Annotated in this window: 47 protein-coding genes, 1 tRNA gene and 2 pseudogenes; 28 read left to right on the forward strand and 22 right to left on the reverse strand. The window is 40.4% G+C overall.

Going from position 1 to position 49070, the window contains the following annotated elements:
* Positions 1–225: 225 nt before the first annotated feature.
* The 3 genes from ACE1CC_RS15765 to hisF all read right to left on the reverse strand — a co-directional run bounded on the left by ACE1CC_RS15765 (position 226) and on the right by hisF (position 1449).
* Positions 226–298: transfer RNA gene (locus tag ACE1CC_RS15765), tRNA-Ala, on the reverse strand.
* Positions 299–362: 64 nt separating this feature from the next.
* Entirely contained in the window at positions 363–575 is a 213-nt protein-coding gene (locus tag ACE1CC_RS15770; RefSeq protein ID WP_413271384.1) for a hypothetical protein, read from the reverse strand.
* Between the two features lie 106 nt (positions 576–681).
* Entirely contained in the window at positions 682–1449 is a 768-nt protein-coding gene (hisF, locus tag ACE1CC_RS15775; RefSeq protein ID WP_413271385.1) for an imidazole glycerol phosphate synthase subunit HisF, read from the reverse strand.
* A 70-nt stretch (positions 1450–1519) separates the two neighbouring features.
* Between hisF and ruvB the strand changes: the two genes are divergently transcribed.
* Positions 1520–2608 carry a Holliday junction branch migration DNA helicase RuvB gene (gene ruvB / locus ACE1CC_RS15780; RefSeq protein ID WP_413271386.1) on the forward strand — a complete coding sequence of 363 codons (1089 nt, stop codon included), beginning with the start codon at positions 1520–1522 and terminating at the stop codon, positions 2606–2608.
* Positions 2609–2865: 257 nt separating this feature from the next.
* The gene (locus ACE1CC_RS15785) at positions 2866–3744 is read left to right on the forward strand and encodes a tetratricopeptide repeat protein (protein ID WP_413271387.1); all 879 of its coding nucleotides are present in this window, start codon (positions 2866–2868) and stop codon (positions 3742–3744) included.
* Between the two features lie 126 nt (positions 3745–3870).
* Here the strand turns inward: ACE1CC_RS15785 and ACE1CC_RS15790 are convergent, their stop codons facing one another.
* Both ACE1CC_RS15790 and ACE1CC_RS15795 read right to left on the reverse strand, forming a co-directional pair.
* Positions 3871–4791, reverse strand: a complete 921-nt coding sequence (locus ACE1CC_RS15790; RefSeq protein WP_413271388.1) for a calcium-binding protein — start codon at positions 4789–4791, stop codon at positions 3871–3873.
* 442 nt (positions 4792–5233) lie between these two features.
* Positions 5234–6070 (reverse strand): TIGR01548 family HAD-type hydrolase, encoded by an 837-nt coding sequence (locus ACE1CC_RS15795; protein ID WP_413271389.1) that lies wholly within the window; start codon positions 6068–6070, stop codon positions 5234–5236.
* A gap of 87 nt (positions 6071–6157) precedes the next feature.
* Between ACE1CC_RS15795 and ACE1CC_RS15800 the strand changes: the two genes are divergently transcribed.
* Positions 6158–6472 carry a 30S ribosomal protein PSRP-3 gene (locus tag ACE1CC_RS15800; RefSeq protein WP_413271430.1) on the forward strand — a complete coding sequence of 105 codons (315 nt, stop codon included), beginning with the start codon at positions 6158–6160 and terminating at the stop codon, positions 6470–6472.
* A 121-nt stretch (positions 6473–6593) separates the two neighbouring features.
* Here ACE1CC_RS15800 and ACE1CC_RS15805 read toward each other — a convergent pair whose 3' ends face one another.
* Both ACE1CC_RS15805 and ACE1CC_RS15810 read right to left on the reverse strand, forming a co-directional pair.
* On the reverse strand, positions 6594–7955 hold the full coding sequence (locus ACE1CC_RS15805; RefSeq protein WP_413271390.1) for a pentapeptide repeat-containing protein: 1362 nt from the start codon (positions 7953–7955) through the stop codon (positions 6594–6596).
* A 381-nt stretch (positions 7956–8336) separates the two neighbouring features.
* Positions 8337–8753, reverse strand: coding sequence for a hypothetical protein (locus ACE1CC_RS15810; protein WP_413271391.1), 417 nt, complete (start codon positions 8751–8753; stop codon positions 8337–8339).
* A gap of 181 nt (positions 8754–8934) precedes the next feature.
* Between ACE1CC_RS15810 and ACE1CC_RS15815 the strand changes: the two genes are divergently transcribed.
* A complete protein-coding gene (locus ACE1CC_RS15815) occupies positions 8935–9555 on the forward strand; it encodes a molecular chaperone GrpE (protein ID WP_413271392.1) in 621 nt (206 codons plus the stop codon).
* Positions 9556–9676: 121 nt separating this feature from the next.
* Here ACE1CC_RS15815 and ACE1CC_RS15820 read toward each other — a convergent pair whose 3' ends face one another.
* Positions 9677–9979, reverse strand: coding sequence for a hypothetical protein (locus ACE1CC_RS15820; RefSeq protein WP_413271393.1), 303 nt, complete (start codon positions 9977–9979; stop codon positions 9677–9679).
* Between the two features lie 82 nt (positions 9980–10061).
* Here ACE1CC_RS15820 and ACE1CC_RS15825 point away from each other — a divergent pair.
* The 10 genes and pseudogenes from ACE1CC_RS15825 to galK all read left to right on the forward strand — a co-directional run.
* Positions 10062–10778 (forward strand): annotated as a pseudogene (locus tag ACE1CC_RS15825) (MFS transporter); the annotation flags it as partial.
* A 139-nt stretch (positions 10779–10917) separates the two neighbouring features.
* Positions 10918–12507 carry a peptidoglycan-binding protein gene (locus ACE1CC_RS15830; RefSeq protein WP_413271395.1) on the forward strand — a complete coding sequence of 530 codons (1590 nt, stop codon included), beginning with the start codon at positions 10918–10920 and terminating at the stop codon, positions 12505–12507.
* Positions 12508–13341: 834 nt separating this feature from the next.
* Complete coding sequence (locus ACE1CC_RS15835) at positions 13342–14652, forward strand: glycosyltransferase family 1 protein (protein WP_413271396.1); 1311 nt, start codon at positions 13342–13344, stop codon at positions 14650–14652.
* Positions 14653–14871: 219 nt separating this feature from the next.
* Complete coding sequence (gene glf / locus ACE1CC_RS15840; protein ID WP_413271397.1) at positions 14872–16095, forward strand: UDP-galactopyranose mutase; 1224 nt, start codon at positions 14872–14874, stop codon at positions 16093–16095.
* Between the two features lie 258 nt (positions 16096–16353).
* Entirely contained in the window at positions 16354–18585 is a 2232-nt protein-coding gene (locus ACE1CC_RS15845; protein WP_459563855.1) for a family 1 glycosylhydrolase, read from the forward strand.
* A gap of 255 nt (positions 18586–18840) precedes the next feature.
* The gene (locus ACE1CC_RS15850; RefSeq protein ID WP_413271399.1) at positions 18841–19188 is read left to right on the forward strand and encodes an STAS domain-containing protein; all 348 of its coding nucleotides are present in this window, start codon (positions 18841–18843) and stop codon (positions 19186–19188) included.
* Positions 19189–19325: 137 nt separating this feature from the next.
* Positions 19326–21356 carry a glycoside hydrolase family 2 protein gene (locus ACE1CC_RS15855; protein ID WP_413271400.1) on the forward strand — a complete coding sequence of 677 codons (2031 nt, stop codon included), beginning with the start codon at positions 19326–19328 and terminating at the stop codon, positions 21354–21356.
* A complete protein-coding gene (gene galT / locus ACE1CC_RS15860; protein ID WP_459563856.1) occupies positions 21268–22368 on the forward strand; it encodes a galactose-1-phosphate uridylyltransferase in 1101 nt (366 codons plus the stop codon). Before ACE1CC_RS15855 ends, galT begins: the two co-directional genes overlap by 89 nt.
* Before the next feature lie 212 nt (positions 22369–22580).
* Entirely contained in the window at positions 22581–23678 is a 1098-nt protein-coding gene (locus ACE1CC_RS15865) for a M24 family metallopeptidase (protein ID WP_413271402.1), read from the forward strand.
* A gap of 159 nt (positions 23679–23837) precedes the next feature.
* A complete protein-coding gene (gene galK, locus ACE1CC_RS15870; RefSeq protein WP_413271403.1) occupies positions 23838–24908 on the forward strand; it encodes a galactokinase in 1071 nt (356 codons plus the stop codon).
* Here galK and ACE1CC_RS15875 read toward each other — a convergent pair.
* Complete coding sequence (locus tag ACE1CC_RS15875) at positions 24905–25279, reverse strand: signal peptidase I (RefSeq protein WP_413271404.1); 375 nt, start codon at positions 25277–25279, stop codon at positions 24905–24907. The two genes, galK and ACE1CC_RS15875, sit on opposite strands and share 4 nt — an antisense overlap.
* Positions 25280–25545: 266 nt before the next feature.
* On the opposite strand from ACE1CC_RS15875, the gene ACE1CC_RS15880 reads away from it, so the two are divergent.
* On the forward strand, positions 25546–26757 hold the full coding sequence (locus tag ACE1CC_RS15880) for an ATP-binding protein (RefSeq protein ID WP_413271405.1): 1212 nt from the start codon (positions 25546–25548) through the stop codon (positions 26755–26757).
* Between the two features lie 14 nt (positions 26758–26771).
* Here the strand turns inward: ACE1CC_RS15880 and ACE1CC_RS15885 are convergent, their stop codons facing one another.
* Entirely contained in the window at positions 26772–27170 is a 399-nt protein-coding gene (locus tag ACE1CC_RS15885; RefSeq protein WP_413271406.1) for a response regulator, read from the reverse strand.
* A 250-nt stretch (positions 27171–27420) separates the two neighbouring features.
* On the opposite strand from ACE1CC_RS15885, the gene ACE1CC_RS15890 reads away from it, so the two are divergent.
* The gene (locus ACE1CC_RS15890) at positions 27421–27630 is read left to right on the forward strand and encodes a hypothetical protein (protein ID WP_413271407.1); all 210 of its coding nucleotides are present in this window, start codon (positions 27421–27423) and stop codon (positions 27628–27630) included.
* A 91-nt stretch (positions 27631–27721) separates the two neighbouring features.
* Here the strand turns inward: ACE1CC_RS15890 and ACE1CC_RS15895 are convergent, their stop codons facing one another.
* From ACE1CC_RS15895 to ACE1CC_RS15905, 3 genes and pseudogenes are all read right to left on the reverse strand, one after another.
* On the reverse strand, positions 27722–27952 hold the full coding sequence (locus tag ACE1CC_RS15895) for a hypothetical protein (protein WP_413271408.1): 231 nt from the start codon (positions 27950–27952) through the stop codon (positions 27722–27724).
* A gap of 179 nt (positions 27953–28131) precedes the next feature.
* A pseudogene (gene psaB, locus ACE1CC_RS15900) lies at positions 28132–28389 on the reverse strand (photosystem I core protein PsaB); the annotation flags it as partial.
* 191 nt (positions 28390–28580) lie between these two features.
* Positions 28581–28733: an AbrB/MazE/SpoVT family DNA-binding domain-containing protein gene (locus tag ACE1CC_RS15905; RefSeq protein WP_413271409.1), complete on the reverse strand. Its 153-nt coding sequence runs from the start codon at positions 28731–28733 to the stop codon at positions 28581–28583.
* A 212-nt stretch (positions 28734–28945) separates the two neighbouring features.
* Here ACE1CC_RS15905 and ACE1CC_RS15910 point away from each other — a divergent pair, with 212 nt between their 5' ends.
* Complete coding sequence (locus ACE1CC_RS15910) at positions 28946–29146, forward strand: hypothetical protein (protein WP_249096907.1); 201 nt, start codon at positions 28946–28948, stop codon at positions 29144–29146.
* Positions 29147–29186: 40 nt separating this feature from the next.
* Here the strand turns inward: ACE1CC_RS15910 and ACE1CC_RS15915 are convergent, their stop codons facing one another.
* The 3 genes from ACE1CC_RS15915 to ACE1CC_RS15925 all read right to left on the reverse strand — a co-directional run bounded on the left by ACE1CC_RS15915 (position 29187) and on the right by ACE1CC_RS15925 (position 30724).
* Positions 29187–29522 carry a XisI protein gene (locus tag ACE1CC_RS15915; protein ID WP_413271410.1) on the reverse strand — a complete coding sequence of 112 codons (336 nt, stop codon included), beginning with the start codon at positions 29520–29522 and terminating at the stop codon, positions 29187–29189.
* Positions 29510–29926 carry an element excision factor XisH family protein gene (locus tag ACE1CC_RS15920; protein ID WP_413271411.1) on the reverse strand — a complete coding sequence of 139 codons (417 nt, stop codon included), beginning with the start codon at positions 29924–29926 and terminating at the stop codon, positions 29510–29512. The genes ACE1CC_RS15915 and ACE1CC_RS15920 overlap by 13 nt, the downstream gene beginning before the upstream one ends.
* 315 nt (positions 29927–30241) lie before the next feature.
* On the reverse strand, positions 30242–30724 hold the full coding sequence (locus ACE1CC_RS15925; RefSeq protein ID WP_413271412.1) for a hypothetical protein: 483 nt from the start codon (positions 30722–30724) through the stop codon (positions 30242–30244).
* Between the two features lie 70 nt (positions 30725–30794).
* Here ACE1CC_RS15925 and ACE1CC_RS15930 point away from each other — a divergent pair, with 70 nt between their 5' ends.
* Positions 30795–30941, forward strand: coding sequence for a hypothetical protein (locus tag ACE1CC_RS15930; RefSeq protein ID WP_413271413.1), 147 nt, complete (start codon positions 30795–30797; stop codon positions 30939–30941).
* A 15-nt stretch (positions 30942–30956) separates the two neighbouring features.
* Here ACE1CC_RS15930 and ACE1CC_RS15935 read toward each other — a convergent pair whose 3' ends face one another.
* From ACE1CC_RS15935 to ACE1CC_RS15945, 3 genes are read right to left on the reverse strand one after another with little or no spacing between them, the layout of a single operon-like run.
* Positions 30957–31706, reverse strand: coding sequence for a hypothetical protein (locus ACE1CC_RS15935; RefSeq protein ID WP_413271414.1), 750 nt, complete (start codon positions 31704–31706; stop codon positions 30957–30959).
* 47 nt (positions 31707–31753) lie between these two features.
* On the reverse strand, positions 31754–32368 hold the full coding sequence (locus ACE1CC_RS15940) for a hypothetical protein (protein ID WP_413271415.1): 615 nt from the start codon (positions 32366–32368) through the stop codon (positions 31754–31756).
* A complete protein-coding gene (locus tag ACE1CC_RS15945) occupies positions 32365–33054 on the reverse strand; it encodes a GTPase domain-containing protein (RefSeq protein WP_413271416.1) in 690 nt (229 codons plus the stop codon). The genes ACE1CC_RS15940 and ACE1CC_RS15945 overlap by 4 nt, the downstream gene beginning before the upstream one ends.
* A gap of 226 nt (positions 33055–33280) precedes the next feature.
* On the opposite strand from ACE1CC_RS15945, the gene ACE1CC_RS15950 reads away from it, so the two are divergent.
* Positions 33281–34663: an NB-ARC domain-containing protein gene (locus ACE1CC_RS15950; protein ID WP_413271417.1), complete on the forward strand. Its 1383-nt coding sequence runs from the start codon at positions 33281–33283 to the stop codon at positions 34661–34663.
* A gap of 91 nt (positions 34664–34754) precedes the next feature.
* Here the strand turns inward: ACE1CC_RS15950 and ACE1CC_RS15955 are convergent, their stop codons facing one another.
* On the reverse strand, positions 34755–37205 hold the full coding sequence (locus ACE1CC_RS15955) for a PhoD-like phosphatase (protein ID WP_413271418.1): 2451 nt from the start codon (positions 37203–37205) through the stop codon (positions 34755–34757).
* A gap of 194 nt (positions 37206–37399) precedes the next feature.
* Here ACE1CC_RS15955 and ACE1CC_RS15960 point away from each other — a divergent pair, with 194 nt between their 5' ends.
* The 3 genes from ACE1CC_RS15960 (at position 37400) to ACE1CC_RS15970 (ending at position 39633) form a co-directional block, all read left to right on the forward strand.
* Complete coding sequence (locus ACE1CC_RS15960; RefSeq protein WP_413271419.1) at positions 37400–37603, forward strand: ChaB family protein; 204 nt, start codon at positions 37400–37402, stop codon at positions 37601–37603.
* A gap of 45 nt (positions 37604–37648) precedes the next feature.
* Entirely contained in the window at positions 37649–38968 is a 1320-nt protein-coding gene (locus ACE1CC_RS15965; RefSeq protein WP_459563857.1) for an aromatic ring-hydroxylating dioxygenase subunit alpha, read from the forward strand.
* Positions 38969–39042: 74 nt separating this feature from the next.
* Positions 39043–39633 carry a Uma2 family endonuclease gene (locus ACE1CC_RS15970; protein WP_413271421.1) on the forward strand — a complete coding sequence of 197 codons (591 nt, stop codon included), beginning with the start codon at positions 39043–39045 and terminating at the stop codon, positions 39631–39633.
* Between the two features lie 55 nt (positions 39634–39688).
* Here ACE1CC_RS15970 and ACE1CC_RS15975 read toward each other — a convergent pair whose 3' ends face one another.
* The gene (locus ACE1CC_RS15975) at positions 39689–40348 is read right to left on the reverse strand and encodes a restriction endonuclease subunit R (RefSeq protein WP_413271422.1); all 660 of its coding nucleotides are present in this window, start codon (positions 40346–40348) and stop codon (positions 39689–39691) included.
* Positions 40349–40608: 260 nt separating this feature from the next.
* On the opposite strand from ACE1CC_RS15975, the gene ACE1CC_RS15980 reads away from it, so the two are divergent.
* Both ACE1CC_RS15980 and ACE1CC_RS15985 read left to right on the forward strand, forming a co-directional pair.
* Positions 40609–41292: a PEP-CTERM sorting domain-containing protein gene (locus tag ACE1CC_RS15980; RefSeq protein WP_413271423.1), complete on the forward strand. Its 684-nt coding sequence runs from the start codon at positions 40609–40611 to the stop codon at positions 41290–41292.
* Positions 41293–41575: 283 nt separating this feature from the next.
* Complete coding sequence (locus ACE1CC_RS15985) at positions 41576–42250, forward strand: hypothetical protein (protein ID WP_413271424.1); 675 nt, start codon at positions 41576–41578, stop codon at positions 42248–42250.
* 179 nt (positions 42251–42429) lie between these two features.
* On the opposite strand, the gene lhgO is transcribed toward ACE1CC_RS15985, so the two are convergent.
* Entirely contained in the window at positions 42430–43617 is a 1188-nt protein-coding gene (gene lhgO / locus ACE1CC_RS15990; protein WP_413271425.1) for an L-2-hydroxyglutarate oxidase, read from the reverse strand.
* Between the two features lie 159 nt (positions 43618–43776).
* Here lhgO and acs point away from each other — a divergent pair, with 159 nt between their 5' ends.
* The 4 genes from acs (at position 43777) to ACE1CC_RS16010 (ending at position 49043) form a co-directional block, all read left to right on the forward strand.
* Positions 43777–45744 (forward strand): acetate--CoA ligase, encoded by a 1968-nt coding sequence (acs, locus tag ACE1CC_RS15995; protein ID WP_413271426.1) that lies wholly within the window; start codon positions 43777–43779, stop codon positions 45742–45744.
* A 177-nt stretch (positions 45745–45921) separates the two neighbouring features.
* Positions 45922–46959 carry a DNA cytosine methyltransferase gene (locus ACE1CC_RS16000; RefSeq protein WP_413271427.1) on the forward strand — a complete coding sequence of 346 codons (1038 nt, stop codon included), beginning with the start codon at positions 45922–45924 and terminating at the stop codon, positions 46957–46959.
* Complete coding sequence (locus tag ACE1CC_RS16005) at positions 46904–48010, forward strand: hypothetical protein (RefSeq protein WP_413271428.1); 1107 nt, start codon at positions 46904–46906, stop codon at positions 48008–48010. The genes ACE1CC_RS16000 and ACE1CC_RS16005 overlap by 56 nt, the downstream gene beginning before the upstream one ends.
* 55 nt (positions 48011–48065) lie before the next feature.
* Positions 48066–49043 (forward strand): hypothetical protein, encoded by a 978-nt coding sequence (locus ACE1CC_RS16010; protein WP_413271429.1) that lies wholly within the window; start codon positions 48066–48068, stop codon positions 49041–49043.
* The last annotated feature ends 27 nt before the right edge of the window (positions 49044–49070 follow it).

Here is a 49070-nt window from a genome sequence, read left to right on the forward strand (position 1 = left end):
CCGTGTCCCTACAATTTCCGCAGAAATTGGCAAGGATGAAAGCGCCAAAAGGTCTGAAAAACTGGCACTTGTTTTGAGCAAAAAAGGCGCTTTCACCCTTGCCTATCTTACTTTTTACCTTTATTCAGCAAACCCTACTTAAAAAGCACTGAACTAAATTAAATGGTTAATGACGACATCAATCTGTTAACGACGACAAATAATGTGTTAATCGACAAAATTTTATGGAGCTAAGCGGACTCGAACCGCTGACATCTTCAATGCCATTGAAGCACTCTACCAACTGAGCTATAGCCCCGTTTGACGCTTTTCTATAATGCCTTAATTTGGGTTTCCTTGTCAAGGTTTTAGCGACAAATTTTTTAGTACAGTAGACAAGGACGTTGAGCTATTTCTGATAAATAGCCCATGTAACTGTTCATGAGGAAATATACCACCAACATTGCGGCTGCTGAGAGCGCGACTAAAGTACCTGCCAACATTAGGGAAAACTCTTGCTGATCGAATGCTTCCTGCATCAGATGCAGTGACCAAGCTACCAGAGCCACATCAAAAATTAAAATAGCAACCAACATATTTTTACGAATCGTAACACTTCATCTATTTTAATATACTCAGCAGAGGTGAGTGATTCCCAGTTAAAAACCGGAAACTTCCTTAAGATATAGATTTCGGAGATTTTTACCCCCGAACAGCCACTTGATGATTTGTTAAGTAATTCTTAATTTCTGCAACGCTAAGTTGACCATAATGTAACAAAGAAGCTAAGAGTGCTGCTTCTGCCCTTCCTTGGGTTAAAGCTTCATGGATGTGTCCACAGTTACCAGCACCCCCGGAGGCAATGACAGGAATTTCCACAGAGTCGGCAATTGTCCTGGTAAGCTCTAAGTCATACCCTGCTTGGGTTCCGTCTGCATCCATGCTGGTAATTAATAATTCTCCTGCGCCGCGTTTTTCCACTTCTTTTGCCCACCAGAGCGCATCTATACCAGTATTTTCCCGGCCTCCACGCACGTAAACATCCCAACCTGGGTTAGTACGATCGGTCCTGCGTCTAGCATCAATTGCTACTACAATACACTGATTTCCGAAGCGATCGCTCGCCCGATTAATAAAATCAGGATCTCTTACCGCAGATGAATTAATGCTAACTTTGTCTGCTCCCGCCCTTAACAATTGTTTAATTGTTTCTAAGGATTGAATTCCACCGCCAACAGTCAAAGGGATGAACACCTGTTCGGCGGTGCGATACACCACATCGATAATAATGCCTCGGTCTTCGTGAGTGGCGGTAATATCAAGAAACACCAACTCATCTGCGCCAGCGTCATTATAAACCTGCGCCAATTCTACCGGATCGCCAGCGTCCTTAAGATCTACAAAATTGACACCTTTAACGACTCGCCCAGCTTTCACATCTAAGCAAGGTAAGATCCGTTTAGCTAACATGGCAATGTCTCACGTCCTCGAAGTGGTGAATAATAAGAGACTAGCGGAAAATCTACCCATATTTTGAACTATGGCGATCGTTTCTTCCCAGCAACAACCTACCGAACCAGAGCGTAAACCCAAACAACGGCAAGAGTCAACCCGCAAGCGCCAGACTCGGAAAGTGCCAGAGGAAAACTTATTGCAACCTACCGCCGCCGTTGACGAACAGGAAAAGCAGGAAGAAAGTCTCAGACCTCCGCGACTTGCTGATTATATCGGACAAAAGGAGTTGAAGGAAGTCTTGACGATCGCCATTCAAGCCGCAAAAAACCGGGGTGAACCTTTAGATCATCTCTTACTTTATGGCCCTCCGGGTTTAGGAAAAACCACCATGTCCTTAATTTTAGCGGCAGAAATGGAGGTTAATTGCAAAATTACGACTGCACCCGCTTTAGAACGACCTCGTGATATTGTGGGGTTGTTAATGAGCATGAAACAGGGAGATATCCTGTTTATTGACGAAATTCATCGGTTATCGCGGATGGCGGAAGAGTTACTTTATCCGGCGATGGAAGATTTTCGGGTTGATATTACGATCGGAAAAGGTCAATCTGCCAAAACTCGGAGTTTACCTTTGCTACCCTTTACATTAGTAGGAGCGACAACTAGAATTGGTTCGTTGACTTCACCATTGCGCGATCGCTTTGGTATAATTCACAGATTACGCTTTTACGAACCCGAAGAACTAAGTCAAATTGTACTGCGAACCGCCGAAATCCTGAAAACTCCCATCACTGGCGAAGGTGCAGCAGAAATAGCGAGGCGTGCTCGCGGTACACCCAGAATTGCCAATCGTTTGTTAAAAAGAGTTAGGGATTACAGTCAAGTAAAAGCTTCTGGCGAAATCACCCAAGAAATTGCCATTCAAGCACTAACATTATTTAATGTAGATCCAATGGGATTAGATTGGACAGACCACCTCATATTAAAGACTATGATTGAAAATTTTAACGGAGGGCCAGTAGGATTAGAAACGATCGCATCTGCAACAGGAGAAGACTCCCAAACTATAGAAGAAGTCTACGAACCTTACTTAATGCAAATAGGGTTAATGCAAAGAACACATCGGGGGAGAACAGTAACACCTGCCGCTTGGAAACATTTAGGTTATGATTAATTTTTGGGACTGGAGATGACAGGCAAGATGCCTGTCCTACAAGACTGGGAAATTTTAGATGTTAGATTTTAGATTTGAATTTTACTCATGAACCTCTCCTCTTTCTCTTCCCTCTGCGTCCTCTGCGTCTCTGTGGTTTAAAAATCTTCTTCTCTTCTTTCTTCGTGTCCTTCGCGTCTTCGCGGTTCAAAAAAATCTCTTTCTCGAATCATTGAAGACTGCGATATTAGCCAACTACCAACTACCAAAATATAGAGATGATTCGCTTAATTCTAACTCTCCTAACAGTAATAATTTTGTTTTTTGCTGGGTTTAATGCTTCGCCAGTGATGGCGCAAACGGAGACAGCAACTCCTAGTATTAATGAAACCGAATTACCGAAACTTGAAACGCCGGAAACTGCACCTTCTCCTAGTATCGATGAAGAGAAATACAAAAAAGCCAATGAAATCGGACAAAAGGCTTTTGATGCAACAGAAAAAGGAGACTTTGTAGCAGCAGAAACTTATTGGAATGAGTTAGTAGAAATGTTTCCAGATAATCCCGCTTTGTGGTCTAATTTGGGAAATAGTAAAGCGGCGCAAAATAAACTGAAAGAAGCGATCGCTTCTTACAATAAATCGATGGAACTTGCGCCAACTGCGCCCGATCCTTATCTTAACCGAGGTTTAGCATTAGAAGGATTGGGGAAATTTGCAGAAGCGATCGCAGATTATAATCATTTGCTAGAAATCGCGCCAAATGATGCAATGGGTTATAATAACCGAGGGAATGCCGAAGCAGGATTAGGGGAATGGGATAGTGCGATCGCAGATTACCGAAAAGCTTTTGAATTAGAACCCAATTTTGCCTTTGCTCGTGCCAATTATGCCTTAGCATTGTATGAAATTGGACAAAAAGAAGTCGCAATTCGTACTATGAGAAATCTGATTCGGAAATATCCTCAATTTCCCGATATGCGTGCCGCTTTAACAGCTGCGTTGTGGGAACAAGGACAACATGGAGAAGCGGAAAGTAACTGGGTGGCTGTGGTGGGATTGGACGATCGTTACAAAGATATTGAATGGGTGAAAACCATCCGTCGTTGGCCCTCTTCTTTAGTTGTAGCATTGGATAAATTCCTGAAATTGGAATAGTTAAATGACCACTACCGCACAGCGATTCCATAAGTCCTTGCTTCAGGACTTATGGAATAAATTCGCATATTTTCTGATTTGATTTTCATGCCAATGTGGGATACTAAATCCAGCTGAAATACCCCATCAGAGGAAACTGTGAAAGACGAAATAATTGTCAGACAAACTGAGTAACTGGACATTTTGCACAACTGCAACCTGATCGCCCTGGTAGTTGATGCGCGTTCCCTGGAATTCGCCCATTCTGTTGTAGATTAATCCCAGGGAATAGTTATTACTATCACCAGCCAACCGAATTCGGTCTTCAGTGGTGTTGAAATCGGTGATAATGGCATACCCTGTCCCTATGTAATAAGACCAACTATTAGGTCCAAGACTACCATGCAAGACAAAATCATCGCTACCTGCTCCGCCTGTTAATCTGTCATATTCGCCTGTATCAACTGCGGTTGCAGACGCACTGGAACCTCTTAGCCAATCGTTGCCATCGCCACCAATCAAGGTATCTGTACCCTCACTACCATGTAGGATGTCAGCACCAGTGCCACCGTTAAGAGAGTCATTACCTTCACCCCCAGAGAGAAAGTCATCGCCCCCATCTCCTGCTAAGATGTCATTGCCAGCCTGACCGTTCACACCATCGTCATTGGCTCCGCCGCGAAGGGTATCTACGCCATTCCCACCTCGTAGATCGTCTATGCCGTCACCACCCTCCAAAAGGTCGTCTCCATCCCCGCCATTTAACAAATCGTTGCCCGAACCGCCATACAAGCGGTCATTTCCTGAACCACCACTAATTAAATCATTGCCTGCCTCACCGTATAAGTCGTCATTGCCCTCCTCTCCCCATAGCTCATCATTACCAGAGCCACCATAGATTACGTCATTTCCGCCTCTTCCTCTTATGTAGTCATCTCCGCCATAGCCATAGATCAAATCCTCTGCTGGTTTTAAGACATAGACTCCATTTTCTATGGACCACACAGGAGTATTATTTCCAACCAAATCGTCATTGTTGTTAGTGCCTTCGATCAGATTAACAGCCATGATCAATTGCTCCAAACGAAAGTATAAGGTTCAACGCTTGTTTTTGCAGATCTTTCCACCTGATTTGGGAACCTAAAAGATCGCCAATAATATATGCAGTTGCCTGTAGCCTCCTCCACTTTGGAGATAGGGTAGGGACTAATGCTATAGCAAGCTAGACTCAACACTGACAAATTTTCTCTTTAAATGTCTTGCAGATTCTTGTTGTTTTTGCACAATTTTGCTATGAATTACGCCCGGTTTTACGAGTCATGCCAGTTAAGCGTTTGAAGTGACGATTTAGATGGCTTTGGTGAGTAAAACCGCTCCAGGCACACAGGACACACCAGAGAAGAGAAGGAAGAATATAGAAAACCCAACCCCTCCCCGCACGCGAGGAGGGGGCTAAAAATTTGTGTTGAGTTGTGATTAACAGTTTAAAATCCTACAAATCTCCCAGGCTTTAAGCTGGGTTGACTTCTAAAATTAATTCTTGAATTTTCGTAGCAGTTAATTCTTGAACATTTGGCAAAATTGTCTTGGCACCAGCTTGTTTTAAATTCGCAGTATAAGCATCAAGTTGTTGAGAGGTTTCTTGTAAAACATGAGGTGGTAAAATTCCTACGCCGATCCATAAACGATTCGGTTGTAAAGCTTTAGCTTTTTCTACGGTGTACATATCAGCAACCGTATCTCCTACATAAATAACTGGCGTGGTTTCATCGGCGGAAAATTGTTGTTCTAATAATTGCACAGTTGCGAAAAGTCCTGTAGGATCGGGTTTACCAGGTGCGTCTTCCATTGCGATTAAAACGGGAGTTTTTAATCCTAAACGTTTACATAAAACATATTCTGCGGAACCTCTGGTTGCACCACTGAAAAAACCCCAAGGTATTCCCGCTGTTGTCAAACTTTCTAAATAGTTTGGTGCTAAAAGTAATGGTTCTGTGCAAATGTAACCTGTCCAATTTTCGGGGTTGGGGCCACGATAACGAGATTGAAAGAAGGCGACTAGGGTATTGTAATCTAAGGCAATTTCTGTGCGGGTTTTTCCCTGTTTTTCAAAATATCGATAAACTAATTCTTGGGAAGCTTCCCAATCATTGTTCCATACACCTTCGGATTTTAAGGCATCAATGTCTACTTGGGAGGGACGATAAGCGCCGTCTGTGTATTGTTCTACGGTGTCAGCAAGGGCGCGACGATAGGAACCGCCCACATCGCGCACAACCCCATCAATATCGAAAACTACGATCGCTAATGCCGAACTTACACTCTTGTCTAGGTTAGATGCTGTCAATTTGATTTACCTCGAAAATTTAAAGAAAAAAGGTTAGACAATTAGGTTATTATAGAAAGGTTGTAAAGACGCGAAAAGTCTGGGTTGATCCCGGAGGTGGGTTTGTCGAAGTTTATTTTAAAGGTTCTCTGGTTAGACAAGGATGTAGCGATCGCAGTTGATCAGGTGGTGGGCAAAGGTACAAGTCCTTTGACGAAATACTTTTTTTGGCCTCGCAATGATGCTTGGGAAGAGTTAAAAAAAGAGCTAGAATCCAAGCACTGGATTTCGGAAACAGACCGAGTTGAACTTCTCAATAAGGCTACAGAAGTAATTAACTACTGGCAAGAAGAAGGCAAGCGTCGTCCTATGTCAGAAGCGCAAGGTAAATTCCCGGAAGTTGCCTTTACTGGTAGCGCCTGATTGTATCTAAGTCGCCACAAGTTAATGTTTTGGTCATTTCTGAAGTTAGTGACACTTTCCTGGATTTAAACCGGGAGAGTGTCATTGAATTTTAGATTTTAAATTTTAGAGTACGATCGCACTAACACCCTTGATTGTTCTGCGAACCGTTCGGCATTATTGCCCCACACAGATTCGCGCCTGTTAAATCTGTACCATCCAGCTTGGCATCTTTGAGGATAGCACCGCTGAGATTGGCATCAACCAAGGAAGCATCTTCGAGATCTACACCAGTGAGATTAGCATTTTTCAGGTTGGCTCCCCGCAGATTGGTATCAAACTTAACCGGACGCTCTTTGGCATTAAAAGAGGCTATTCCACCAAAATTTCCACCCAAAATCGAGAGTGCTGTACCGACGGCATCCAGTGCCATTTCTCCACTGGAGTAATTACCAGGGATACCCGACAACTTTACCGATGTATCACCCAAATCTGCACCTTGAAGATCTGCGCCTTCCAGATTAGCTGATACCAACATCGCTCCTTCTAAATTGGCGTTTTTCAGATTAGCATTCGACAAGTCTGCATTTTGCAACATTGCCGGAGCCGAGATTTTGGCTCCGGCAAGATTCGCTTTTGCTAGAGAAACGCCTTGCAGATTCGCTGCGCTCAAGTCTGCCTTTTCCAAGATTGCCTCTGACACTGAACTAAGAGCGAGATTTACTCCAGAAAGGTTTGCCTGGGTTAAGTTTGCCTTTTCCAAGTTTGCTCCGACTAAATAAGCTCTCTCCAATTTCGCCTTTTGTAAATTAGCTCCTTGCAAATTTGCTCCTTCCAAATTCGCACCTTTCAAGTTAGCTGAACTGAGATCCGCGCCTTGCAAATTGCATCGCACGCATTCTTTTGTTTCTAACAATTGCTTTACTTGGGCAGATGTATCTGAGCTAGATTCTGTTTTCTCGCGGCGCACTTTCGCCAGCGATAGCATTTGTGGAGAAATTGGCGGCATCTTTAACTGACTTTTTAAAGAGTTGGCTACCTTTTCATTGCCTAGAATTGCCAAAAAATTGGTGCGATTAGATGGCTCGGATTCTGATTGAATTAAATAGCCAAATTCGAGGCGATGAATTCTGTTCCAGATTTGATAATTGCTGGCAAAAACTCGATCGAGGGGAACTTTAATCTCTGCGGTTGCCCGGATATCATTCAAAAACTCGATCTTTTTGCCTTCTTCAATGTAAATGGTTAGATTTTGCTCGGTTGTAGTAATCTTGCATTTTTCAGTTTTAGGTTTCTTGCCTGTGTGGAAGGCGCAAACAGCTTCCTCTCCCTTGCGTGCGTCTAGGGGAATGGGAATCTTAAATCCTGCACAGCGAGAGTTAAGGGGAAATTGCGAACAGAGTTGATAGAGTTCCCGGTCTATTTCTTGATTTTGAGCCACACTAGGTAGAGCAACCAAGCTCGAAGCCAGCACTCCAGCAATGAGCAATTTCTGAGATTTCATATCTTGATGTTCAGTAAGCGATCGCTAACTAACAATATAACAACGTTGAGTTTGTCTGTATATCCCAGCCGGATAAATCCAACTATTCGCTTTTTTCCTCTAAACACAGAGGGTTTTCCGCGTTATTTTTTATTGAACGTGCTTTCATCCCCATCCCAAGAGTGGGTGGGGATGAAAGCACGGTTAAAGGAGGGGGTTCGATGCCCCCTCCTTTAACAATTAGCGTCGTTTTTGGGAGTCAATATATCGCTTAACAGCTTCGGAGGAAGCACCACCGACAGAAGAGTCAACCGCCCCATCCCCTCGTGGGTGGGGCGGTTGACTTGAAGCTCAAATTTTTCAGGAGGGTAGCAATATTTTCATGCTTACCCTCCAACTTTTTTATCCGTCCATCAAAAAGGAGTAAACTAGTCGCAATAGTTCTAATTCTGTAGGATCTAACCTCCGACCTTCTGCCAGGGCAATAAATTTTCCTTCCAATTCTGCCATTTGTTCATGTGGGGGATCGGTGGCGGTAAATTCTGCTAAATAAACATTAATAGCATCTTCCGGTGAATCTACTTTCGCCCAAAACTCTGTTTCGATTTTCAGGCTACCACTAGCTAAACCTAATTTTTGTTCATTATAAGCGATCGCCTCATCCAAACCTGTAGCCACTACACCTTCGAGCGAACTCTCTGCAACTTTCGTTCCCGGAGGTAAGCCATCAAATTGGCAAACAGTACCATTGAGGCGTAAAAACAGGACTCGCGCACTAGTGGGGTGCTTATGGTACAGAATGAAGCGGGCGTTTGGCATGGTGTTTTGCTGAATAGCTATAATTCTCTGGTTAGTAATTATACAAACATCTGTGCGGCAAATATTGTTAACTACGAACAGCCTTCTACCTTAACTAAAATTAAGTTAAAAAGAATGAATGTTGCTCCCCTCTAGCAATACAATCATTTAAGGCGGTAAATCAAGGCTGGAGTGTTGGGAGATGAGCCAAGATCCTAATTTATTTTGGTTTGGATGTATTCTTTGGTTGGTCAGCGTTTTAGTTATTTTCCACTTAGTTTACTCTCATCCTCCAGCCAAGGATGCAGTTAGTCAGAAACAAGTGCATCCGATCAAGTATGCTTATGTAATTAATACAGATGAAGAAAAAGAAATTGCTCAATTGCGGCAAGAATGTGCGCGACTTCGCCAAAAATTGCAGCAACAATCCCAAAAATTAAGGGAAGATTTTCAACATAATACCTTTTATCAATTGGAAACTCTGTTAACTAATTATCCTACTGTTTGTAAAGTTGTCCAAGAACACCCTGATTTACCTGCGAAAAATATTTTACCTTTGTTTAAACCTTTGGATAAAATTTTAGATCATTGGGGATATGAAGCGATCGGATCGCCTTTAGCACAAGTTCCCTATAATCCGCAATTACATCAACCCGACGATCGAGATATTACCGTTGGCGAGTTAGTTTATATTTGGTTTGTGGGATATCAAGATCCGAAGTTAAAATATATTATTTCCCCTGCGATCGTTAGCCGCAACTTACCAGAGATTCCTAACTCAAATAAAAGTTATGCAGTTACTTTAGTTAATTCATTGGACTAAATCAATGAAACTTAATTTTCATGCCAGTGAATTTGAGGCCGTTGCTAATGCTTTATCAATGGTGAAAGAACGAATTGCTGGCCATTTCTTTAGTCAGCCAGAAATCTTACTTTTCATTTAACTAATCTTCCATCCCAAAAAATCTATCAAAAGGAAGTACTAAATTTGTTGAAGATATTTTTGGACTAAATAAAACAATAAGGTGGGAATTACCCACCTTACTGCTGTTAAGTCTTTCGGTATAGTTTTGGTTATAGGGGGCGATCGACTTGGCGATTCCAACAAAGCAGTCAATCAAATAATCACATCGTTTTAGTTGCCAACTGGAGAAAGAAGCGTTTGTTTGCTGTTCTGTGCCCCAGTGCTTTGCTTCTATATATTTATTCAACCTAGCCAACTGGTTTTCCTGAAAATTTAGAGCCAATTTAATTAAGCCTTTCTTATCGCTAAACCAAAATTGCTTTATCCAAACCAATATATATCACAAGTTATAGCCGCACTGGGATGCAGTGCTTAGTTTCCTGAAAAATGGCAATTTTTTGGGATTTTTGCTTTATTCTGCCCTGTGGAGCTTTGCTGTTAACGTTAGTGCTCCTTTCTTTAACCTGTTTCTCTTGGATAACTTGGCGATCGACATCAGCATAGTCACCATCTATAACAGCTTAGGTGCTGGTGCTAATCTACTAATGCTCATGGTTTGGGGCAAACTGGCAGATCGAGTAGGAAGTCGCCCCATAATGATCGTAATTGGAATTTTGGTAGCTCTCACGCCGCTACTTTGGTTAGAATCTGGAACTAGCTCGACTTTCCTTTGGATTTGGTTTCCGCTGTTGTTCGTGCTAGGGGGTGGAACTTGGGCAGCGATCGATCTATGCAGCGGCAATCTTCTCATGTCAGTAACACCGCTACGCAATCAATCAATTTACTTTGCGATCGCCGCAGCAGTTCCCGGCGTAACTGGCGCAATGGGAATCACCACAGGCAGTTTTCTGGCAACTGCGATCGATATCGGAGGTTTACCAGGGATCTTTGCTCTCTCCGCTATGCTCAGATTGGTGGCTTTGTTGCCTTTAGTTTTTGTTCATGAACAACGGGCTGTTTCTCTGGGTAAATTTTGGCTACTACTATTGCCAGCTTGGTGGCGAAGAGTACCAACCGATCCAGGAGAAATAGCTTTTCAACCCTTAGTTCAAGATCCAGAACCATCTTCAGATGTTGATTAGTCCCCAGATGCCCCCAGATCCCCGACTTCTCCAAGAAGTCGGGGATCTCGCGGTACTGAAGTCCGGGATCTCGCTTGGAATTGTGGAAAATGTCTAATTAGGAGATAGTTATTGTTAAGTTAGTGTGAGGTAGTGAATTGTGATCCCGCAAGGAGTCAGTCTGCAAGACATTTTAATTCAAGCACAACAAGGCGATACCCAAGCTATTGCTACCTTGATTAATCAAGCTTTATCCACAGCCGGAATCACAGCAATAGTTAATTCTGAAGGTAGTTGTCTGCAAATAAGATTACTGTCTCACCAATCATTAGAGCAAAATTTCTGGGTTGGTTTTGTCAGAGATGGAATGAACGGACTGCAATGTAAAACGTTTGATTCTGTGCGAGTAATTGGGCAAGAAATTCACAAAGTCCCAGCTAATTGGATTCAGGAATTTGAGTTATCTGCTTGTGAACCTCAAATAACACCGGAAACAGTCGCAATTCCCAAAGAACGAAAATTTAAAATTCCCTTGCTATGGTTAGTCAGTGGTGCGATCGGGATTTTATTAATTTTGGGCAGTTTTCTCCTCAAACATCAACTGGAAAATAGACAAATCATCCCCACTCAAACACCCGCTCCTCAAGCACAACCTACACCAAAAGTCACTGCTAAACCTACACCAAAAGCCAGCCCGACACCAGTTGTCAAAGTAGTCAAAAAGCCTGTAGAAGAAGCGCCACCAGCTAAACCCCGCACTGCGCCAATGTATTTGGAAAAAACAATTACTGGCAAAATTACTCCGAAATCAATTGTGCATTCGGGGAATGGGTTATTTTTTGCTCAAAATATGATGTACAGCCACACAATTACTGTGTATAACCGAGAGCATAAATTAGTGAAAACTATTCCCGATCGCGTAAATTTAGCAAAGTTTGGTTACGCTAATTTTCCAGGCGAATACAACGGCGCACCTGTAGAAGTTAGTTTTTCCCATGATGGCAAATATGCTTGGGTTTCTAATTATCAAATGTATGGTGCAGGGTTTAATAATCCGGGAAGCGATCGCTGTTCTCCCTCCCAAGGAACAGACAATAGTTTCTTGTATCGCATCAACACCGAAAATTTGCAAATTGAAAAAGTAATTCAAGTAGGTTCAGTTCCTAAGTTCGTCGCCACTTCTCCTGATAACCGTTTCGTGTTAGTTAGTAATTGGTGTAGTTGGGATTTAAGCATTATTGATACCGAGAAAAATCAGGAAATTAAACGGGTGAAAATTGGCGCTTATCCCAGGGGGATTGTTGTCGATCGCAGATCTCAAAAAGCCTACATTGCTGTTATGGGTTCTTCGGATATTGCTCAAGTAGACTTAGAAAATTACTCAGTTAATTGGTTGCGAAATATTGGGCGATCGCCACGACATTTAAATCTCGATCGCACCGGAAGATATCTCTACGCCTCTTTAAATAGTGAAGGGAGAATCGCCAAAATTGACTTATCAAAACCTAAAGTCCTCTCTAGAGTTTACACAGGTTCAGCACCTCGCAGCATGGTTTTATCAGATGATGGTCAAATGCTTTATGTAGTTAATTACAGCAACAATACCGTAAGTAAAGTTCGCACCCAAGATATGAAAGTTTTACAAACAGTCAGAGTCGGTGCTAGTCCCATTGGTATTACTTACGATCCCAAAAACAGAGAAGTTTGGGTTGCTTGTTATTCAGGTCAAATCATGGTCTTCCAAGATTAGGAATGTATCGTATAATATTTTTTAGTGTACACTAATTAATTTGTTATACCTCTAACTAACTATTACTTTAGGATTTTTATTACCGCAGAGTTAGCCAGAAGACCATCATTTTGGCTGATGCTAATTAATTACTCAATTCTTAAGCTATAGGTGTAAATCTAAACAATTACCGCGAGCGCATAAGGAGCCATAAAATGTTGACTATAGTTGCATTTTTAGCTAGTTACGCATTAGTTAGTGCAATTTTTGTATCTGTGGTTGAGTAACTTAAATGGGATACTCTCAACAGATAAAGGTTACAGCTAATCAAATAATAGCAATTTTTTTTAGCTTTTGCGATCTCTCAAGGGGAAACCTTAAAGGGGAAAGGTTAAAGCAATCATTCCATCCCTTTCCCTTTATCCTTCTTGCAAAGTTATTTTTGTCAGATTTCTTGTAATCTATAATTATCAAACCCTTTCCTTACCTTTGTATGCCCCTGTTTGAGTTAATTTAAAATGGGTAAACAGTTTAAGATAACAAATTTCTCTTCAACTAAGCAATAACCAACAGAGTCAGTCCAATGGAAGAAGTAAGTAGCAAAATCGATTTCAGGAGAATAGCAATTTCAGTCTTATGGAAGAAGCAAACAGCGAAAATATCTTATAAATTTACTGACAATAGCAAATGTTTACTTCGTTCTCCATGAACTCCTTAATTATAGCTAAGTTAAGGGTGTTAAAGAGGCGTAAATTTTGCTGAAATTGCTAAAACTTAGTAAATGTTCATTTCTTACTTTTATTAATTGCCGAATGTATTAAAAGTAAGAATAAAATTTAAACCTAGAGGGTAGATATGTCTAAAGATGAAAAATTAACCGATGTTCATGTAAGCGACCTTGAAACAAGAAAAATAGGATTTTCTTCAGAGAACACAACAAAATCAGCATTGTCAATGAAAACATCATTATCTAAGTTACATCCCAATAATTCGCAAAATTCGCTTACTGAAAATTTTGTTTTAATTTGTCTCTCACATTTACGATGGAATTTTGTTTATCAACGACCGCAACATCTTTTAAGTCGCTGCGCCAAAGAGCGAACTGTGTTTTTTATTGAAGAACCTATTTTTAGCGCCGATACTTCTCCTTGCTTAGATGTGAGTATTAGCGAGAGTGGAGTTGTGGTTGTAGTACCGCATTTAAAAGAAGGAATTAGTGAAGAAGAGATTACTTTAACTTTAAAAACAATGCTCGATGATTTGTTGGAACAAAAGCAAATTAAAGAGTATATTGTCTGGTATTACACACCAATGGCATTGAGTTTTACTCGCCATTTGAATCCGCTTTTAGTTGTCTATGATTGTATGGATGAGCTATCAGCTTTTAAGGGTGCAAGTCCCACTTTGAAAGCTTTAGAAGTTGAACTATTTAGCCTGGGAGATTTGGTATTTACAGGGGGACAAAGCCTTTATGAAGCTAAACGCGATCGCCATCCCCACGTCTACGCTTTCCCCAGCAGCATCGATAAAAATCACTTTGGCAAAGCCAGAAATTTAACCGCAGAACCAGCAGATCAAATTAATATCCCTCATCCCCGTTTAGGGTTTTTTGGGGTAATAGATGAACGCATGGATATTGAACTATTAGGCGAAATTGCCCAAGCGCGACCTGATTGGCATTTAGTAATGATCGGACCTGTAGTAAAAATAGATCCAACAACCTTACCAAACTATCCAAATATTCATTACTTAGGTGGCAAATCCTATCAGGAATTACCCGAATATGTTGGCGGTTGGGATATAGCAATGTTACCCTTTGCACTTAACGAATCAACTCGTTTTATTAGTCCGACTAAAACACCGGAATATCTAGCCGCAGGTAAGCCAGTTATTTCCACTTCCATCCGCGATGTTGTCCGTCCTTATGGCGAAAATGATTTAGTAAAAATTGCCGATAATGTAACAGATTTTGTCGCTGCTGCTGAGGAATTAATGAGTCAAGATTTTGACTCATCTGGGTGGTTAGAAAAAGTCGATTCTTTTCTGGCGGAAAACTCTTGGGATTCTACATGGCGCAGGATGATGCAGCTGATTGAAAGTGCAATGAGCGATCGCCTTTCTCAAACAAAAACCAAACAATTAACATCTCTTGGTCAATCCGAATAAAAAGTAAACATTATGAATGACGAATTTCCTGTTTTTAAACTGGGCAAATTTCCTTAATTTAAAACTCTAAGTAATCGGTTATTGCCCAGCTTCATAGCCGATTACTGATTAACCAAGTTTTTGATTCCCTGTCGTGAAGTAGCATTTAGTTCCTCATTCACTGAATAGGAACAGGAACCTCCTGCGCGAATTTTGTAAACAAAAAGAGAGGTATTGGAAATGTTTGATTATTTAATCGTGGGTGCAGGATTCGCTGGCAGCGTTTTGGCGGAAAGGTTAGCAAGTCAGTTAGGAAAAAAGGTGTTAATTGTTGACAAGCGGAACCATATTGGTGGGAATGCTTACGATCATTACAATGAAGATGGGATTTTAGTCCACAAATACGGCCCACACATTTTTCATACTAATTCAAAAGATGTTTTTCAGTATCTTTCTAACTTTACCCAATGGCGTTCTTACGAACACCGAGTACGTGCTAGTGTTGATGGTCAACTAGTACCAATTCCCATCAATTTAGACACCATTAACAAACTTTACGGATTGAATCTTACCTCATTTGAACTAGAAGAATTCTTTGCCAAAGTTGCCGAGAAAAAAGAGTATATCCGCACTAGCGAAGATGTAGTTGTAAGTAAAGTTGGAAGAGAACTTTACGAGAAATTTTTCCGTAACTACACTCGGAAACAATGGGATATGGACCCATCAGAATTAGATAAATCGGTGACAGCGCGTGTTCCTACTCGGACTAATCGGGACGATCGCTATTTTACCGACACTTACCAAGCAATGCCATTGCACGGTTTTACAGCGATGTTTGAGAAAATGTTATCTCATCCAAACATCAAAATAATGCTCAATACTGATTATCGGGAAATCCAAAATGTCATCCCCTATCGTCAGATGATTTATACAGGGCCAATTGATGCTTTCTTCGATTATCGTTACGGTAAATTACCTTATCGTTCGCTAGAATTCAAACACGAAACCCATAACAAACCAGTACATCAACCAGCGCCCGTAGTTAACTATCCCAACGAACATTTATACACTCGTTGCACTGAATTTAAATACCTCACCGGACAGGAACATTCTAAAACTAGCATTGTCTACGAATTCCCCCAAGCTGAAGGAGATCCTTACTATCCAGTACCACGTCCAGAAAATGCCGAACTTTACAAGAAATATAAAGCATTAGCTGATGCTATTCCCGAAGTATATTTTGTGGGAAGGTTGGCAACTTACAAGTATTACAACATGGATCAATGCGTAGCTCAAGCGCTGACGGTCTTCAAAGAAATTCGCACCAAAGAGCCAGAAAAACCGCTGGTTTTGCAACCAATGGATCGCACAGACAATTACATTCAAAATGGATCTGTTAAGGAAATGATTGGGGAACATAATGCGATCGCGTCCGTCACTACAGACGGTAACGGTAAACATTAGTTGGGAATTGAGGTAGGGGCGATTCATGAATTGCCCCTACGACTGGGAAATAAATACTGTTTTCCCAAGTTTGGTTAACACCTTAAGCATGGGATAGACAATAATTTTAGATGGCCGATTCTCCGAACGCTTGATTCATCAAAAAATCGAAGATCTAAAATCTAAAATCCACAAACGATTGAGGTGTATTTAATGGTAACGGCGGCATTAAATCAGGAATTATTGCGGAATAATTCTCCAGAAATTCAAAGTTTAAAAATGGAAATGTGGGCGGGTGTGGAGTGTACTGTTAACCGAGTTGGCGATCGCTTTTTCAACCAACTAGAACGCAACGGTCACGGAACACGCTTAGACGACTTAAACTTATTTGCAGAACTTGGCATCCGCACCATCCGTTACCCTGTACTCTGGGAATTAATTGCCCCCAATGGGTTACAAAATGCTAATTGGTCTTGGGCAGATCGACGCTTAGAATACTTGCAAGAATTGGGTATTCGTCCGATTGTTGGCTTAGTGCATCATGGTAGCGGCCCAAGTCATACTAGCTTGATCGATCGCAACTTTGCCCCTGAACTCGCCCAATTTGCCCAAGCTGTGCAACAGCGTTACCCTTGGGTAGAGCTATTTACACCCGTCAACGAACCCTTAACTACTGCCCGTTTTAGCGGATTATATGGGCATTGGTATCCGCACGCACGGGATAACGCCACCTTTATCTGTGCATTGTTAAATCAATGTCGCGCCATTGTCTTGTCAATGCAAGCCATTCGTCAGGTTAACCCAAATGCAAAACTAGTGCAAACCGAGGATTTGTGCAAAGTTTTCAGTACACCCTTGATGGCGTATCAGGCAGAATTTGAGAATGAACGCCGTTGGTTGAGTTTTGATTTATTGTGCGGAAGAGTTAACCGCAAGCATCCTTTGTGGGGTTATTTATGTTGGAGTGGAGTAAGCGTTGCTGAACTAGAGTGGTTTTTAGAACATCCCTGTCCACCGGACATGATCGGGATGAACCATTACTTGACTAGCGATCGCTTTTTAGACGAACATCTAGAAAACTATCCTCATTGGACTCATGGTGGCAACGGAAGACACCAATACGCCGATGTGGAAGCAGTGCGAGTTTGTGCCGAAGGCATCGCAGGGCCAAGTGTATTAATAAAAGAAACTTGGGAACGTTACAAACTGCCCATTGCCGTTACCGAAGTGCATCATGGTTGCACTCGTGAAGAACAGTTGCGCTGGTTAAAAGAAGTTTGGGATGCTGCTACTAGCGTGCGGAAAGAAGGTGTGGATATTCGGGCAATTACAGCTTGGTCGCTTTTAGGATCTTACGACTGGAACAGTTTAGTAACCAGGGTTGAAGGTTGCTACGAGTCGGGTGTATTTGATTTACGTTCCCCCAAACCCCGCCCTACCGCCTTAGCCCGAATGCTGCGCGACTTAGCAACGAAACGAACTTACGATCATCCAGTTTTAGATGTTCCCGGATGGTGGCATCGTCCCCAGCGGTTGATTTATCCCCCTGTTTCCCTGTGCCCAACAGATGTAGGGGCGCACCCGTGTGTGCGCCCAACAGATGTAGGGGAAATCCAATCAAAAATTTCCCAGTCCCCAGTCCCCAGTCCCCAGTCCCCAGTCCCCCCCCGTTCCCTGGTAATAGTCGGCGCTAGAGGCACATTAGGGCAAGCTTTTGCGCGAATTTGTGAGATGCGGGGAATTCCTTATCATCTGCTGTGTCGGCAAAAGATGGATATTACCGATCCTATATCTGTCGATCGCACTTTAACAGACTTAAAACCTTGGGCGGTGATTAACGCTGCTGGGTACGTGCGGGTAGATGATGCGGAAAAGGAACCGGATGCTTGTTTACGGGCAAATGCGATCGGTCCGGCAATCTTAGCCGATGCTTGCGCCATCAGGGGTGTAGCACTATTGACCTTTTCATCCGATCTCGTCTTTGACGGAACTCGGGCTGCTCCTTATGTAGAAAGCGATGTTGTCTCCCCCTTAAATGTCTATGGACGTAGCAAAGCAGAGGCAGAAGTACGAGTTCTTAAGGTTCATCCCACATCCTTAGTCGTGCGTACCAGTGCCTTTTTCGGCCCCTGGGATGAATACAATTTTCTCACCATTGCTTTACGCACCCTGGCATCAGGACAACCGTTTTTAGCAGCTGCCGATAGTGTGGTTTCACCAACATACATCCCAGACCTAGTGAATGCCAGCTTGGATTTGTTAATTGATGGTGAGTGCGGTTTGTGGCATTTAGCCAACCCTGGTCAAAGTTCTTGGGCAGATTTGGCGAAATTTGCCGCTAAACAAAGCGGTTTGGATGTCAGCAGAATTGAAGCTTGTTCGATGCAAGCTCTCAGTTTACTAGCACCCCGCCCATCTTACAGCGTTCTGGGGAGTGAAAGAGGAGTGTTGCTACCGCCTTTGGAAAATGCGATCGATCGCTACTTCCACGAATGTCAGATTTTGAGGTGATTGGGATTGGGGAGCAGAGGGGCTCCAGGGGCTCCAGGGGCTCCAGGGGCTCCAGGGGCAGGGGTGCAGAGGGGCAGGGGTGCAGAGGGGCAGGGGGGCAGAGGGGCAGAGGGGCAGGGGGGCAGAGGGGCAAGAAAACTCTATAACTCAAAACTCAAACTCTACCCAGTCCCCAGTCCCCAGTCCCCAGTCCCCAGTACCCAATCCCCAGTCCCCTTACCAAACATTTTTATTTACTAAAAGAGGGTTAAAATCATGAGTATTTTCGTTAAAACCATTCAATCTCCCGAAATTTTAGATAGTCATTATGCCATTCAATTCCGTCAAGAAATCGAGAGCTTAATAGCGGCAGGTGTCAAGATTTTCTACCTGGAACTACACAACGTCACTTTTATTAGTAATTCCGGGTTAATGGCTTTAATTTCCATTTTCAGAAGTGCTAAGGCTGCTAATTGTAAATTATTGCTAAAATCGAGTAGCCATCAAGTTAAGATGCTGTTAGAACTGACGGGTTTAGATCGAGCTTTTGAGGTTTTACCTGACTTTAATTCCTCAATGGGAGATTTAATTCAGACAGCTAAAACAGCCGTTCTCAGCAAATAATAGAAGCGGAAGTTGCGGCTAGCGCTAGTTCAGTCTGGTTAAGAAAATTTTTTGATAAAAATAGCCCTAAAGAGTTAATAGTTTCCTACTTATGGGTAATCTAGATATAGAGATCTGTCCTTGGGAAGAAGACTAATATGTACTCTTTAGGTAAGTGGTTAGAAAACTGTTACAACGGGTCAAGCAATTCCGGCGCGACCTTTAGTTTCTATCAGAATGAACGAGCGTATCCGCGACCTCAGCTGCAACGCTCTCATTGGATCTGTCTGAACGGTTCGTGGAAATTCACTTTTGACGATGATGGAACCTACACTCAACCGAGTGATATTTCCGATTGGACTCAAACCATTGAAGTTCCCTTTGCGCCAGAATCCAAGAAAAGCGGCATTGGCGATACTGGTTTTCACCCGAACTGTTGGTACGAAAGAGAATTTGACCTGCCAGAGTTAACTGAAGATTCCGAATCCGTTAATTTAAACTCTAAAATTGAATATTTAAAATCCAGCCGGGTGTTGTTGCACTTCGGGGCGGTTGATTATCGTGCCCGTGTGTGGGTGAATGGTCAATTTATGGCGGATCACGAAGGCGGACATACCCCATTTAGTATTGATATTACCCCGGTATTAAATCATAATGGGTCGCAACGGATTACTGTTTGGGCAGAAGACGACCCGCAAGATTTAGCTAAACCTCGCGGAAAGCAAGATTGGCAGTTAGAGCCTCATAGTATCTGGTATCCGCGCACTAGTGGGATTTGGCAGACAGTTTGGGCTGAGGTTGTTCCTTCTACTTATATCGATCGCATTCGTTGGACACCACATTTTGAACGTTGGGAAATTGGTTTTGAAGCGTTCGTTGCAGGTGAAAAGCGCAATGGTATCGAAATCAAGGTGAGATTGTCCGTTGGTTGCACTCTGTTAGTTAATGATACTTACGAAGTAATTAACGGAGAAATTCATCGCCGGATCGCCCTTTCCGACCCTGGTATCGATGACTACCGGAACGAATTGCTGTGGAGTCCTGAAAAGCCGACCTTAATCAATGCAGAAGTTGAATTATGGTCTGATGGCGAATTGCTGGATCAAATAAAATCTTATACAGCAATGCGGACAGTGGGGACACAACGCGATCGCTTTATGCTGAACGGAAGACCTTACTATCTGCGCCTAGTTCTAGATCAAGGATACTGGGCTGACAGCTTAATGACCGCCCCATCTGACGAAGCATTGCGGCGAGATGTGGAACTAGTCAAAGCAATGGGTTTCAACGGCGTTCGCAAACACCAAAAAATCGAAGATCCTCGCTTCTTGTATTGGGCGGACGTGCTAGGGTTAATGGTTTGGGAAGAAATGCCTTCTGCTTATCGCTTTACCCCGAAAGCAGTGGAACGCCTGACAAAAGAATGGACTGAAGTGATCCAACGAGATGCTTCCCATCCTTGTATTGTCGTTTGGGTGCCCTTTAACGAATCTTGGGGAGTTCCCGACTTAACGGCGACAGACGCGCATCGTCATTTAGTCCAAACACTCTACCACCTAACCAAAACCTTAGATCCGACTCGTCCAGTTGTGGGTAACGATGGATGGGAAAGCGCCGCTACTGACATTTTGGCGATTCACGATTATGATAATAGACCAACTCGGTTAGCTAGACGCTACGGCCCTGAAGTTAAGTTAACAGATTTGTTCGATCGCCAACGTCCCGGAGGAAGAGTACTCACCCTCGACGGTTATCCTCATCAAGGACAACCGATCATGTTAACCGAATTTGGTGGGATTGCTTATGCTGGAAGAGACGATCGGAAAGCTTGGGGATATGTACGTTCTCAAGATCTCTCGGAACTGCAAATCAGATATACAGCATTATTGGATGTAGTGAACAAAACAGAAATGTTCAGCGGTTTCTGTTATACCCAGTTAACCGACACCTTCCAAGAAGCCAACGGTTTATTGTATGCCGATCGTACTCCGAAATTCCCGATCGAAGAAATTGCATCTGCGACTCTAGGTAGGGGAATCGAAGAGGAAGAAGACGCTATGCTCAGTAAAGTAAAAGCTGCGTGGGCACAAAACCATAATGTTGTATTCCCAGGAGCTATTGAAACCGGATGGTCGCCAGCTGACACTGTACAGCAGATACCCCATTGCGGAGGGAATCACCCCGCCTAGTCCCAGCAATGAACCAATAGCCGCAAACCCCCACTTGCGCTGGCATCCATTGCGAGGCGAGTGGGTGGCTTACGCGAGTCATCGACAGGGGCGCACATTCATGCCGCCTCCAGAGTATAACCCGTTAGCGCCCACTAAAGATCCAAATTTTCCGACTGAACTTCCCCAAGGACGTTACGATGTTGCGGTTTTCGATAACCGCTTTCCCTCAATGACTGTGGCAGCAAATAACCCACCAGTCAACATTGTGGAAACTTTACCAGCAAATGGGGCGTGCGAGGTTGTGGTATTCACCCAAGACCCGCACGCCTCTTTAGGTGAATTAGAATTGTCGCATTTAGAATTATTGTTGCAGGTGTGGGGCGATCGAACTCGTAAAATCAGCGAACATCCCCACATTCAATATGTCTTACCCTTTGAAAATAAAGGCGTAGAAATGGGGGTAACTTTACAACATCCGCACGGACAAATTTACGCCTATCCTTTCGTTCCCCCAGTTCCAGCGAAAATGTTGTCAAGACAGCAAGCATATTACCAAGAACATCAAAAAGGATTGCTACAAGACTTAATTCAAAAAGAGATAGAAGACAACCAACGCATTATTTATTTAGACGATCATGCTGTTGCTTTCGTCCCCGTTTGTGCGCGTTACCCTTACGAAGTTTGGCTGGCAACAATTGAACCAGTAGCTACTTTTATCGACCTTTCCGAACCACAAATAAAATCCTTAGCTAGAGCCTTAAAAACCGTCACTTTAAAATATGATGGTTTGTGGAATCGTTCCTTCCCTTATTTAATGGCGTGGTATCAAGCCCCGACTGATGGAAAACCCCATCCCGAAGCCCATTTACACGCTCAATTTTACCCACCTTACCGCACAAAAGACCGTTTAAAATATCTCGCCGGAACCGAATTAGCAGCAGGAATGTTTGCTAACGACGCACTTCCTGAAGAAAAGGCGAAAGAATTACAAGCAGTAATTGTAAACTTAGAAACTCCTGTACAAGTGTGAGTAATTAGAATGTTTTTTGAACCGCAAAGAGCGCAAAGAACGCAAAGAAGAGAATCAAGAGGATCGAGGGTTAGTAATAAAGCTCCTCTTTCTTCTCTTTCTTTCTTTGCGCTCTTTGCGTCCTTTGCGGTTTTAAAATAATTCAAATATCAGCAAATTAACCTTCATCTACATCTGCGTTTATCTGCTTTCATCTGCGTACTAAAAATACCATGAATCAACACAGCGAAGAAGTTGACAAAAAATTAAATTTAATCCGCAATGCTTTAAGCGAAACAGAAGCCCAAGGAATTCGCATCAAAGGAACAGACTGGTTTTCCTGGGCGACTGCTGGCGCTTCCCACACAGTTTTATTAACAGCAGAAACCGGAGTTGCGGAAGTTTTAGTAACTCAAGAAAATGCCTGGATACTAACAAATGAAATTGAAGCCCAACGGTTTAAAGATGAAGAAATTCCGGCGAATTTTCAGTTTTTTATCTATCCTTGGGCAGATGTTTCTCAGTGCGAAAATTTTATAAAGGAAGTTACTAATGGGGGGAAGGTGTTGAGCGATCGACCAATTCCCCACGTAGAAAAGCGATTACCCCCATCTTTACAACAGCATAAACGAGTGATGATGCCCAGTGAATTAGAACGTTATCGTCAAGTCGGGCGTAAGGCGAGTGAGGCGATGACGGAAGTGTTAAAAGCTGCTAATTCTAATTGGACAGAATACCAACTTGCGGGTGCGGGTGCTGAAGCTTTATGGGCGAGAGGTTTACATCCCGCTTTAACTTTGGTTGCTGGGGAAAGGCGTTTACCGCTTTATCGTCATGCTACACCAACTGGGGAGAAAATCGGGCGACAAGCGATGTTGGTTTTTTGCGCTAGGGGTTATGGTTTATTTGCCAATCTTACCCGATTTGTGGTTTTTGACCGCTTGAAAGATGAAGACGCAAATTTGCATCGTCATGTTAGAGAAATTGAAGCGGAAGCTTTGAATTTTTGCCAACCTGGAACATCTTTAAATGCGGTTTATGATGTTTTAGCAAATGCTTATGAAAAGCACGGGTTTCCTAATGCTATTCGCGAACATCATCAAGGGGGAACGACAGGTTATTTGGCGCGAGAAGTTGTGGCAAATCCCACTACTACTGATACTTTAGAAGCAAATATGGCTATGGCTTGGAATCCTAGTTTACCGGGAGCTAAAATAGAAGATACTTTTGTGATTCTTGAGGATGGAAAGTTGGAAAATCTGACTTTAGATCCGAATTGGCCTAGTATTGAAGTAGCAGGAAGGTTGCGTGCTGTTCCTTTGGAGATTTAAGAATGCCTTGGCGAATGGAATTCGCGGCTACACAGACAAAACCTGCCTCCGCAGGTTTGAAGAGAAATTTAATTTTAGTCCGCCTTCGCGGACTTCCTTTGTGTAGCCGCGATTAGAAATCGCCCTGGCAAATTTTGTTAGTTGAGAAATATATTAATCATGAAAACCTTTCAAGATATTTTCAATCAATCTCCTGAAATTGAAGCAAGCGCACCGGGAAGAGTAAATTTACTCGGCGAACATACTGATTATAATGATGGTTTTGTTCTTCCTACTGCTATTCCTCAAAAAACAACGGTGCAGTTGGGTTATAGTCATGATGAACAACACCATTTTTATTCAGCAGAACTTGACGAAAAAGTTAGTATTGCTAAAAATGAGCTTCCGCCACAAGGTTTTGCTAGTTATATTTTTGGCTGTATCGATTTGTTAGAAAAAGCCAGATATTCAGTTCCACCGCTAAATTTATATGTGACATCTTCCGTTCCAATGGGTTCGGGTTTGTCTAGCAGTGCTGCTTTAGAAGTTAGCACTTTGCGCGGCTTGAAATTACTTCTAAATTTACCTATTGATGATGTACAAATCGCCCAAATTGCTCAATTAGCAGAAATTAATTATGCTGGGGTACAATGCGGAATTATGGATCAAATGGCTTCGAGTTTAGCCGATCGCTATTCCATGCTATTCTTAGATACTAGAACGCTCGATCGGCAAATTCTCCCCTTCCCTAAAAACGCTGAAATTGTCATCATCGATAGTGGTGTACCTCGCACTTTAGCCGGAAGTGGTTACAACAAACGACGCGCCGAATGTGAAGAAGCGGCGCGAATTTTGGGAGTCAAAGCATTAAGAGATATTAGCAACCCAGAAATAGTAGAATCTTTACCAGAACCTTTGCGTCGTCGCGCCCGTCATGTTGTTACTGAAGATAACCGAGTTTTAGAAGCAATTCAAGGAATTTCTCCCCAACGTTTTGGCGAATTAATGAATGCTTCCCATGCGAGTTTACGCGATGATTACGAAGTTTCTGTCCCCGCTTTGGATACTTTAGTCGGAATTTTGCAAGCAACTCCTGGTGTTTTTGGCGCACGTTTGACAGGTGCAGGTTTTGGGGGTGCTTGTGTTGCTTTGGTGGAAGAAGGGAGGGGAGGAGCGATCGCACCATCCACCCTAGAAAGTTATAATCAAGCAGGTCATACCGGAAAAATTTTAGTTCCCCAACTCAATTAACTCTTACCCATTCCCACACTATCGCCCGATTTTGAAGGCCATCTCACTGTTAAAATAGTAGAATCTGATTCTGCTACCCAAGTATGAAGTATACCAGGGCACCAAAGCACATAATCTCCTTGATTAGATAAGACAATTTCTGACTCTGGAAATTGCACCCGAAATCTTCCCGAAATCAAAATAGAAAGCGTAGTTGCTTCGGCGTTCATCGCCCATTCTCGCCTACCATCTCCTGCTGGATGAACCGCCCATTTCACTTCTAAATCAGAGGTGGAACGAGGGTCATTATCTGGCATAAAATGACCAATAAACCAACCCCCACGCATTGTCCCTTCTTTCTGGGCATTCCCAAACACAATTTTAGATTCCATTGATTAATTTTGGCTTTTTGCAGCTACTAACGCAAGTTGCTAGTTATCATCCAACGGGTGCGTCAGAACTAAAAATTCCTGTGACTTGCCCAAATTTTACAGTCTGACGCACAGGACAAACAACTTAAATGAAATAAAAATATTAGTTTAGTCATCTACCCAAAGGAATAAATAACATTGGTTTTATCTTGTTGGATTAAACACACAGAATTAACTTCTCTCATGTTACTTTTATGATAATATTTTATCTCTGGACTTTTTAAGATATGGATTTTAGTCAATTGCTTGTTGAAAAAACAGATATAATCACGGAAAGCTGGGTCGAAGCGGTTTACTTAGATAGGCAAATTTCCAGCGCTAACAATTTACCAAGTTCAGCAATACAGAATCACTTACACGAAATTTTAAGAGCAATGGTAAGTGTCCTTTCCCATGATGAAGCAAGTAATATTGACACAATTGTAAAAGAGAATTTATTTCCCGTTACTCTGAGGGCAGCACAAGGTTTTGTGCCAACAGAAATTGTGCGAGAATATCGTTTACTGCGTCAAGTAATATTTTCTACTTTAGAGCCAGATCTACTAAAGGGTAAGGTTCCACAAGTAATCCGAGCTTATAATGTGATTAATGCGACAATTGAGCAAGCTATTTTTCAGTGCTGCAAAATTTATGTAGATGAGCGCTTCCAAGAATTACAAGGATTACAAAATCATGTAGAATTAACTAATCAACAAGTTCAAGAACTATCTTGCTTAGTGAAAGCTCATCAATATAATCTCTGTCAATTAGCTCATGAATTAAAAAATTCTTTAAGTGTAATTATTGGTTATGCAGAGCTATTTTTACGATCGCATAACAGAGATACACAAAGGCGAGATTCTGTGGCTAATTTGGAATATGTTGAGCGGGTAATACAACATGGGAGACAGGTACTGTATTTAATTAACGATGCACTAGATATTGCTTGCTATTCCTCTGGCAAAATTAAACTGTCTTTAGAACCAACCGATGTACGTTCTTTAATTAACAATATAGTCGAACTTTGGGAGCCTTTAGCTAATGAAAAACAGTTACAAGTGGTGAAAAATTGCGATCGCGCTCCTGAAACAGTATTAACTGCTCCTTTGCGATTACAACAAATTATCACGAACCTACTCATTAATGCAATTCGTTATACCAATTCAGGAGTGATTAATTTAACTTGCCAAAAACTAGGTGATAGTGACTGGTGTATTGAGGTTATGGACACAGGAATTGGCATAGCACCAGAAGACCAAGTTCATATTTTTGAACCTTTCTATCAGGCTAAAAATAGCGGTAGTTCTTGGTCTAATGGCTCTGGCTTAGGGTTAGCAATTGTCTGGCAATTGGTAAAATTAATGCAAGGCAAAATAGAGCTTGTCTCTCAGGTGGGAGCAGGCTCCACTTTCACCGTTACTTTACCGCTAGAAACTAAATTAACAGAAACACTTCCTTAAATTTTGGGCAATTTTTACGTCGCTTTTAGCCTTAAAGAAGCTCTGACTCTTGCCATTAATTCATCATACTCGATCGGCTTACGCACAAAGTCATTAGCCCCTAAATCTAAAGCTTGGGCTGCATTCATATTCTCATAAGCAGTGATTAATACGATCGGAATAAAAGGCAGATCTTTTTGTTCTCGAATGCGTCGAGTTAATTCATAGCCATCCATTCCGGGCATCATCGCATCCAGTAAAATTAAATCTGGTGGTGTAGTTTGTACCTTCGCTAAGGCAGCTTTGCCATTATTAGCAGTATCAACTACATATCCTTCTTCTACTAAAATCGCTTCTAGAAGAGATATGTTGTCCTGCATATCATCGACAATTAAGATGCGTTTAAGTTGGGCTTTAGTTGCAGAATAAGCCATGATAATTAACCTTCCAATTTAGCAAACATTACTTAATATAATTAAAATTTACAAGATTTCTGACTCTATAATTCCTATTTTTTACTATATTTACCTCATACCTAAAGTAGATTTTGCTCAGAACGCAGCCGAATCCGTCTGTACAGAATTTTGCTGAACCCTGTATTGAAAAACGTAGTAATTATTACAATCCATCTTCATTTTAATCTCTTTCTTTAGCTGTAAGTAGTTAGAAATATTAGTAGTTACTTTGATTTATAACCAAATTGAATTAACACTTGATGAGATGAATTACGAACAATCAAACATTACCGAATCTGAGTTAAGTACTCAGGTAAAAACAGAAAATCAAGTCAGTAAAAAATTACCTCTTTGGGAAATTCCGCGAGTTGTAATTATGTTATTTACGGCAATTTTATTGTTTGTTGCTGCCCTTTATTATGGGATTATTAACCCTTGAAGGGAAAAGGTTGCAGGGCAATATCATATCCGGCTGATTCATGTAGAGACGTTATATATAACGTCTCTACATTATATATACTCTTTCCATCTTAGATGTATCTATTTGGGGAACAATAATCTAAACAATTAATTGCTTCTTCTGTGAGGGCTGCTTTGGGGTGTAAAGCACATTTAAGGTGATAATCACCCGAAAAATATTGACAGTTGGCACAGGGAATTTGATGCAGGCGCTTTCCGGTTTTAACTGCCTCTTGGGTAGCACTCCAAATTGTCCACAACACCAAAAAAATCAGTGAAACCGATGTTATAAAGCTAATCATAACTACTCCAACTTCATCAACATTTCTGCATCAATATATCAAAGTATCCCTGACAATTCTCGAAATATACCTTCTTCTTAAGAAAGATTTTAATTATATCTAATAACTGTGTTTTTCCTGACATAATGGTAATTAACAAATTCTGAAACCCTAATAATTACTGAATTTTGAACATAAATAACGCAAATTAAGGTGGTGACGTGCAGACCTAATGCGATCGCATGGTGAATCAAGAAATCACCAGGGCCGATCATTAGGAATAGAGTATTAGTTGTGTTATTGATGGCATCCAACCAACCGGGTAGCCAAACGTTGCCGTGATTGGGCCAAGCGGTAGAAGCAATGCTATCCGCGTTAGACAGCAAAGCGTCCATGCCATACAACACTTTACCGTGAGCAGACTGAATGAACTGAGCAAACACCGCAAATAACAATATTGGTAATAAAACAAGGCTGATTTTGTTTAATAAGTGCGATCGCTTCCTGCCATTGCTGTTCGTCATCGCGAGTGAGATAGCGAACGAGGATATTTGTATCAAGTGCGATCATTTGCTCCCTCAGAAATAGCAACTTCCATTTCTTCTTGGGTAGCTTTCCTAATGCCAGAACGGTGTAAAATTCCTGATAATTATTCTACAGAAACATGAAGAGGAATGAGTTTAACTTGACCGGATTCATCGATGATAAAATCAATTTTACTACCACTGACCAGTTTGAGATGATCCCGAATTTCTTGGGGAAGGCTAATCTGTCCGGTGTCGGTGAGTGTTGTAATAAACATTACTAATATTGCTGGGTGAGTTAGGCTATTCAATTATAATCGCTTTTGCTGTCACCACCAATTTCTAGTACGCCTGCTATGTTTGCGATCGCCTTTGTGTGGAAAAAAGCGATCGCTTTCTCTAAAATCAAAGAGCGACGCATTTGTTAAAATCTAAACTGATACTAACTGTAAAGAAGTTGCTGCATAAACAATTCAACACCGGAGGATTTATGCTAATCCAGAAAATCATACAAGAACTAAAAGATATACCAGAAGAGAAGCTTACAGAAATTTATGATTTAATTCACGACTTCCGTTTAGGCTTAAATCAAGAAGACACCCAACCTCGTACCCCAGGACTACTGATAGGACAACTGGGAGAGGCATTTTTTGAACCTCTACCAGAAGAGGAACTTCAGCAATGGGAATGAGCTACCTGCTTGACACTCATATTCTGCTCTGGTGGCTTTGTTAGGCTACTGAAAAATCGGTTAAATGACGACGATTTGGACGAATAAATCCCAAAACAATATCTTCTTTAGGAATTCCTAATTGTAAGAGTTCTAAAGCAATTCCTTCTTCAGTTCCATCTGACTCAATCCAGACTTTTTCTGCAACAATCCTCAAATGAACTACAACAGCATGGACTCTTCCCGTTCGATCCCATCCAGTATCGAGTAACAAGTAATTATCTGCGATCGGATCGCAAATTAATAGAGCTTCAATTTCGCCATGACTGGGTTGATGTTGAGCGTGCTTTTGGAGAATCTTGGTAATTATTTGCCTGTAATTTTCTAATTTAGCCATTGGATAATTACCTCCCGTTCTGGATCGAAAATAATAAAGTCAATGCTTTGATCGCTCACAATATCTTGAATGGCAGGTTGTTGAAAGAAATCGCGATAAACTTCTTGAGTAACTGCTAAATATAACTTTCGCTCTGGGCTAACCCGACGCAATATACTTCGATACATATTATACTGCCCAATCGCTTTTTGTAGCTCAGTTACTTGTGAAATGCTGTTAAAGACTTTGATTTCTATGGCAATTTTCTGTTCTTCTCTCTCGGCAGCTAATAATTTTTCGGCTCCTAAATCTATATACAAACGTAAGCCTTTATACTCTAAAGTATAAGGGTCGTCAGTTATAGTCCAGCCATCTTTAATCAAGGCATTCTTAACTTCATCGTGATACAGATCGTATTGCGGCATTATTTATGTTAAAATTTTGATTCCTTGTTTGTTAGGATATCATTGCTGAGTGATTCTCGATAGGACGCGACGCGATCGGGCAATGAACCAAAGTCCTGCAAGGACGCGGCATGAACTTAGAGAATTCGCATACCAAACATAATATTATGACGAAAAAAACCAAGTTTCAAAGGATAGGCATAAGGTTACGGTATTTCGACACTATGCTCTCATAGAGAGAAGTATTGCCTTTGTGTGGAAAAAAGCGATCGCTTTCTCTAAAATCAAAGAGCGATCGCCTGGATGTGGAAAAAAGCGATCGCTATGCCGAAATCATCAATAATCACCGCGAAAACGATCGATTAACTCCTGACGGGATAACTGCATCAACAATGGTGTAAATTCTGACGGCGGTAAACTCAACACAGGGTTAATAATTGAAGCTAAGTCTTCATCAACCGTACCAAAACGGAACCGCAATAAATTCTCGACAACTAGACGTTCTCCTTGTTGAAAACCCGAAAGTTGTGCTGCTTCTAGTTGTTGATCGAAAAGAGGAGATAACCGCATAATTAACTCTCTATCCTCCGAATTTGTGCTTTGATTAGATTGTAAATCGGCTTTTAAGCGATTGAGTAAAATTAACGCATTAGCTCGAAAAGGATTATCTGTGGGGAGTTGTTCTAGTTCATCAATTGCTTGTGCTTGCACTTTACCACGTCCTAAAACCCTTAGCCAAAGAGTATCTAAGCTACGGGGTAATTGATGAATCACCACAATTACGGTTCGCAATTGTGCTGGCAGAAAGTAAATCCCCATAGGGGGTGAGGAGTTCTTCGAGATAGTCCTTGGCGAATTGGTCGTGAATAAAACGGGTCACTATTAATCAATGAGTGAGAATGATGGTTTAAATATACCAGAAACCCAAGCGGTTATTTCTGATAGTATTACTTGGTTGAACCTGGGTATTTTTAAATATTTAATATTGCTAAAAGAAAGAGCGATCGCCTTTGTGTGGAAAAAAGCGATCGCCTAATTACATAATTGATGATTAAAATTCAACCTTAATTGTTAAAGTGAACTCATATATCTCTTTCTTAATCTGCTCGATTTGAGCCTGTAAGTTCAGATAGGTTGGAATTTGGAGATCGGATATAACCTTCAGCGTTTTTCTCGACTCCTCACTAAGGCTCAAGGTTAATTCCCGACTCTTAATCGGATTGCTTCCTTTTCTTTGGTCTATCAGGGATTTCATTGATATATCACTCAGCAATTGATATTGCTTAAGATGCGACTCTGCGGCTTCCAAATCTGGCTTTCCACCATCGAATTTACTCTTGATTTTGAGGTTTCTACGCATTTCTTCAAAAGTTTTGCTTTGTCCTTCAAGATTTCCTTTAGCATAGAGACTATCGACAGAGCCTCTGAACAACTGCTTACCTTTTGAAGTTTTTACCTCAATCTGTTCTACCGTAACTTCTCGCGCACCTAATAAACCACATAGAGTAGTGAAATGAAAATACTTTGCTAATGCAAAAGTTGAAGATGCTTTATCAATAACAGCATAGTCTGATGTATCGTAAGGGCTTTGAATTAACAAGCTACCTGGTTCTAAAAGTCCGCTGCTCTCTAGCTTATGCGCCAAGGAACCTTCTAATTCATCTGTAAGATTTAAAAGGTAAACTTGCTCATTTACGAGAAGTTCATTTGCTTGTGGCGTGTACTCCAATCTAGTTAACTCTTCAGCAGAAAGAACTAGAATAGCTTTTCTCTTTTTAGGTGAGATGGCATCAAAATTCATTTTTTCACTTTTTTTGTCAGGATAATTTTGTAGACTTGTTACCTTTTCTATCTCTTTTTCCCTTGTCTGTGAAAAAAGTTGAGCAGAAAGATTTGAAGTGTCATTACCAATAAATTGTTTAAGGCGATTAAACCAGTCACTACCAAAAGGGTTAGTTGAATTCCTTGTGCTTGAAGAATCCAACCTACTAAAAATATTGCTACGGTTGCCCCCATCCAGACGATCCCCTGCGTCTGGATATCGACCTTCTTTTTTTTTGCTTCCAAAACGCTTTTAAACCATTCTTGTATTTTTGTTACTGCATCCCTGTTCAAAGTTCGGTTTAGTTTATGAGCAACAACTTCTCTAATTTCACTGCAACTACGTTCAATCCAATCGGGCGAAAATTCTTCCGGTAGTTCTCCATAAATCACAATAGGAGCCAGACGATTTGCTTGGTCTTTTTCAATGGGTAAAGTTTCTATAACAAACTTGGGATCGCTAAAGCGAATAGTTACTTCTGAATTCGGTGAAGAAAACTCTAATTTTTTTCCTGAGACTTCGTAAATTTTAGAAACAATTTGTTGACGCTCCGAATTATCAGTTAGTTGTTCGTTATCTTTAAAAATTAAATCAGGAGCTTTATTATCAAGGCTTTGAGCCCAAAAGAATAAACTTTTCATTTCTCCACCTGCTCAAAAATTCTTGTAATTAGGTAGTCAGCATCTCTTTCTGTTGCCAAACTACCAAGAGCAACCTTGACTGTAGCCGATCCACCAGCAAGTCGGGTCATCTTCTTGACTACTGGTAATGCCCTAAAGCGATCGACATAGTTTCCCATTGTGTCAGGAGTCAGCTTTTGAAATTCAGGGTCAGAACTCCAATGATTTCCCACAATAAAAAACTGTTTTTTAGCTTTTGATTCTTTGATCCAGCCATGTATTTGTCCCAGATCCTCTTGACATCTTTTTTCTGTTGTTGGATTAAGATTTAAAAGTTCATTTGTTCGGACAATATACAAAATTAAATCAGAACTATCGAAAATATTTTTCCATACACCATAGGCATCTTTAGAACCGGAAACATCATCAGTCTTTCTAAGATAGATATCTAAATCGCCAAGTTTAATTCGCTTTCTTTCTATTTCTTTTTTGTCAATTGTTTGCTTGTAATGTTCAATTAGAATACCCTTTTCCAGGTATTGTAAAAGAGTTGTTTTACCAACTTCTCTTTTACCCAAAACCGCTATTTTCTTTCCCTTCATAGCGTAAAGAATATTATCCCAATTGCAGACGACTGTAGCTCCTCCTGCTACACCTGCTGCACTTGCTGCAACAGCTATTATTATCGGAATCAAAGGTAAAGCCATAAACGCTTAACTTATTTTAGGCAATCAATAAATTTTTCCTGTTTTTTCTATTATGACGTTATTTCAGATTTACCATAGTTATGAAAAGTCTAATCTGGTATAGACTTCGATCGCACCTTTTTAAACCCCATTAGTAGCAAAAAGTATAGTTTAGTCGCAATAGGTTGCAAAAGGGTGCAAAAAGTAGTAAAATCGCGTACAAATCAAACCAGTATGTGTATCACCGATGGATGTTCAAGAAGTCCTCAAATGGGCAGATGATTTAAGTTGGGCTAAAACGGGAACACACTTAAATAGTTTGCAACAAGCTGTGTTAGCAGGGGTTTGGAATAGTCAAAAATACAAAGAGATCGCAGATAAATATCACTGTACTGAAGCTAACGTCAAAAGAGTTGCAGGCAATTTATGGGAACTGATATCAGAAGAATTAGACGAAGAGGTTAATAAAAAAAACTTACGCGCTACATTGGAACGGTATAATATTTCTAATTATAATGTTGGGAATAATTTTGCACAAAGTAAATTTTATGGAAGTAGCATCAATCTTTGTGGAGAAAGTTGCCCCGATCAAGAAAATTCCAAAAATCGATCGCACACCTCCACCCCTACTACAAATCCCACCACCAACCAATCAGAAAAACACCACGATTTAACCGAAGCACCGGAATCCGATCGCATTTACAACCGCACCACAGAAATAACAACTCTTAAACAATGGATACTGCAAGAAAATATCCACATCGTCACTATCTTTGGATTACCGGGAATTGGCAAAACTGCCCTCGCTAGAGAACTCGTCGAACAAATTCAAGATAAATTTGAATATATCATCTGGCGCAACTGTACCAATACCCTCACCCTGAAATCCCTACAAACTAATTTAATAGAGTTTTTTTCCAAAAATAGAGAAACTGAACTGTTATCACTAATCGACTATCTGCGTTCTCATTCTTGCCTGATTATTCTCGACGATTTCCAAGAACTATTTATCAGTGGAGAATTAGCAGGAACTTATCTTCCCGAATGCCAAAATTATGCTAAATTCTTAAAAGAAATAGCCTGTTCCCTTCACAAAAGTTGTTTGCTACTCCTAAGTTGGGAAAAACCTACAGAAATAGCTACATTAGAAGGAGAAAACCGCCATTGTCGCAGCTTACAACTTGGCAGTTTGGGAGAAGCTGCGGCGGAAATATTGACGAACAAAGGGTTAAATGATGAGGATAAATGGGGGGAACTGATCGAACTTTACGGCGGCAATCCTTCCTGGTTAAATATAATAGCTTCTACGATCGAAGATTTATTTAATGGTAGTGTCGATCGCTACTTATCCTATCCCAGCTTATTTTTAGGAGAATTAGAACCAAAATTAGAAGAATATTACCAACGATTATCGGCATCTGAAAAACAGGTAATTCTCTGGTTAGCCAACCAAGAAACAGCCGATATTTTCCATAAACCAGCAGAATTAGCCTTATCTGATGCTGAGTTTTTGAAAGCAGTACAGTCTTTGCGGAAACGGGGTTTAATCGAAAAAGCAAACGATAAGCGATCGCTCCTATTTGCTGTGCCAATTTTGCTGAAAAAGTATCTGCAAAATCGGTATATATAGTTAGGGATTAGGGAAAGGATGAAGGATGAAAGGTTAAGCATTTTTTACCTTAAACTCCAGTTGCTAAGAGCAAGCTAGATCCCCGACTTCTTCAAGAAGTCGGGGATCTGTGCAAGGGAATTACATGGACTGGTAAAGGCAAGGTTTTTAATTTTAAGGGGACAAAATATCTGCTGTAAACTATGCTCTGATTGTCCCAACTCGATCGCCAATAGACATCTTGAATTACTGCTTTAGCATCGTCATTTTCGCTTGACCAATTAAAAGAAACTAAACCAAAATTAGCTAATCCGACAACTTCTTCTCCTTCTTGAAACCAGCGATTTTTCCCCAGCCAAGATCCGGTATTTGATGAGCTTTTATATTCGGAGTTCAAAGGTGAATTTTTGGTTTTTTCCCAAGCAGCTGGCTGGGATTTTTGTCGTTTGATCCATTCGGTGCGATACCACCAATCTGGGAGAAATTTTTGGTGGTTAACTGCGATCGACCAAGAAACCTCTTGATTATGCCAACTACCTGCATCCACTTCACGTAATAAGGGAATTTCTGGTGAATTTTCTAACTTGTAAACTTGGATTAGTTCTTGAATTCTTTGTACTTCAAACAATTCTGGTTGCTGATTCCAGCCAGCCCAAATTTCTGGTTGTTGGAGTGCTAAAGAAGATATTTTTGTATGTACTAATTTAGTTGTAGCTTCTTCATTTTTAAAGGCACTAGCAGTTAATTGTGCTATAACTTTAGGAGAATTTTTATCGAGATTACGCGCACAATAATTGAGAATGACTGCACCAGAGTAATGAATATCACCTGTTAAAATTATGATGCGATCGCGCTGTTCCATTAAGTAAGAAAGTAACTTACCAAAACCCACTTTATTAAAATTCCAAGAATCTCCCACATCGCTATTAAAAACATGATCTATATCATCAACTTGATGGCGTTCCCAATCCCAATTTTGAAAACTATCCACAAATGATAAACTGACTAAATTGGTAGGAATTACCACGAAAGTAGCTTCTATTTGGGAATTATCGGTTTCTTGAAGTGGTTGTTGAATTTGCTGTTTAAACGCAGTCGGACTTAACAACATTGGCGGTTCAGTTGTTTTATTTTCACCTTTGATATAACCGCGCCAAGTGCGTGTATCAAGGACAATCACTTCATGTTTAAAACTTCTGATAGTATAGTACCAAATTAAACTTTGTGTACCATCGGGATATAGTCGATTTAAAATTAGAGTATTTTCATCTTCTTGGTAACGTAAATTTGGCGAAATATCGACAGGGATTCCTAAATGTTTAGCGACATTTTCCCAAGCGATGTTGTTTTTCCCTCCTGACATTAACCAACGTTTTGCTGCTAGTAATAATTTTTCTCCTGGTTGTCCTGACTGAAATTGTTCAGGAGTATTTCCCCAGGCTTGAAATATAGCATAAGCTAACATGGCATTTTGGACAACGCGCTTACCAAGGGGTTTACTTAAAACGCGATCGCACCATTCCCGATTTAAAAACCAATCATCGGTGACATCATGATCGTCACAAATCATGTAAGTGGAGATGTTGGCAAGCGATCGTCTAACTTTCCAAATATCATTAGCAAATGCCAAAACAACTGCCGCTTCTTTATCCCAATTTTTAGCATTTTTTCGGTCTTTTCTCACTTTTTCACCCGTAGGAAAACGATTAGGCCAAACAATAGGCGACCAAGCAAACAAATACATAGCAAAGTATTCGCCTAAACCAAAAAGATGACTTTTAGCCTTGTCTGGTTTATTCACAAACATAGCAGTAAAACCGCCGTAATCTCTAGCAATATCAGTACGATCGCCAGGTAATAATTCACTAATTTTTATATACTCTATTTCGCCATTTTCTAGTTGTTGTAAAGGCAGCTTTTCTTCCCAACCTAATAAAGTATTACCTGCATCTGTCACCGCCCAAAGTAATGGATCTGCCACATCATCACCGTAGATTTGATCGCCTGTTAAAAACAATTGTTGGGGACGATTTAAAGGTTGATTAGCAGAGTGACCAATTAAATCATCTAATATTGTTAAAGCATCTCGTCCACCACCATGAGGCTTTCGACAAGAACCATGCACAATTCGTAAATCATTTAAGTCATTAGGTGGCATGGCAAAGGTGGGTAACTGATGCGAGAAATAACTAATTGTTACTTCGGGAAAACCACATTCAAAGTTTAAAGCTTCAGTTAAATTATTATTACCAAATTCTAAATCGTAAGCATAAATTTCCCCTGGTTGGAGTTGCGTTTCTCCTGATACAGGAGGTGTGGCGGTAACAGCAACTACATGAAGAAATTGACCTAATGGTATTGTATAATGTTTACCAAGCAACAATAATCGATCGATAACTTCACCATTACCGCTAACTGTAGAGTAAACTTTCAGCGTCACATTGCGCGGTTCTTTTAAAGCTACCCAAACAGTTACGGCATTTGGTTCTGTACGCCGCAAAATTGGGCCTGCGAGAATTAGGGGTAGGCGATCAATGCGATCGCTCAAAGCCGTCCATGACATAATTAATCTATCTCCCAACTAAATCGCCAAGCGGCCTAATCTCTAAACCACTTTAATATATTTACCCACAAATAGCAGTCTTAACAGTATATTTTTACTAAGCGCAATAAGTTTGTTGCAAAAATCAATCTTCAGAATCATGAATTTTTCCTAAGAACATGGCAACCTGAAATAAAGATTTTAGGTATAAATTTATGCCCTACCAACAAATTGCCGATTTACCAGACTCAGTAAAAAATCATTTACCCAAACACGCCCAAGAGATTTTTTTAGCAGCATTTAATAGTGCAACCGAAGAATACGACGAAGAAGAAACCGCTTTTAAAGTTGCTTGGAGTGCGGTGAAACATAAATACGAAAAAGGCGATGATGGTAATTGGCATAAAAAAGCGGAATAATCAAGTTATACTGATAAACAAATCACTTTTATGGTTAGCTGCCAAATGACATCAGAGTTCAATTTTTTTCAACACTGGTATCCGCTTTCACCGATCGAAGACCTCGACCCAAATCAACCAACAGCAGTAACTATTTTAGGATTGCGTTTGGTAATTTGGAAACCTAAATTATCAGATAGTTACCGTGTATTTTTAGACGAATGTCCCCATCGTCTCGCCCCATTAAGTGAGGGGAAAGTAGAAGAGAAAACGGGTAATTTAATGTGCAGTTATCACGGTTGGCAATTTGATGCCCAAGGAATTTGTACCCGTATTCCCCAAGCAGAAAATCCCGAATTAGTAACCGAAAAAGCCAAATATCTCTGTGCAGTAGCCCTACCAAGTCGTCAGGAACAGGATTTATTATGGGTATGGCCTGATGTTAATTCAGCTGCACTAGCTGAATCAGTTCCATTACCCTTATCGCCCCAAGTAGATGCAAGTAAAGGATTTGTTTGGTCTTCCTTTGTGCGTGATTTGGAGTATGATTGGCAGACATTAGTTGAGAATCTTTGCGACCCCAGTCATGCACCTTTTGCCCATCACGGAGTACTGGGAAATCGAGAAACAGCCAGACCAATTCCCATTAAAATTAATGAATCGACTCCTAGCTTAATTACTGCTAAAACTAGCATGAGTTCGATTACTTTTGAACCGCCTTGTAGGTTAGAATATGCGATTAAATTAGGTGAAACAAAGCAGGTTGGTTTAGTTACTTATTGTATACCTACGACTCCCGGTAAATCGAGAATAATTGCTCGGTCTCCCCGTAATTTTGCCAAAACCCTATTTAAATTAACGCCTCGTTGGTGGGATCATATTAAAGAGCGCAATACTCTAATAGATGGAGATATGATTTTGCTCCAACAGCAAGAGTATTTTCTCCAACAAAAACAGCAAAAAGAAAACTGGCAAACTGCTTATAAAATGCCGACAAGTGCCGATCGCTTAGTAATCGAGTTTCGCAGATGGTTTGATAAGTACGCCGATGGAAAGTTACCTTGGAATGAAGTAGGAATTACTGTTAAAGAAACATCGGAAATTTCGGGCGATCGACAATTTGTACTCGATCGATATAAACAGCATACACAACATTGCCAAAGCTGTCGAACCGCACTTTCAAACGTGAAACTTATCCAAAATTTATTGTTAGGATATGTTGCCGTTAGCGTTCCAGTAGTCGCAGTATTACCAGATGCAGTTAGAATCAAATTCGGATTACCTTTGATCTTGCTAGTTTTGTTAAGTTTAGGAATTTATAGTTGGCTAAAATTTTGGTTAGAACCGAAATTTTACTTTGTCGATTATGTACACGCAAAAAGGTAATCATAGTTAATCCAGTTGTATAATTGATGATAGTAAAATCCGATTTATCAATTATTCCAACCAGGAGGTTGACTATGGTAGCTACTCCTCAACCTAAATATATGACTCCCCAAGAATATTTAGATTGGGAAGAACAACAACCAATTAAATACGAATATATCAACGGCGAAGTGTATGCCATGACTGGGGGAACACTTGCCCATAATTCGATCGCCCTTAATTTAGCCTCAAACCTAAAAACTCACGTCAGAGGTAAAGGGTGTAAAGTATTTATGGCTGATGCCAAACTGGGAGTATCTGAAAATGGCCCTTTTCACTATCCTGATGTGATGGTAACTTGCGACGAAAGAGACAGAAACGCCAAGAAACTTATCTATCATCCTTCTATAATTGTTGAAGTTCTTTCTCCGAGTACGGAAAGTTTTGACCGAGGCAAAAAATTCCAACAATATCGCCGCATTTCCACTCTCAGAGAATACGTTTTAATCAGTGCAGAACAGATAACTGTGGAAGTTTTTCGATTAAACGATCGAGGAATTTGGGAACTTTATACTTATATGGGAGGAGAAGAGATTTATTTAAGTAGCGTTGATTTTCGCTGTGCGATCGAACTTTTGTATGAGGATGTTGTGTTAGACACTGAAGAACAAGAAACAGGTACGTAGTTGCGCTTTAGCGCTGAAGCGCAACTACGTACACAGTTTATTTATTACCTAATTATCATGCAGATTGCAATTGAAAATACTCTTGTTTACCAATAGCTTTCAAAACTTGTAATAACTTAGCTGCACTTTCAGGTTCATTCAAACTTAACAAAGGCATTAGTTGATAAGTTGAGGGATTACCCTGTTTGATATACACAAACTGATAACGCAAACCATTGCTTACCAATCCCCAGACAAATGCTTGATTTTGTAAGCTTTTAAAAGCATAAGTCAGTAATTGCGGCAAACCTTCATATACATCAACTGCGCTATTTTTTGCTTCTACCAATAGCACCCAAAAAGGTGTAGCTGTAACTTCTGCTTGCGGTCTATTAACTGCCAAAATATCCAACCTTCCAGTAATTTTTGTATCTTCGTCTTCTACTTCGATCGCAATACTATCTTCCATTGTCAACTTAATGGGAATATCAAAGAAACCCGCTAAACGCATTAAAGGGGAAAGGGTGACAAATTTAATTAAGCCTTCGGAAAGTTTTTTGGCGTTGATATAACGACGAAAGTCACTGCTAATTTTGCCAATTTCCTGCTGTTCAAACTCTGTCAGAACTTCCAGAGAGAAAAAATCGGTAAATGAACTCCCTATCTGTTCTTCCAGTTTCAGAAGACGATGAACGTCATTTAAAGATAGTTGACTGGCTTCTCGAATTGCTACCATAAATTTTCCTTGCTTACTCCTACTGTAATTATGTACAATTTTTGTCGGGGTTTTACTTAAGAAGTATTATCTCTAATTCTCATGTTACAAATGCTTTATTCTCTTAGAAGTATCCGCCGAATAAAATAGTAATTTTTGTGAAAATTTAAGTAATTTTGAACAAACTAAGTATTTATCTATATAGGTCTAAGTTAAAAAAGAATTAAGTTAATACAACTCTACGTATAAATTTATTCTCTACATACAGAATAGGAGAAAATATGTCGATTCGCAAAAACTTGTTAATTGCTACTGCCACATTAACACTACTGGGAACAGCAACCGTCACACCTGCACAAGCTTTCATCTTGAGATTTGAATCAACTGATGGACAGATGACAGGTAACATAGTTAATCAAAATGATTGGCCGCCTAATCTGTCTAATACAGGTTTGTCTAATTTGTCTATTACAGGAAAAGGTTGGAGTTTGTCCGGTAGCTTGATTTTGCTTCCAGGGATGCAGGTGGGAAACCAATGGTCTTTTAGGTCGGTAGGGGGAATGGGACAGGTACATCTAGAAATGGCAAACGACTATCGCTATCCTATAGTTCCTTCTATTCTGATTAATAATGTACCGCGTGAAATTTCTTCTTATTCGTCTATACTTTTGGCGACAAGCACGAAATATCCAACTATAAGCTTGTTATGTGACGCTATTTCTGATTGTTTAGGAGATTACGGTACAATAACATTGAGTATGTCAATGTTTGATAGGGGTACTGGTCGTTGGTACTCTTGGGATACTTATACTGGGGAAATTAAAGTAACTGCATGGAACCCCACTGGCACTTCGATTCCTATCACTCCTGGGCCGACAAATTCAGTTCCAGAACCTTCCTCTGCATCTGCATTGTTATTATTGGGTACTGGTTGGTTGCTGCGACGAAAGTTAGCAGTTGGTTAGTTAAGAATTCAAAAAAAACCGTTTTTTGGGTTTTTTAAAGATTAACTGTAATTATGTACAATTTTTGCCGAGGTTTTACTTAAGAAGTATTACCTCTACCTCTCATGTTACAAATGCTTTATTCTCTTAAAAGTATCCGCCAAATCAAATAGTAATTTTTGTGAAAATTTAAGTAATTTTGAACAAAATAAGTATTTATCTATATAGGTCTAAGTTAAAAAAGAATTAAGTTAATACAACTCTATGTGTAACCTTATTCTCTACACACAAGATCGGAGAAAATATGTTGATTCGCAAAAACTTGTTAATTGCTACTGCCACATTAACACTACTGGGAACAGCAACCGTTACCCCTGCACAAGCGTTCATCTTGAGATTTGAATCAACTGATGGACAGGTGACGGGTAACATAATTAGTCAAAATGATTGGCAGCCTAATTTGAACAATACAGGTTCGTCTAGTCTTTCTATTACAGGACAAGGGTGGAGTTTTTCCGGTTGGTTTAATTGGCTTCCAGGGATGCAGATGGGAAACCAATGGTCTTTTAATTCAATATTTGGATTAGGACAGGTACAAGTACCAACATCAGGAAACTTTTTAAGTCTTCCTAATGTAGAACCTGTTAATAATATGCCACCTGGTCTTCCTCGGATTTGGCCTATTTTTAGCAGAAACAGTACAACTCCAAGTGTAAGTTTGTTATGTCATTCTAATTCTGATTGTTTAGGAGATTTCGGTACAATAACTCTAAATATGTCTTTTCTGGAATCGGGTCCACAGGGTCGCTTGTACTCTTGGGTTGGATATAGTGGACAGATCAAAGTAACTGCATGGAATCCTACTGGTACTTCGATTCCTATCACTCCTGGGCCAACAAATTCAGTTCCAGAACCTTCCTCTGCATCTGCATTGTTATTATGGCTCTCCCGGATATCTGGTGTAAAAAGTAATGATTGATACATTTGTATTGGGCAATGAAGGCTGAAAACCCTAATGCAGCTAGATTATAAGCTTGAGTTATCACCACAAGTACGGGAGAGCCGTTATTATTGGGTAGTGGTTGGTTGCTGCGGCGAAAATTGGCGGTTGGTTAGTTAAAAACCCGGTTTCTTCAAGAAACCGGGTTTTTAAAGATATTAACTAATGTCAATTTCTGCAACAATTGCTTTCCCAATTTCGATCGAAGCAGTTGCCGCTGGCGAAGGTGCATTACAAATGTGCATGGCATTTTCCCCTTTTATAATCAAAAAGTCATCCACTAAAAACCCATCATTCATTAATGCTTGGGCACGCACTCCTGCATGAGTCGGAATGACATCTTCCGATCGAATTTCAGGAATCAATCGTTGCAAACTTTGCACAAAAACTGCTTTATTAAAAGAACGAATGATTTCCTGAATTCCTTCGTCATAATACTTAGCGGCTAATTTCCATAAACCAGGATAGGTGATAATTTCCACAAAATCTTTGAAGTCAAAATCAGTTTTTTTGTAACCTTCGCGCCGCAAACCTAAAACTGCATTCGGTCCTGCGTGAACGCTACCATCAATCATCCGGGTAAAATGTACGCCTAAAAAGGGAAATTCTGGGTTAGGAACCGGATAAATGAGGTTTTTTACTAAATGGCGTTTTTCGGGAGTTAATTCATAGTATTCTCCCCGAAATGGGATGATTTTTGCTTTGGGATCGACTCCGCCTAATTTGGCTATGCGATCGCTCTGCAAACCCGCACAATTAATGGTAAACTTAGTCTCAAAACTCCCTTGATTGGTTTCTAAAACCTGACCATTACCAGTACTAACAATATTTAAAACTTTAGTATTCAGCCGTAAATCTCCACCCTGAAGTTGAATCAATTCAGCATATTTTAAGCAAACTTGGCGATAGTCAACTATTCCGGTTGAAGTTACTTTAATTCCCGCTAAACAACTAACATGAGGTTCAATTTCCTGAACTTCCTGGACACTTAGTTTAGTGACGTTCAAGTTATTTTCTAAACCTCGTTTGTAGAGATTTTCTAATAAAGGTAATTCATCCTCAGCAGTAGCGACAATTACTTTACCGCAGACTTCATGGGCAATTCCATGCTGTTGACAAAATTTTACCATTGAGCGATTGCCAGCATGAGAAAGTTTCGCTTTCAGACTCCCTGGTTTATAATAAATTCCAGAGTGAATTACGCCGCTATTATGTCCGGTTTGGTGATATGCCCAGCTACTTTCTTTCTCTAAGACTAAGATCCGAGAATTTGGGTGTTTTTGTGCGATCGCCATTCCCGTAGCTAAACCAACAATTCCCCCACCAATAATTGCCAAATCATACATAAGCTGTACCTAAACGCTAATTGGTGTCAGTTTACCTATGTCACCGAGAAAAACTAAACATTCTTTTATATAAATTTGTCAAGAAACAAAGTATCTTGAAAAAGGTATTTTCAGCTACCAATCAATCTGGTAGCGAGTTTTAACATCTAGCGAAGAACTATGCCTCAATCAACGATCGAATCAATCCTACAAGAAAAACGTTTATTTCATCCTTCAGCCGAATTTTCCCAAAATGCTCATATTAAGAGTTTGGAAGAGTATCAGCAATTATACGATCGCGCCAAAGCCGATCCTCTCAAATTTTGGGCAGATTTGGCAGAACAAGAGTTACACTGGTTCCAAAAGTGGGATACCGTGTTAGACTGGCAACCACCCTTTGCAAAATGGTTTGTCAACGGAAAAATCAACATTTCCTACAACTGCTTAGACCGTCATTTAACCACTTGGCGCAAGAATAAAGCAGCGTTAATTTGGGAAGGCGAACCGGGAGACTCGCGCACTTTAACTTATGCACAGTTACACCGAGAAGTTTGTCAGTTTGCCAACGTGCTCAAACAGCTGGGTGTGCAAAAAGGCGATCGCGTCGGCATTTATATGCCCATGATACCGGAAGCAGCGATCGCCATGTTAGCTTGTGCCAGAATTGGTGCAGCGCATACCGTTGTATTTGGCGGGTTTAGTGCGGAGGCATTGCGCGATCGCTTAATCGACGGACAAGCTAAACTAGTAGTCACCGCTGATGGTGGTTGGCGCAAAGATGCGATCGTTCCCCTGAAAGAACAAGTAGACAAAGCATTAGCAGAAGGCGTACCCACAGTTAAAGATGTCCTAGTCGTCAAGCGTACCGGACAACAAATACATATCGAACCCGGACGCGACCATTGGTGGGATGATTTACAAAAGGGAGTTTCCGCAGACTGTCCCGCCGAACCAATGGATAGCGAAGATCTGCTATTCATTTTGTACACCAGTGGCAGTACCGGAAAACCCAAAGGCGTAGTCCACACCACAGGCGGGTATAACCTTTACACGCACATGACAACCAAATGGATCTTTGACTTGCAAGACACCGATGTTTATTGGTGTACTGCTGATGTAGGTTGGATTACCGGACATAGTTACATAGTTTATGGCCCTCTGTCCAACGGTGCTACAACTGTGATGTATGAAGGTGCGCCTCGTACTTCCAACCCCGGTTGTTTTTGGGATGTAATTGAAAAGTATGGAGTCACCATATTTTACACCGCACCAACAGCAATTCGGTCATTTATTAAGATGGGAGAACATTATCCTAAATCCAGAAATCTTTCATCTTTAAGATTATTAGGAACTGTGGGAGAACCAATTAATCCCGAAGCTTGGATGTGGTATTACAAAATAATTGGTGGCGAACGTTGTCCAATAGTTGATACTTGGTGGCAAACGGAAACAGGCGGGATTATGATTACCGCATTACCAGGTGCAATTCCCACAAAACCCGGTTCTGCAACTCGTCCTTTCCCCGGAATTATTGCTGATATTTTGGACTTAGATGGTAATGCCGTTGGAGATAATGAAGGCGGTTATCTTTCGGTAAAATATCCTTGGCCGGGAATGATGCGAACTGTGTATGGAGATCCCGATCGCTTCCGTCGCACTTATTGGGAACATATTCCGCCAAAAGATGGCAATTACACTTATTTTGCTGGCGATGGTGCCCGTAAAGATGAAGACGGTTACTATTGGGTAATGGGTCGCGTTGATGATGTAATTAACGTTGCGGGACACCGTTTAGGCACAATGGAAATTGAATCAGCTTTGGTGTCTCACCCCGCAGTTGCCGAAGCAGCAGTTGTCGGAAAACCCGATGAATTAAAAGGCGAAGAAATCGTTGCTTTTGTAACTTTAGACAGTACCTTTACTGCTTCTGATGAACTAGCTAAGGAACTGAAAAAGCACGTTGTTGGGGAAATTGGTGCGATCGCACGTCCCGGAGAAATTCGCTTTACCGACGCGCTACCAAAAACTCGTTCCGGTAAAATTATGCGTCGCTTACTGCGAAATTTAGCCGCCGGACAAGACGTTTCTGGTGATACTTCCACCTTAGAAGATCGCGGAGTTTTAGATAAATTGCGCGAAGGTGCATAATTTGATTTGGGATTTTAGATTTATGATTCCATCTTGAATCTAAAATCCTTTGGCTGGGAATCAAAGGCGAAAAAAATGGCGCAGATATTACTTTATTGTATCTGCGTTATTATTTTTTGTGTTATAATTTGATTTCAAAAGATCTTTAAAGAAATAACTATTTTTAGGTATAAATTGATGAGATTTATAGATTTATTTGCTGGAATTGGTGGTTTTAGATTAGGTTTTGAACAAGCTGGATTTAAATGTGTTTTTTCATGTGAAATCGATAACAATTGTCAAGAAGTATACCGCAATAATTTCGGCGAAAATCCTTTTGATGATGTTACCAAAATTGGGTCAGATGCTTTAGAAAATTTTGATGTTTTAGTAGCAGGTTTTCCTTGTCAACCTTTCAGTATTTGTGGAAAAAAGCAGGGATTTGAGGATACGAGAGGGACATTATTTTTTGAAATTTGTAGAATTGTCGAAGCGAAACAACCGAAAGTAATTGTACTAGAAAATGTTAAGCATTTAATTCATCACGATCGCGGCAATACATTCAATGTTATTCTAAATAGTCTGCGGAACTTAGGCTACAATGTAACCTATCAACTTCTCAATGCCAGAAATTTCGGCGTTCCTCAGCATCGAGAAAGAATTATTATTATTGCCAGTAAAGGTAAAGAGTTCAATTTTTCCCGAATCAAGAAACAATTTCCGCCTCGACTCAGAGATTTTTTAGACGAGACAGGTAATTTTGAAATTTTGGATAAATCAGAATATACTTTAATTGAACGTCCCAAGTTACAAGAATCAGGACTTTTGTTTGTGGGTTATCGCAATAAAGGTACTTGGAAAACCGGAGTTAGACCAAATACAGAACATTTATCAAGAGTTCATCGACAACCTAATCGAATTTATTCTATTGATGGCGTTCATCCCACCCTTCCATCTCAAGAAACTTCTGGGAGATTTTTTATCTATATTCCTGAGAAAGATATAGTGAGAAAATTGACAATTGCAGAATGCTACCGGATTATGGGATTTCCCGAAACTTTTAAAATTCATCCTAGTTTAGGAGAAAGCTACAAGCAAATTGGTAATTCGGTTTGTGTACCGATGGTGGAAGCGATCGCTCAAGAAATATTAAATCAAAACCTACTATCAAATGAACCTCATGAACCACAAACAAAAACTCCTGAATATATACAACTCGTCCTTTTCAATTTCTGAGACTGAACTAAACAGTATTCCTGCAAATTACCGTCAACTTATAGAGGTAATTGGCAAACAAGCTTACGAACAAAAAGCTGTTTTTACAGTGCTTATTACTCTATTAATTCATAAGTTGTTACACCCGGAACAAGATATTAGAAAACACCAAGCTAAAATGGCAGGCGGTTTTGCAGCAAGAATTATTGATACTCAACTTATTACACCGACCCTCAAAGAACTAGAACTTCCATCAATGGCTGAAAGTGGTTGGCTAACAAGATCTTTAGAACAGCCTCACCCATATAATTTAGATTACCCTGGTAAAATCAGAAATACGACAGTTAAAGAGGCTTTTTTAAATATACTTGATCAGGTTCAAAAGGAACCAAAACAAGCAGAAGTAATACTAAAAATACTTATAAATACGGTCATTCAAGTTAAAAATAAAAACGTCCTTTTGATTAGCCCTTTAACTAATCCTGATATTAGTATACCGCTTATAGCTTCATACCTCAAGGAACATTTTTATACAAATTATGGAACTCATGGAGGGGCAAAGTTACCAGTTTTAGCTATTTATGCAATGTACAAATCTCTTATTAGTGAAGTTAAAAGATATGAGAATTGTACTCTAGCATCTCTAGGTAGCCATACTGCATCTGATTTAACTTCAAAAACTTCAGGAGATATTGAGGTAAAGGATTTTCAAAAACAACTTCTTGAAGTTGTAGAAGTTAAATCTAATATAGAAATCGATCTGAACAGGATTAGAATTGTTTACGAAAAGATCAAAAGATTCAACCCTAGAAGGTACTATGTTCTTTCAGACAGAGATATTAAAAGCTCTGAAAGAGAAGAAATAGAAAAATTAATCGAAAACATAGGAAAACAGCATGGATGTCAAGTTATCATTAATGGCATAATTCCTACAATCAAATACTATTTAAGACTGATTAGTTTAGATAAATTTATTACTGATTACTCTGAGCTTGTTAAGAGTGATTCTGAGTTAAAATTTATTCATAAGCGCAAGTGGAGCGAAATAATTGAAAAAGTAAATTCTAGTTAAATAATTTTACGTAAACTTCCACTGCAAAATGCTTTAAAAACAAAATAAAATCAATATGACTAGATTTATTCACGATCAATTCGCCAAAGATTATCTAGAAGAACTATTAGCACCTTTTGGCGAAGTAAAAGCACCTCGTCGCGTCCCTGGAGAAGTCCGAGAAATCGATGTTTGGTTTTCCCCAACTACCTATCCAGAAGTGTTAGGATTATTAGGCAAATTAGCGGCTAATCCTGCCATCTTTGAACCATTTCGTAATCCAGCCACTCCCACAGACATCTGTAATTGTCTGTTAAAATTATTCACATTACGCGGAGAGTTACAAAGAGAAGCTACCCGGAAAAAAGAACGTTTGTCAGAGGAAACTTTACCCCGACTATGGATTCTCTCTCCCACGTCAGGTGACTCGATTCTCAATGGTTTTGGCGCTAAAATGGATGCAGAGAACTGGGCACAGGGAATCTATTTATTTCCAGGGTATCTCAGGACGGGGATTGTGGTAATTCATCAATTACCGAAAACAGAAACTACCCTTTGGCTAAGACTTTTAGGGAAAGGGAAAGTGCAAGAGGACGCTATTGATGAAATACGACAATTACCAGTAAATCATCCGTTGCGATCGAATATTCTCACCTTACTAACCAATTTCCAAGCCAACTTACAAACCACAGAAACTTTAGAACCAGAAGAACGGAGTTTAATTATGAAGTTATCACCTTTGTACATTCAATGGGAACAAGACGCTTTAAAAAGAGGGGAAGAACAAGGAATACAACAAGGAATACAGCAAGGAATACAACAAGGAATACAACAAGGGATACAACAAGGAATACAACAAGGGATACAACAAGGGATACAACAAGGAAAGCGTTTGACAATTGAGAGTATGCTAGAGGCTAAATTTGGCACAGTTGATCCAGAGTTATCCCAAATTATTGAACCTTTGACTCAATTACCAACAAAAGAAGTAACTCAATTGATTATGCAATCTAATCGGGAAGAGTTATTAAGTAGATTTCCAGCACCAAATTAAATCCAGCAATTACCAGTAAACTATCCG

The organism is Floridaenema aerugineum BLCC-F46, from assembly GCF_041929345.1.
Taxonomy (GTDB): domain Bacteria; phylum Cyanobacteriota; class Cyanobacteriia; order Cyanobacteriales; family Aerosakkonemataceae; genus Floridanema; species Floridanema aerugineum.

Bases quoted from the DNA above. Each gene is read 5' to 3' on its own strand.
- ACE1CC_RS15770 (WP_413271384.1), bottom strand. From the start codon at position 575: ATGTTGGTTGCTATTTTAATTTTTGATGTGGCTCTGGTAGCTTGGTCA.
- hisF (WP_413271385.1), bottom strand. From the start codon at position 1,449: ATGTTAGCTAAACGGATCTTACCTTGCTTAGATGTGAAAGCTGGGCGA.
- ruvB (WP_413271386.1), top strand. From the start codon at position 1,520: ATGGCGATCGTTTCTTCCCAGCAACAACCTACCGAACCAGAGCGTAAA.
- ACE1CC_RS15785 (WP_413271387.1), top strand. From the start codon at position 2,866: ATGATTCGCTTAATTCTAACTCTCCTAACAGTAATAATTTTGTTTTTT.
- ACE1CC_RS15790 (WP_413271388.1), bottom strand. From the start codon at position 4,791: ATGGCTGTTAATCTGATCGAAGGCACTAACAACAATGACGATTTGGTT.
- ACE1CC_RS15805 (WP_413271390.1), bottom strand. From the start codon at position 7,955: ATGAAATCTCAGAAATTGCTCATTGCTGGAGTGCTGGCTTCGAGCTTG.
- ACE1CC_RS15810 (WP_413271391.1), bottom strand. From the start codon at position 8,753: ATGCCAAACGCCCGCTTCATTCTGTACCATAAGCACCCCACTAGTGCG.
- ACE1CC_RS15815 (WP_413271392.1), top strand. From the start codon at position 8,935: ATGAGCCAAGATCCTAATTTATTTTGGTTTGGATGTATTCTTTGGTTG.
- ACE1CC_RS15835 (WP_413271396.1), top strand. From the start codon at position 13,342: ATGTCTAAAGATGAAAAATTAACCGATGTTCATGTAAGCGACCTTGAA.
- glf (WP_413271397.1), top strand. From the start codon at position 14,872: ATGTTTGATTATTTAATCGTGGGTGCAGGATTCGCTGGCAGCGTTTTG.
- ACE1CC_RS15845 (WP_459563855.1), top strand. From the start codon at position 16,354: ATGGAAATGTGGGCGGGTGTGGAGTGTACTGTTAACCGAGTTGGCGAT.
- ACE1CC_RS15850 (WP_413271399.1), top strand. From the start codon at position 18,841: ATGAGTATTTTCGTTAAAACCATTCAATCTCCCGAAATTTTAGATAGT.
- ACE1CC_RS15855 (WP_413271400.1), top strand. From the start codon at position 19,326: ATGTACTCTTTAGGTAAGTGGTTAGAAAACTGTTACAACGGGTCAAGC.
- ACE1CC_RS15865 (WP_413271402.1), top strand. From the start codon at position 22,581: ATGAATCAACACAGCGAAGAAGTTGACAAAAAATTAAATTTAATCCGC.
- galK (WP_413271403.1), top strand. From the start codon at position 23,838: ATGAAAACCTTTCAAGATATTTTCAATCAATCTCCTGAAATTGAAGCA.
- ACE1CC_RS15875 (WP_413271404.1), bottom strand. From the start codon at position 25,279: ATGGAATCTAAAATTGTGTTTGGGAATGCCCAGAAAGAAGGGACAATG.
- ACE1CC_RS15880 (WP_413271405.1), top strand. From the start codon at position 25,546: ATGGATTTTAGTCAATTGCTTGTTGAAAAAACAGATATAATCACGGAA.
- ACE1CC_RS15885 (WP_413271406.1), bottom strand. From the start codon at position 27,170: ATGGCTTATTCTGCAACTAAAGCCCAACTTAAACGCATCTTAATTGTC.
- ACE1CC_RS15895 (WP_413271408.1), bottom strand. From the start codon at position 27,952: ATGATTAGCTTTATAACATCGGTTTCACTGATTTTTTTGGTGTTGTGG.
- ACE1CC_RS15905 (WP_413271409.1), bottom strand. From the start codon at position 28,733: ATGTTTATTACAACACTCACCGACACCGGACAGATTAGCCTTCCCCAA.
- ACE1CC_RS15910 (WP_249096907.1), top strand. From the start codon at position 28,946: ATGCTAATCCAGAAAATCATACAAGAACTAAAAGATATACCAGAAGAG.
- ACE1CC_RS15915 (WP_413271410.1), bottom strand. From the start codon at position 29,522: ATGGCTAAATTAGAAAATTACAGGCAAATAATTACCAAGATTCTCCAA.
- ACE1CC_RS15920 (WP_413271411.1), bottom strand. From the start codon at position 29,926: ATGCCGCAATACGATCTGTATCACGATGAAGTTAAGAATGCCTTGATT.
- ACE1CC_RS15925 (WP_413271412.1), bottom strand. From the start codon at position 30,724: ATGGGGATTTACTTTCTGCCAGCACAATTGCGAACCGTAATTGTGGTG.
- ACE1CC_RS15930 (WP_413271413.1), top strand. From the start codon at position 30,795: ATGAGTGAGAATGATGGTTTAAATATACCAGAAACCCAAGCGGTTATT.
- ACE1CC_RS15935 (WP_413271414.1), bottom strand. From the start codon at position 31,706: ATGAATTTTGATGCCATCTCACCTAAAAAGAGAAAAGCTATTCTAGTT.
- ACE1CC_RS15940 (WP_413271415.1), bottom strand. From the start codon at position 32,368: ATGAAAAGTTTATTCTTTTGGGCTCAAAGCCTTGATAATAAAGCTCCT.
- ACE1CC_RS15945 (WP_413271416.1), bottom strand. From the start codon at position 33,054: ATGGCTTTACCTTTGATTCCGATAATAATAGCTGTTGCAGCAAGTGCA.
- ACE1CC_RS15950 (WP_413271417.1), top strand. From the start codon at position 33,281: ATGGATGTTCAAGAAGTCCTCAAATGGGCAGATGATTTAAGTTGGGCT.
- ACE1CC_RS15955 (WP_413271418.1), bottom strand. From the start codon at position 37,205: ATGTCATGGACGGCTTTGAGCGATCGCATTGATCGCCTACCCCTAATT.
- ACE1CC_RS15960 (WP_413271419.1), top strand. From the start codon at position 37,400: ATGCCCTACCAACAAATTGCCGATTTACCAGACTCAGTAAAAAATCAT.
- ACE1CC_RS15965 (WP_459563857.1), top strand. From the start codon at position 37,649: ATGACATCAGAGTTCAATTTTTTTCAACACTGGTATCCGCTTTCACCG.
- ACE1CC_RS15970 (WP_413271421.1), top strand. From the start codon at position 39,043: ATGGTAGCTACTCCTCAACCTAAATATATGACTCCCCAAGAATATTTA.
- ACE1CC_RS15975 (WP_413271422.1), bottom strand. From the start codon at position 40,348: ATGGTAGCAATTCGAGAAGCCAGTCAACTATCTTTAAATGACGTTCAT.
- ACE1CC_RS15980 (WP_413271423.1), top strand. From the start codon at position 40,609: ATGTCGATTCGCAAAAACTTGTTAATTGCTACTGCCACATTAACACTA.
- ACE1CC_RS15985 (WP_413271424.1), top strand. From the start codon at position 41,576: ATGTTGATTCGCAAAAACTTGTTAATTGCTACTGCCACATTAACACTA.
- lhgO (WP_413271425.1), bottom strand. From the start codon at position 43,617: ATGTATGATTTGGCAATTATTGGTGGGGGAATTGTTGGTTTAGCTACG.
- acs (WP_413271426.1), top strand. From the start codon at position 43,777: ATGCCTCAATCAACGATCGAATCAATCCTACAAGAAAAACGTTTATTT.
- ACE1CC_RS16000 (WP_413271427.1), top strand. From the start codon at position 45,922: ATGAGATTTATAGATTTATTTGCTGGAATTGGTGGTTTTAGATTAGGT.
- ACE1CC_RS16005 (WP_413271428.1), top strand. From the start codon at position 46,904: ATGAACCACAAACAAAAACTCCTGAATATATACAACTCGTCCTTTTCA.
- ACE1CC_RS16010 (WP_413271429.1), top strand. From the start codon at position 48,066: ATGACTAGATTTATTCACGATCAATTCGCCAAAGATTATCTAGAAGAA.